Source organism: Pseudomonas sp. BF-RE-25 (genome assembly GCF_019956105.1).
Classification (GTDB): domain Bacteria; phylum Pseudomonadota; class Gammaproteobacteria; order Pseudomonadales; family Pseudomonadaceae; genus Aquipseudomonas; species Aquipseudomonas migulae.
In genome coordinates this window covers 56,458-101,788 of record NZ_JAHBDB010000014.1, presented here as the reverse complement: position 1 = coordinate 101,788, position 45,331 = coordinate 56,458, and the positions used below count along the sequence as shown (strand labels likewise).

43 protein-coding genes and 1 riboswitch (1 of these 44 cut by a window edge) are annotated in these 45,331 nt (G+C 60.7%); of the genes, 27 read left to right on the top strand and 16 right to left on the bottom strand.

All coding sequences use genetic code 11. From position 1 onward, the window contains the following. Positions 1-864: 864 nt before the first annotated feature. Genes KGB24_RS08585 through purM form a run of 3 tightly spaced genes read right to left on the bottom strand, consistent with a single transcriptional unit; the run spans position 865 to position 3,295 of the window. Entirely contained in the window at positions 865-1,578 is a 714-nt protein-coding gene (locus KGB24_RS08585; protein WP_008033516.1) for a DUF3108 domain-containing protein, read from the bottom strand. 8 nt (positions 1,579-1,586) lie between these two features. Further along, complete coding sequence (gene purN, locus KGB24_RS08580; RefSeq protein ID WP_008033517.1) at positions 1,587-2,237, bottom strand: phosphoribosylglycinamide formyltransferase; 651 nt, start codon at positions 2,235-2,237, stop codon at positions 1,587-1,589. Next, entirely contained in the window at positions 2,237-3,295 is a 1,059-nt protein-coding gene (purM, locus tag KGB24_RS08575; protein WP_008033526.1) for a phosphoribosylformylglycinamidine cyclo-ligase, read from the bottom strand. Before purM ends, purN begins: the two co-directional genes overlap by 1 nt. 384 nt (positions 3,296-3,679) lie before the next feature. Between purM and KGB24_RS08570 the strand changes: the two genes are divergently transcribed. The 6 genes from KGB24_RS08570 to KGB24_RS08545 all read left to right on the top strand — a co-directional run bounded on the left by KGB24_RS08570 (position 3,680) and on the right by KGB24_RS08545 (position 9,051). Continuing rightward, positions 3,680-4,738: a DUF2066 domain-containing protein gene (locus KGB24_RS08570; protein ID WP_223414548.1), complete on the top strand. Its 1,059-nt coding sequence runs from the start codon at positions 3,680-3,682 to the stop codon at positions 4,736-4,738. A 38-nt stretch (positions 4,739-4,776) separates the two neighbouring features. Continuing rightward, complete coding sequence (locus KGB24_RS08565) at positions 4,777-5,850, top strand: AI-2E family transporter (RefSeq protein ID WP_008033540.1); 1,074 nt, start codon at positions 4,777-4,779, stop codon at positions 5,848-5,850. A 230-nt stretch (positions 5,851-6,080) separates the two neighbouring features. Then, positions 6,081-6,785, top strand: coding sequence for a DnaA regulatory inactivator Hda (hda, locus tag KGB24_RS08560; protein WP_008033543.1), 705 nt, complete (start codon positions 6,081-6,083; stop codon positions 6,783-6,785). Between the two features lie 213 nt (positions 6,786-6,998). Beyond that, entirely contained in the window at positions 6,999-7,625 is a 627-nt protein-coding gene (locus KGB24_RS08555; RefSeq protein ID WP_008033546.1) for a C40 family peptidase, read from the top strand. 220 nt (positions 7,626-7,845) lie between these two features. Next, entirely contained in the window at positions 7,846-8,382 is a 537-nt protein-coding gene (locus tag KGB24_RS08550; protein ID WP_008033547.1) for a C40 family peptidase, read from the top strand. A gap of 15 nt (positions 8,383-8,397) precedes the next feature. Then, a complete protein-coding gene (locus KGB24_RS08545) occupies positions 8,398-9,051 on the top strand; it encodes an O-methyltransferase (protein WP_223414547.1) in 654 nt (217 codons plus the stop codon). A 120-nt stretch (positions 9,052-9,171) separates the two neighbouring features. Here the strand turns inward: KGB24_RS08545 and KGB24_RS08540 are convergent, their stop codons facing one another. Together KGB24_RS08540 and KGB24_RS08535 are read right to left on the bottom strand one after the other, a co-directional pair. Then, positions 9,172-10,485 (bottom strand): PQQ-dependent sugar dehydrogenase, encoded by a 1,314-nt coding sequence (locus KGB24_RS08540; RefSeq protein WP_223414546.1) that lies wholly within the window; start codon positions 10,483-10,485, stop codon positions 9,172-9,174. Between the two features lie 68 nt (positions 10,486-10,553). Continuing rightward, complete coding sequence (locus tag KGB24_RS08535; protein ID WP_008033558.1) at positions 10,554-11,138, bottom strand: hypothetical protein; 585 nt, start codon at positions 11,136-11,138, stop codon at positions 10,554-10,556. Positions 11,139-11,292: 154 nt separating this feature from the next. Further along, positions 11,293-11,528, top strand: a riboswitch (cobalamin riboswitch). Positions 11,529-11,608: 80 nt separating this feature from the next. Here KGB24_RS08535 and cobO point away from each other — a divergent pair. From cobO to KGB24_RS08470, 14 genes are all read left to right on the top strand, one after another. After that, positions 11,609-12,220, top strand: coding sequence for a cob(I)yrinic acid a,c-diamide adenosyltransferase (gene cobO / locus KGB24_RS08530; protein ID WP_008033559.1), 612 nt, complete (start codon positions 11,609-11,611; stop codon positions 12,218-12,220). Further along, positions 12,217-13,608 carry a cobyrinate a,c-diamide synthase gene (locus KGB24_RS08525; RefSeq protein ID WP_223414545.1) on the top strand — a complete coding sequence of 464 codons (1,392 nt, stop codon included), beginning with the start codon at positions 12,217-12,219 and terminating at the stop codon, positions 13,606-13,608. Before cobO ends, KGB24_RS08525 begins: the two co-directional genes overlap by 4 nt. Then, positions 13,605-14,255: a 5,6-dimethylbenzimidazole synthase gene (bluB, locus tag KGB24_RS08520; RefSeq protein ID WP_223414544.1), complete on the top strand. Its 651-nt coding sequence runs from the start codon at positions 13,605-13,607 to the stop codon at positions 14,253-14,255. The genes KGB24_RS08525 and bluB overlap by 4 nt, the downstream gene beginning before the upstream one ends. Continuing rightward, positions 14,252-15,160 (top strand): adenosylcobinamide-phosphate synthase CbiB, encoded by a 909-nt coding sequence (gene cbiB, locus KGB24_RS08515; RefSeq protein WP_008033562.1) that lies wholly within the window; start codon positions 14,252-14,254, stop codon positions 15,158-15,160. Before bluB ends, cbiB begins: the two co-directional genes overlap by 4 nt. Next, positions 15,153-16,145: a threonine-phosphate decarboxylase CobD gene (gene cobD, locus KGB24_RS08510; protein ID WP_008039193.1), complete on the top strand. Its 993-nt coding sequence runs from the start codon at positions 15,153-15,155 to the stop codon at positions 16,143-16,145. Before cbiB ends, cobD begins: the two co-directional genes overlap by 8 nt. After that, a complete protein-coding gene (locus KGB24_RS08505) occupies positions 16,142-17,593 on the top strand; it encodes a cobyric acid synthase (RefSeq protein WP_223414543.1) in 1,452 nt (483 codons plus the stop codon). Before cobD ends, KGB24_RS08505 begins: the two co-directional genes overlap by 4 nt. Positions 17,594-17,722: 129 nt before the next feature. Further along, positions 17,723-18,244, top strand: a complete 522-nt coding sequence (gene cobU, locus KGB24_RS08500) for a bifunctional adenosylcobinamide kinase/adenosylcobinamide-phosphate guanylyltransferase (protein ID WP_223414542.1) — start codon at positions 17,723-17,725, stop codon at positions 18,242-18,244. Continuing rightward, the gene (gene cobT, locus KGB24_RS08495) at positions 18,241-19,296 is read left to right on the top strand and encodes a nicotinate-nucleotide--dimethylbenzimidazole phosphoribosyltransferase (protein WP_223414541.1); all 1,056 of its coding nucleotides are present in this window, start codon (positions 18,241-18,243) and stop codon (positions 19,294-19,296) included. Before cobU ends, cobT begins: the two co-directional genes overlap by 4 nt. Further along, entirely contained in the window at positions 19,293-19,868 is a 576-nt protein-coding gene (gene cobC / locus KGB24_RS08490; protein ID WP_008033569.1) for an alpha-ribazole phosphatase family protein, read from the top strand. Before cobT ends, cobC begins: the two co-directional genes overlap by 4 nt. A 2-nt stretch (positions 19,869-19,870) precedes the next feature. Then, on the top strand, positions 19,871-20,605 hold the full coding sequence (locus KGB24_RS08485; protein WP_223414540.1) for an adenosylcobinamide-GDP ribazoletransferase: 735 nt from the start codon (positions 19,871-19,873) through the stop codon (positions 20,603-20,605). Positions 20,606-20,758: 153 nt separating this feature from the next. After that, on the top strand, positions 20,759-21,163 hold the full coding sequence (locus KGB24_RS08480) for a MarR family winged helix-turn-helix transcriptional regulator (RefSeq protein WP_008033571.1): 405 nt from the start codon (positions 20,759-20,761) through the stop codon (positions 21,161-21,163). Between the two features lie 52 nt (positions 21,164-21,215). Beyond that, complete coding sequence (locus tag KGB24_RS08475; RefSeq protein ID WP_008033572.1) at positions 21,216-22,424, top strand: MFS transporter; 1,209 nt, start codon at positions 21,216-21,218, stop codon at positions 22,422-22,424. Next, positions 22,421-22,543 (top strand): hypothetical protein, encoded by a 123-nt coding sequence (locus tag KGB24_RS29220; protein ID WP_008033574.1) that lies wholly within the window; start codon positions 22,421-22,423, stop codon positions 22,541-22,543. Before KGB24_RS08475 ends, KGB24_RS29220 begins: the two co-directional genes overlap by 4 nt. 61 nt (positions 22,544-22,604) lie before the next feature. Then, the gene (locus tag KGB24_RS08470; RefSeq protein ID WP_411736630.1) at positions 22,605-23,153 is read left to right on the top strand and encodes a glutathione peroxidase; all 549 of its coding nucleotides are present in this window, start codon (positions 22,605-22,607) and stop codon (positions 23,151-23,153) included. 90 nt (positions 23,154-23,243) lie between these two features. Here KGB24_RS08470 and KGB24_RS08465 read toward each other — a convergent pair whose 3' ends face one another. From KGB24_RS08465 to KGB24_RS08455, 3 genes are all read right to left on the bottom strand, one after another. Then, positions 23,244-24,524, bottom strand: coding sequence for an OmpP1/FadL family transporter (locus KGB24_RS08465; RefSeq protein ID WP_008033579.1), 1,281 nt, complete (start codon positions 24,522-24,524; stop codon positions 23,244-23,246). Between the two features lie 146 nt (positions 24,525-24,670). Continuing rightward, positions 24,671-25,153 (bottom strand): hypothetical protein, encoded by a 483-nt coding sequence (locus KGB24_RS08460; protein WP_008033583.1) that lies wholly within the window; start codon positions 25,151-25,153, stop codon positions 24,671-24,673. A gap of 1,272 nt (positions 25,154-26,425) precedes the next feature. Beyond that, a complete protein-coding gene (locus tag KGB24_RS08455; RefSeq protein WP_008031832.1) occupies positions 26,426-26,650 on the bottom strand; it encodes a hypothetical protein in 225 nt (74 codons plus the stop codon). Between the two features lie 997 nt (positions 26,651-27,647). On the opposite strand from KGB24_RS08455, the gene KGB24_RS08450 reads away from it, so the two are divergent. Together KGB24_RS08450 and rmuC are read left to right on the top strand one after the other, a co-directional pair. Beyond that, the gene (locus KGB24_RS08450; RefSeq protein ID WP_192416977.1) at positions 27,648-27,971 is read left to right on the top strand and encodes a sel1 repeat family protein; all 324 of its coding nucleotides are present in this window, start codon (positions 27,648-27,650) and stop codon (positions 27,969-27,971) included. 175 nt (positions 27,972-28,146) lie between these two features. Next, positions 28,147-29,511, top strand: coding sequence for a DNA recombination protein RmuC (gene rmuC / locus KGB24_RS08445; RefSeq protein ID WP_177318191.1), 1,365 nt, complete (start codon positions 28,147-28,149; stop codon positions 29,509-29,511). 129 nt (positions 29,512-29,640) lie between these two features. Here rmuC and KGB24_RS08440 read toward each other — a convergent pair whose 3' ends face one another. Next, positions 29,641-33,111: a hybrid sensor histidine kinase/response regulator gene (locus KGB24_RS08440; protein WP_223414539.1), complete on the bottom strand. Its 3,471-nt coding sequence runs from the start codon at positions 33,109-33,111 to the stop codon at positions 29,641-29,643. Between the two features lie 151 nt (positions 33,112-33,262). Further along, complete coding sequence (locus tag KGB24_RS08435; RefSeq protein ID WP_008031824.1) at positions 33,263-33,802, bottom strand: TetR/AcrR family transcriptional regulator; 540 nt, start codon at positions 33,800-33,802, stop codon at positions 33,263-33,265. A 91-nt stretch (positions 33,803-33,893) separates the two neighbouring features. Here KGB24_RS08435 and KGB24_RS08430 point away from each other — a divergent pair, with 91 nt between their 5' ends. Further along, positions 33,894-35,090, top strand: coding sequence for an MFS transporter (locus KGB24_RS08430; RefSeq protein WP_223414537.1), 1,197 nt, complete (start codon positions 33,894-33,896; stop codon positions 35,088-35,090). Positions 35,091-35,135: 45 nt separating this feature from the next. Here KGB24_RS08430 and KGB24_RS08425 read toward each other — a convergent pair whose 3' ends face one another. Beyond that, positions 35,136-35,885 (bottom strand): SDR family NAD(P)-dependent oxidoreductase, encoded by a 750-nt coding sequence (locus KGB24_RS08425; RefSeq protein ID WP_223414535.1) that lies wholly within the window; start codon positions 35,883-35,885, stop codon positions 35,136-35,138. Positions 35,886-36,045: 160 nt separating this feature from the next. Between KGB24_RS08425 and KGB24_RS08420 the strand changes: the two genes are divergently transcribed. The 4 genes from KGB24_RS08420 to KGB24_RS08405 all read left to right on the top strand — a co-directional run bounded on the left by KGB24_RS08420 (position 36,046) and on the right by KGB24_RS08405 (position 40,505). Continuing rightward, on the top strand, positions 36,046-36,945 hold the full coding sequence (locus KGB24_RS08420; RefSeq protein WP_008043713.1) for a LysR family transcriptional regulator: 900 nt from the start codon (positions 36,046-36,048) through the stop codon (positions 36,943-36,945). 33 nt (positions 36,946-36,978) lie between these two features. After that, positions 36,979-37,290, top strand: a complete 312-nt coding sequence (locus KGB24_RS08415) for a cupin (protein WP_192416973.1) — start codon at positions 36,979-36,981, stop codon at positions 37,288-37,290. 105 nt (positions 37,291-37,395) lie between these two features. Continuing rightward, a complete protein-coding gene (locus KGB24_RS08410; protein ID WP_223414534.1) occupies positions 37,396-38,544 on the top strand; it encodes a TDT family transporter in 1,149 nt (382 codons plus the stop codon). A gap of 86 nt (positions 38,545-38,630) precedes the next feature. Then, complete coding sequence (locus tag KGB24_RS08405; RefSeq protein ID WP_223414533.1) at positions 38,631-40,505, top strand: MFS transporter; 1,875 nt, start codon at positions 38,631-38,633, stop codon at positions 40,503-40,505. A 48-nt stretch (positions 40,506-40,553) separates the two neighbouring features. On the opposite strand, the gene KGB24_RS08400 is transcribed toward KGB24_RS08405, so the two are convergent. From KGB24_RS08400 to KGB24_RS08380, 5 genes are all read right to left on the bottom strand, one after another. Next, positions 40,554-41,480, bottom strand: coding sequence for a GGDEF domain-containing protein (locus KGB24_RS08400; protein ID WP_223414532.1), 927 nt, complete (start codon positions 41,478-41,480; stop codon positions 40,554-40,556). Positions 41,481-41,857: 377 nt separating this feature from the next. Beyond that, positions 41,858-42,598, bottom strand: coding sequence for a YciK family oxidoreductase (locus tag KGB24_RS08395; RefSeq protein ID WP_008031809.1), 741 nt, complete (start codon positions 42,596-42,598; stop codon positions 41,858-41,860). 179 nt (positions 42,599-42,777) lie between these two features. Next, positions 42,778-43,449 (bottom strand): N-acetylmuramic acid 6-phosphate phosphatase MupP, encoded by a 672-nt coding sequence (gene mupP / locus KGB24_RS08390; protein WP_008031808.1) that lies wholly within the window; start codon positions 43,447-43,449, stop codon positions 42,778-42,780. Between the two features lie 4 nt (positions 43,450-43,453). Beyond that, on the bottom strand, positions 43,454-44,152 hold the full coding sequence (gene ubiG / locus KGB24_RS08385) for a bifunctional 2-polyprenyl-6-hydroxyphenol methylase/3-demethylubiquinol 3-O-methyltransferase UbiG (protein WP_008031806.1): 699 nt from the start codon (positions 44,150-44,152) through the stop codon (positions 43,454-43,456). 56 nt (positions 44,153-44,208) lie between these two features. Beyond that, a protein-coding gene (locus KGB24_RS08380) for a TRZ/ATZ family hydrolase (protein WP_223414531.1) crosses the window boundary here: on the bottom strand, positions 44,209-45,331 show its 3' portion. The gene runs 212 nt beyond the window's last position; the window shows 1,123 of its 1,335 coding nt (coding positions 213-1,335); its start codon lies off the right edge, out of view — the gene reads right to left on this strand; its stop codon occupies positions 44,209-44,211.

Below are 45,331 nucleotides of genomic sequence, written 5' to 3'. Positions count from 1 at the left end.
GCTAACCCGGCATCCATGCCGGGTTGCCCACTGCGCAGAACCTGCGCTCGGCCTCTCGAGGGGGCGACTACCGCCACAGCCGCCGAGGCGGCCTGAAAGCCGACCTGGCTCTTTGGTGTGCGCGTTCTCCTTCACTGCTGCGAACACTCATTCGGGAGATGCACACCGACCCCCTGTAGGAGCCGGCTTGCTGGCGATGGCGTCCGTCCAGCCAATACATACGTTGACTGATCCACCGCTATCGTCGGAACGCCGCCCGCAGCAAGCCGGCTCCTACACGGGATCGGGTTCATACGGTCAAAATCGTAGGAGCCAGCTTGCTGGCGATGGACGTCAACGATGACGCGGGTTGTTTGGATGAACGCGTTGCCCAGACGCTTTTCGCCGGCAAGCCGGCTCCTACAGGGATCGCGTACGCTTTTGATTTTCACCACTCATCAGGCCGAGCGTTAGCTCGTCTTCCGCTTTTGATCTTGAGGTGCACGCCCCCTCGAGAGGCCGAGTGGAGGTTCTGCGCAGTGGGCAACCCGGCATGGATGCCGGGTTAGCCGCCCACGGCCAGGGATGGCCGATGGCGGCGGGCCACGGAGCAGGACCGGAGCGAGGGCATGGCGAGCCTAGGCGAGGCACCGAACGAAAGGGGCAAGAGCGCTTGGTTACTTGGCGCTTCTCCAAGTGACTCGCTGTAAAAGCGAAACCAATAGCCGCCATCACCGCAGGAATGGATATGTACGCCACCAAAACCTCATAGCCTGACACGCAGCCTTCGCCGGCAAGCCGGTCTCGCTCCTACAGGTTTGAGCCGCTACTTTTTCAAGGCAAAAAAAAAGCCCCGCATTGGCGGGGCTTTCGTATCAATCCGGATCAGCTGCCTTTGACAGCCTTGCCGTTGACCTTGCCGTCCAGGAGCATGATGTTGTACTCCTTGCCGTCAGTCTCGACCTGTTGCAGGCGAACCAGCAGGTAATCCCAATCCTTGGCGAACCACAGTACGGTGATGCGCTTGCTTTGTGTCGGGTCGCGCACGCGCTCGACCTTGATCGCGTCGATCTGGCCAGCTTTGGTGTCGACCTTTTCCGAACCCAGCACGCGGAAGTCATAAGTATCGACTTCACCATCATCGACCACCTGATAGCTCATGCTTTTCTTGCCGGCGGCCACGTCATGCTGCAGGGCCAACTGGTAAGTGGATTTGTCGACCATGCCACGGTTGAGCGGGATCTTGACCGCGTCGCCGCGATCGGTGCCGGTAACCATTTTGGTGGTCCAGTCGAAATCCAGGTCAGCCTTCTTGGATTTACCCAGGCCACCGCGCTCAAAGTGGTAGGACTGTGGCAGTAGGGTGTCCTTGTCCAGGGTCAGGGTGCTTTCTTCGGTCAGGCTGGCGATCATCATCGATGCCTTGAAGCTGAGCTTCCAGACGCCGTTGGCTTCCTTGGTCAGGCTGCGCTCGGCGGTGCCGCTCATGGGCAGCTGCTTCCAGTCGGCGGTGTAGCTGGCGGAGAAGGGTTGAAGTTCCGCAGCCTGCGCGAAAGGCAGGGCAAGCAGAGCGCAAGCGAAGAGCAGGGCGCGACGCATAAAATCTCCTAGGTTCGAATCAAGTGGCCACTGGCCGCGAGTAACTTGCCATCCAGTAAAGCACCTTGTTCACCGAGTGATAAGCGACCTTCCGCAAACCAGCGTACGGCCATCGGGTAGATCAGGTGTTCCTGGGTATGAACTCGCTGCGCCAGACTCTGCGGCGAATCGTGCAACTCTACCGGTATTACTGCCTGTACGACCAGTGGTCCGCCATCGAGTTCCTCGGTGACAAAGTGCACGGAACAGCCGTGTTCAGTATCGCCGGCCTCCAGCGCGCGCTGATGAGTGTGTAACCCTTTGTATTTGGGCAGCAGCGAGGGATGGATGTTGAGCAGGCGACCCGCGTAGTGGCGCACGAAGTCAGCGCTGAGGATGCGCATGAAACCGGCCAGGACCACGAGTTTGGGATTGAAAGCGTCGATCAGTTCGATCAGCGCGGCATCGAAGGCTTCGCGGCCTTCGAAAGCCTTGTGATCCAGGGAGCGGGTGTCGATACCCGCCTCCCTGGCGCGTTGCAGGCCGTAGGCGTCGGCGCGGTTGGATATCACCGCAGCGATGCGGACCGGGCTGTCGCCGGTCCGCGTGCTGTCGATCAAGGCCTGCAAGTTACTGCCGGTGCCGGACAGCAGCACCACCACATCACAGGTGACGGACATTAATGAGCCTTGAGGTTCTTCAGTTCTACCTGGGCTGCGCCTTCGGCAGCGGTGGCGATCTGACCAATGACCCAAGGTTGCTCGCCAGCTTCGCGCAGTACGTTCAGCGCGGTTTCAACGTGCTCTTGAGCCACGCAGATCACCATGCCGACGCCGCAGTTCAGTACGCGGTGCATTTCGTTTTCGTCGACGTTGCCTTTCTCTTGCAGCCAGTCGAACACGGCAGGGCGGTTCCAGCTCGCCACGTCAACCACCGCTTGAGCGCCTTTTGGCAGTACACGCGGGATGTTGTCCAGCAGGCCGCCACCGGTGATGTGGGCCATGGCTTTGACCGCGCCGGTTTCCTTGATCAGCTTCAACAGCGGCTTCACGTAGATGCGGGTCGGGGCCATCAGCAGGTCGGTCAGCGGTTTGCCGTCGAGCTGGATGTTTTCGATGTCGGCACCCGACACTTCGATGATCTTGCGGATCAGCGAGTAGCCGTTGGAGTGCGGGCCGGAAGACGGCAGGGCGAGCAGGGCATCGCCGGCAGCGACTTTCGAACCGTCGATGATTTCGGACTTCTCTACGACGCCGACGCAGAAACCGGCCAGGTCGTAGTCTTCGCCTTCGTACATGCCAGGCATTTCAGCGGTTTCGCCGCCGACCAGGGAGCAGCCGGACAGTTCGCAGCCTGCGCCGATACCGGTCACGACCTGGGTCGCGGTTTCGACGTTGAGTTTGCCGGTGGCGTAGTAGTCGAGGAAGAACAACGGCTCGGCGCCGCAGACCACCAGGTCGTTCACGCACATGGCGACCAGGTCAATGCCGATGCTGTCGTGTTTGTTCAGGTTCAGCGCCAGGCGCAGCTTGGTGCCGACGCCGTCGGTGCCGGAAACCAGCACAGGCTGCTTGTAGCCGGCCGGGATTTCGCAGAGGGCGCCGAAACCGCCCAGGCCGCCCATGACTTCCGGGCGCGCAGTGCGCTTGGCGACGCTCTTGATGCGTTCGACCAATGCTTCACCGGCGTCGATGTCTACACCGGCGTCCTTGTAGCTCAGGGAGGGTTGCTTGCTCATGATCCAGGCCTTTAGGGGGGATTCAGGGGTAACGACCGGGTCCAGTGGGACCGCCGAAACAAACGAAGGGCATGTGCCTTACGCGAATTTCAGGGTGCCCGGCTGTTGCCGGTCTGCGAAGGCGCGCGATTTTATCAGGCTTGAGGGGCAGCGGCCATCCTCAGGCCGACAGCAGGGGCATATCGATACAAAAAAACCGTAATTGCCCGTGTTGGTCGTCTCCCGCTTGGCTGTATAAGGTATCGCGATTAACCGTCTATCGTTATGGCAGTGCGAAAAACTTAACCGGGACGTGTGAATGTTTTGCGTCGGGCGATGGTCACAGCCTTGCTCGATTGTCTTCATGCGGTCAGTTCCAGCCGCTCTTGTCGTCAGGAATCCTCCATGCGTTTTTTCAGATCATTGTTTGTGGGTTGTTTGTCCCTGGTCAGCCTGGCGAGTCATGCTGAAACCGTAAAAGGCCTTTATCAGGTGCGCGAGCCAGTCACCAGTCAGGCGCCTGAAGAGCGCGATCAAGCCACCCAGCGTGCGCTCGACACGCTGGTATTGCGCCTGACCGGCGACCCCAAGGCGGCGCAAAGTCCGGGGTTGGCGGCCGTCCGCAAGGACCCGCAGCAGATCATCAGTCAGTACGGCTTCGACGCCGGCCCGCCGGAAGTGCTGAAAGTCGATTTCGACCCGGCTTCCACCGAGCAGGCGTTGCGCCGTGCCGGGCTGTCGCTGTGGGGGGCAAACCGGCCGTCGATCCTCGGTTGGTGGTTGAATGATTCAACGGAAGGTTCGAGCCTGGTCGGTGATGGCCAGGCCGCTGCTGCGCCGCTACGTCGTGCCGCACAACATCGTGGTCTGCCGCTGCGTCTGCCATTGGCGGACTTGAGTGAGCAATTGGTCGCCACCGCACCGAATCTGGAGGGTACGGATGCAGCGCCACTGCGCGGTGCATCGGAACGTTACAACGCCGATGCCTTGCTGGCGGTGCATGCCCGGGAAGAGGGCGGTCAGTGGCAGGCCAAATGGCATTTGTGGCTGGGCGATCAGAAGGAGGCGGGCAGCGTGCAGGGCGCGGATCAGGCCGCTGTGGCTGACGCGGTGCTGCTAGCGGTCAGTCAGCGTCTGGCGCCACGGTTTGTGGTCAAGCCAGGTACTTCGGGTGAGCAGCTGCTGGAAGTGCAGGGCATGAACCTGGAGCACTATGCAACGCTTGGGCGTTTGCTTGAGCCGTTTGGCGCGCGTCTGCAAAGTGTTGACGGTAACCGTGTTCTCTACCGGGTCAATGGCAGCGCCGAGCAGTTGCGCTCGCAGTTGTCGCTGGCGAAGTTGCAGGAGGTTCCGGCGGGTGAGGCACCGGCTCCAACGGCGCCTGTTCAGCCGGTGGTCCAGGGGGCGGCGCCCGCTGTTGCGCCAGCGCCTGCACCGGTGCCGCAACTGCGTTTCCGTTGGTAAGATTTTCTTTCTTTATATAGATGCATATGGAGTGGTACATGGCCGATACGCGGCGTTGGTTCTGGTTGGGTGGAGTGGTTCTGCTCTGCGCGTTTATCTGGCTGTTGCATCCGATTCTGACGCCGTTCCTGGTGGCGCTGTTGTTGGCCTACTTGTTCGACCCGCTGGTGGATCGCCTGGAAAAGGCCGGGCTCTCGCGGACGTGGGGCGTGGTGGCGGTGTTCGCGTTGTTCTCTTTGATTTTCACCACGTTGTTGCTGGTGCTGGTGCCGATGCTCGCCAAGCAGTTGTTCCGCTTGTATGAACTGGCGCCACAGATGCTCGACTGGTTGCAGCACACTGCATTGCCGTGGGCGCAATCGAAGTTCGGGTTATCGGATGGCTTCTGGAAATTCGACAAACTCAAGGCGGCAATCAGCGAACACATGGGCCAGACCACCGACATTGTCGGTATGGTGTTGAGTCAGGCGACCGCTTCCGGCCTTGCGTTGATCGGTTGGCTGGCCAATCTGGTACTGATCCCGGTGGTGAGCTTTTACCTGCTGCGGGACTGGGACGTGATGATGGCCAAGATCCGCAGCCTGTTGCCCCGCGCTCGTGAAGAGCGCGTCGTGATTCTGGCCGGCGAATGCCATGAAGTGCTGGGGGCGTTCGTGCGCGGGCAACTGCTGGTCATGGTGGCGCTGGGTGTGATCTATTCGGCGGGCCTGATGCTGGTAGGGCTTGAGTTGGGGTTGCTGATCGGGATGATCGCCGGTCTGGCGGCGATTGTGCCGTACATGGGGTTTGTCATCGGGATTGGCGCGGCGTTGATTGCCGGCCTGTTCCAGTTTGGTGGCGACCTGTACCCGATGATTGGCATCGTTGCGGTGTTCATGGTTGGCCAGGCGCTGGAAGGCATGGTGCTGACGCCGTTGCTGGTGGGGGACCGGATCGGCCTGCATCCGGTGGCGGTGATCTTTGCGATTCTGGCCGGCGGTGAACTGTTCGGTTTTACCGGCGTGCTGCTGGCACTCCCGGTGGCGGCGGTGATCATGGTGCTGGTGCGCCATGTGCATGATTTGTATAAAGATTCTGATATCTACAGTGGCGTCGATGAACCTGAGCTGTAAGGTTCGCTGATGGTCCGTCGCGGGCGGCCTGGTTCAGTGCCAGGCTGGCCCGTATCCCTTGCGTGGCTGTCACATGCGCCGCCAAAGAAACAGTCATAAAACCTGTGTGATAACGCAAACCTTTGATTTTGCTTATGGTCTGTCGCATTGTGCGGTCAGCGTCACGGGTATAAACTTCGCAAACTTTACACAGAGGCCACTAACGGTTCCTTTGGAACTGTTCAGTCAGCATGAAACCGATTCAGCTGCCCCTAGGTGTGCGTCTGCGTGATGACGCTACCTTTATCAATTACTACCCAGGCGCCAATGCCGCTGCACTCGGCTATGTCGAGCGGCTTTGCGAAGCCGACGCCGGCTGGACCGAAAGCCTGATTTATCTCTGGGGCAAGGACGGGGTAGGGCGTACGCATCTGCTGCAGGCGGCCTGTCTGCGCTTTGAACAGTTGGGGGAGCCAGCGGTGTACTTGCCGTTGGCCGAGCTGCTGGATCGCGGTATCGAAATCCTCGACAACCTCGAACAATACGAACTGGTCTGCCTCGACGACTTGCAAGCGGTTGCCGGGCGCGCGGATTGGGAAGAGGCGTTGTTCCATCTGTTCAATCGCCTGCGTGACAGCGGTCGGCGTTTGCTGATTGCGGCATCGACCTCGCCGCGCGAATTGCCGGTGAAGCTGGCGGACCTGAAATCCCGTCTGACCCTGGCGCTGATCTTCCAGATGCGTCCGCTGTCCGACGAAGACAAATTGCGTGCCTTGCAACTGCGTGCATCCCGTCGCGGCCTGCACCTGACCGACGAAGTCGGCCATTTTATTTTGACTCGCGGTACTCGCAGCATGAGCGCGTTGTTCGAGCTGCTTGAGCGTCTCGATCAGGCCTCCCTTCAAGCTCAGCGCAAGCTGACCATTCCGTTCCTGAAAGAAACGTTGGGCTGGTAAGGCCCAGGTTTTTCAGGGGCTGCGGCATATTTCAGGCGCCACAAAATCCGCTTTCCTGCACGGGGCAGGCTGCGCGAGCGTCTAAATGGGGCTTAAGCGCTTAGATGTAAACGCGAAACCAAGAAGTCACATAAAGTTCGATTGAATTTGCAAATGAGGTTGATAGCGGGCATAGTCTCGGCTTCTTTACAACTATCAGCCACGGTCGTGCCCATGCTAAATCGCTTCGCACCCCTCGTGCCTCTCGCACTCGTCACCCTGTTGTTCGGTTGCGCTGCTCACTCTCCAGTGTCCCAGCAAGAGCAACAACAGCAGGTTAAAAATTCAGTTACCGCGCAATCTTCTTCCGTTCTTTTCCAGGAAGAACTGGCCACCGATAAAGAACTGGCAGACTTCGCTGACGGCAAGTCCTACCAGCTTCCGGTTCTGGCCGACAGCATCCTCGAGCGTGGCATGTCCCTGATCGGTACCCGTTACCGTTTCGGCGGCACCTCCGAGGCAGGCTTCGATTGCAGCGGCTTCATCGGTTATCTGTTTCGTGAAGAGGCCGGCATGAACCTGCCGCGCTCCACTCGCGAAATGATCAACGTTGACGCGCCACTGGTATCCCGTAGCGCGCTCAAGCCGGGCGATCTGCTGTTCTTCGCCACCAATGGTCGCCGCGGTCGTGTCAGTCACGCCGGGATCTACCTGGGTGACAACCAGTTCATCCACTCCAGCAGCCGCAAAAGCGGTGGTGTCCGGGTCGATAGCCTGGGCGACAGCTACTGGAGCAAAACCTTCATCGAAGCCAAGCGCGCACTCGCGATGGCCCCGACCGTGGTCACGGCACGCAAGTAATTGTCCAGCCTGTCGCCACATCAGTGGCGGCAACGGCCTCTCTGCAACAGAGTAGGCGGACAGTTTGTAAGGCGAACTTAAAGTCTTACTTGAAGTTTGCCGCGTACCCGCTAGAATCCTGATCTATTATTGATGGCAAACCGCCTGCGTCCTGCGCAGGCGGTTTTCTTTTCTGCCCTTCCGGTGGAAAAAGCCGCAGCCAGATCAGGATGTTCTGCTTATGACGATGTCGGCCCGCCTCGCACTCATGTTCTTCGCAGCGCTGCTCAGTGCCTGCGCCAGCCGCACACCGCCACCTGCGCCGGTGGTTCGCGCTCCCATTGTCTTCGGCTCCGCGCAACCCTTTTCGCCTGAGGCGGAAGACGTGTTGTTTCGCGCCTTGGGCCTCGTGGGCACGCCTTATCGCTGGGGCGGCAATACGCCAGATTCCGGGTTCGATTGCAGTGGCCTGATCGGTTATGTCTACCGTGACGTGACGGGCATTTCCTTGCCACGCACCACGCGCGAGATGATCAGCATGCAGGCAGCCAATGTCGGCAAGGAAGGCTTGCAAACCGGCGACCTGGTTTTCTTCGCCACCAATGGCGGCTCCCAGGTCAGCCATGCGGGGATCTACGTTGGCGAAGGCCGTTTCGTCCATGCGCCAGCCACTGGTGGCACGGTGAAGCTCGACAGCTTGTCCAAAGCGTATTGGCAGAAAGCTTACCTGAGCGCCAAGCGTGTTCTGCAACCCGAACATTTGGCGCGTAACCCCTAGTTCGCAGAGGTCGTCATGACCGCCCGCACACTCAATCTCGACGATTCCCTGTATCAATACCTGCTCGACGTTTCCCTTAGGGAAACGCCGCTGCTCAAGCGTTTGCGCGATGAAACCCAGGCGCTGCCGATGGCGCGCTGGCAGGTGGCGCCGGAGCAGGGGCAGTTCCTCGCATTGCTGGTGAAGCTCACCGGCGCGAGGCGTTTGCTGGAAGTCGGCACCTTCACCGGTTACAGCGCGTTGTGCATGGCGGCGGCATTGCCGGATGACGGTTCGCTGATTTGCTGTGATATCCCCGGCGACTACAACGCCACGGCGCTCCGTTACTGGAAGGAAGCGGGCGTAGCCGAACGAATTGACCTGCGCCTGGCGCCCGCGCTGGAAACCCTGGCTGGGCTGGATCAACCCGGTCAATTCGATTTGATTTTCATTGATGCCGACAAGGCCAACTATCCGGCCTATCTGGAGCACGCGTTGCGTCTGCTGCGCGTTGGTGGTCTGGCGGTGTTTGATAACACCCTGTGGAGCGGGCGGGTGTTGGAGCCGAATCCCGAAAGCGTAGACACCCGCGCTATCCAGGCGCTCAATCGCGCCTTGAAGGATGACTCGCGTGTGGATCTGTCGTTGTTGCCGCTGGGAGATGGATTAACCCTCTGCCGCAAGCGGTAAGCGCTGATCCCTGTGGGAGCGAGCCTGCTCGCGATGAGGGCAGTACATCCAACATTGATGTTGCCTGATACACCGCTATCGCGAGCAAGCTTGCTCCTACAAGGTATGTGTGTGGCGCAGTTACTGGGTTGCCGACACCCGCCACACCTTATTCCCCACATCATCCGCCACCAGCAAATCACCCTGCTGATCAATCACCACACCCACCGGCCGGCCCATGGCTTTTTCCTCGTCATTGAGGAAACCCGTGAGCACATCAACCGGGCTTCCATTCGGTTTGCCGGCACTGAACGGCACGAAAATCACTTTGTAACCACTGTGCGGCTTGCGGTTCCATGAACCATGCTGGCCAATGAACACGCCTTCCTTGAATTGCACTGGCAGCCTGTTGCCTTCAGCGAACGTCAGGCCCAGTGAGGCGGTATGCGGGCCGACCGCGTAGTCCGGAGCAATGGCCTTGGCCACCAGGTCCGGGTTTTGCGGCTCGACGCGAATATCGACGTGCTGACCGTAGTAGCTGTAAGGCCAGCCATAGAACCCGCCGTCCTTGACCGAGGTGATGTAGTCCGGCACCAGGTCGCTGCCGATTTCATCCCGCTCGTTGATCGCCGTCCACAACGCGCCGCTCCGCGGTTCCCAGGCCATGCCGTTGGGATTGCGCAGGCCCGAGGCGAAAATCCGATGCTTGCCGGTGGCGCGATCCACTTCCCAGATCGCCGCGCGACCTTCTTCCTGATCCATGCCGTTTTCGGCGACGTTGCTGTTGGAGCCCACCGTGACGTACAGCTTGCTGCCGTCCTTGCTGGCGATCACGTTTTTGGTCCAGTGGTGATTCAGCGTGCCGCCCGGCAGATCAACCACTTTGATCGGCGGCGACTTGATGGTCGTGGCGCCGTCCTGGTAGTGAAATCGCAGCAAGCGGTCCGTGTCGGCGACATACAGGTCATTGCCGACCAGGGTCATGCCGAAGGGCGAATTGAGGTTTTCCAGAAACACCGTGCGAGTTTCGGCGATGCCGTCGTGGTCTTTATCGCGCAGCAACGTGATGCGGTTCGGGCTCGGGACGCCGGCACCGGCGCGGCCCATGGCTTTCTTCATGACCCAGCCTCTAACGCCTTTGCCATCATCGGGTTTGGGCGGCGCATTGGTTTCGGCGACAAGCACGTCGCCGTTCGGCAGCACGTAGAGCCAACGTGGGTGATCGAGGTTTTCAGCAAATGCCGCCACTTGCGTACCCGCTGCCGCCGTGGGTTTCGCGCCGTTCGGCCAGCCGATTGCCGGGGCGATGTTCACTGTCGGGATCAGGGTCTTGTTCGGTTCTGGCAGTCGAGGGGACGGGCCGGTGCCGTCGGAGACTTGCAGGGTGGAGGTCTCGCTGCAGGCAGCGAGCCCTCCTGTGAGGGCGATGACGAGAACGAGCAGGGGCTTGTGCATGCTGATCTTCCCTATAAATGCAGTGACCTGATCAATAGAGAAGTACAAACCCGCGATGGTTCAACCGGTCAGCCGCGGGCTTCCTTGAACAGTACGGCGATGCCGGGGTGATAGTTGCCCGCTTCGTTGCGCAACTTGCGGTAGGCGTAGGGGAAATACCAGGCGACCGCGCAGCTGTGTTCCTTTTGCAGGTCGTCGACCATGTCCTGGAGTTCTTCCGGAGTGGCGCCGTGCTGTGCCTTTTGTGGGGCGACGAACAGGCAGCCGAGTTTCAGGTCGCTAGCGTAGCTGATGCGCTTGGCGTCGCTGGTGATATCGGCCAGGGCCTGCGTCAGGTTCAAGCTGTTGACCCGTGGCCAGCGTTGCGTGGCCTGGAGGTAGGCGCGTTCTTCGCTGCTGGCGATGAACAGGTCGGCGCGGGCGTTGCGTTCGCCTTCCTCGTTTTGTTTGCGGGTGGGTGTGTTCTGCAGCGTGACCATTTCCGCCATCCACGCGGCAGCCGAGAGCAAGCCGAGGTTGGCTTTTTCGTCGTACCAGTAAGGCGTGTCGTTATCGCCGCGCACCGCGTTGTAGCGGTCGATACAGTCAAACCAGCGCTCCAGCACCGGGCGCAGGAATTCCAGCTTCGGATTGCTGATGGTCATGCCTTGCATGTGGCTCACCCTTGTTATTGTGTTGTCAGGTTGTGGCGCTTTGATATCACTGCTGAGAGTGTGGCACAAGATTGGCGTCATTTTATTGATCGGCGGCAGTTATTCGCCCGGCGGTCTCCCGGCTTTAATTGACGCTCCACCCCCAACCCTCTAACCTTCGCGGCTTGTTTCAGGTGCTCTGTGGCGTCGGTCGACAGAGTGAAACAGGGAAGCCGGTGTGTGCGCTCGTTCAACTCATGAACAACCACGATCCCGGCGCTGCCCCCGCAACGGTAAATGAGTGAAGGCTGCGCCTTGAGCCACTGTGTCGAATGTCGATATGGGAAGGCGCGCAGTCAGGCGAAACGCCGCTCATGAGCCCGGAGACCGGCCTGATCCATTCAGCGGCATCACGGTGGGCGATGCCAGGCTTCTTGCCGTCTATTCTTGTGCCTGCCCGCCGTTATCCAGCCTCAACGGAGAGCTCCCCCATGACTGATACTCCCGATCGTGACGAACGCCATCTGGCGCGCATGCTGCGCAAAAAAGCCGTGATCGACGAACGCATCGCCAATTCCCCGAATGAATGCGGCCTGCTGCTGGTGCTGACCGGCAACGGCAAGGGCAAAAGCAGCTCGGCCTTCGGCATGCTCGCCCGCTCGATGGGCCACGGCATGCAGTGCGGCGTGGTGCAGTTCATCAAGGGGCGCAGCAGCACGGGCGAAGAGTTGTTTTTCCGGCGCTTCCCGGAGCAGGTGCGTTTTCATGTGATGGGCGAAGGCTTTACCTGGGAAACCCAGGACCGCCAGCGTGACATCGCCGCCGCCGAAGCCGCGTGGGAAGTGTCCCGCGAATTGTTGCGCGATCCGTCGATCGGCCTGGTGGTGCTCGATGAACTGAACATCGCCCTCAAGCACGGCTACCTCGACCTCGATCAGGTGCTCAGCGACTTGCAGGCGCGTCCGCCGATGCAACACGTGGTCGTCACGGGTCGCGGCGCCAAGCCGGAAATGATCGAACTGGCCGACACCGTCACTGAAATGGGCGTCATCAAGCACGCCTTCCAGGCCGGGATCAAAGCGCAAAAAGGCGTCGAGCTGTGAATCAACCACGTCATTGCCCGGCGGTCTTGATTGCCGCGCCGGCCTCCGGTCAGGGCAAGACCACCGTCACCGCCGCGCTGGCCCGTTTGCATCGCAATCAGGGACGCAAGGTACGCGTGTTCAAATGCGGCCCGGACTTTCTCGACCCGATGATTCTCGAGCGCGCCAGCGGTGCGCCGGTGTATCAATTGGACATGTGGATGGTCGGCGAGCAGGAAAGTCGCCGACTGTTGTGGGAAGCCGCCGGTGAAGCGGATCTGATCCTGATCGAAGGTGTCATGGGCCTGTTTGACGGCACGCCGTCCAGCGCCGATCTGGCGCGGCACTTTGGTGTGCCGGTGCTCGGGGTGATCGACGGCACGGCGATGGCGCAGACCTTTGGTGCGCTGGCGCTGGGGCTGGCGAAGTATCAGCCGGACTTGCCGTTCGCCGGCGTGCTGGCCAACCGCGTGGGCACCTTGCGCCATGCGCAATTGCTCGAAGGCAGCCTGACTGAAGGCTTGCGCTGGTACGGCGCGTTGTCCCGGGAAACCGGGATTGAATTACCGAGCCGGCATCTCGGTCTGGTTCAAGCCAGCGAGCTGAACGACCTCGACCTGCGCCTCGACGCGGCGGCCGAATCACTGGCCAACAGCTGCGACGTTACTCTGCCACCGCCTGTGGAGTTCGCCGCTCCAGAAGTGATCGCCGCCGAACCGTTGCTGGCCGGTATCCAAATCGCCGTGGCCCGTGATGAGGCGTTCGCTTTCACCTACGGTGCGAGCCTGGATTTGCTCCGGGCCATGGGCGCCGAATTGTCATTCTTCTCGCCGATCCGCGACACGCAATTGCCGGAGGCTGACAGCCTCTATCTGCCGGGCGGCTACCCGGAATTGCACCATGTGGCGCTGTCTCGGAATACTCAAATGCTCAACGCCATCCGCGCTCATCACGCGGCGGGTAAGCCGTTGCTGGCCGAGTGTGGCGGCATGTTGTATTTGCTCGATTCGCTGACCGATGTCGAAGGCACGCGGGCGGAGCTGGTTGGTTTGCTGAGCGGTGATGCGGTGATGCAGAAACGATTGGCGGCGCTGGCGTTGCAGGCGGTTGACTTGCCGGAAGGTTCGCTGCGTGGGCACACCTATCACCATTCGTTGACCAGTACCGAGCTTGAGCCGATTGCTCGTGGCCTGAGCCCGAATGGCGGGCGTGGGGCGGAGGCGGTTTATCGTGAGGGGCGGATGACGGCTTCTTACGTGCATTTTTATTTTCCGTCGAATCCGACCGCGATTGCCGCGTTGTTTGCGCCTGACCGGGAGGCCGCCATCGCTGGCAAGCGAGCTCCTACAGGGGTTTTGGGGTCTCATCGATCAACTGTAGGAGCTGGCTTGCCAGCGATGAGGCCATGACTGACAACGCATTCAGTCAGGCCGAACGCGAAGCGGTCTACCGAGCCATCGCCGAACGCCGCGACATGCGCCACTTCAGCGGCGGCACTGTCGAACCCGAGTTGCTCCGGCGTCTGCTCGACGCCGCGCACCAGGCGCCAAGCGTCGGCCTGATGCAGCCCTGGCGGTTCATTCGTATCAGCGACCGGGCCCTGCGCAGCAAGATCCAGTTGCTGGTGGAAGAGGAACGCATGCGTACCGCCGAAGCCCTCGGCGAGCGCACCGATGAATTCATGAAGCTGAAAGTCGAAGGCATCAACGACTGCGCCGAAGTGCTGGTCGCTGCGCTGATGGACGATCGCGAGCGGCACATCTTTGGCCGTCGCACCTTGCCGGAAATGGACATGGCGTCGTTGTCCTGCGCGATCCAGAACCTGTGGCTGGCGTCCCGTGCCGAAGGACTCGGCATGGGCTGGGTCTCTTTGTTCGAGCCGCAAGCCCTGGCCGACCTGCTGGGTTTGCCCGCCGGGGCCAAGCCTTTGGCTGTTCTTTGCCTGGGCCCGGTCAAGGAATTCTATCCGGCGCCGATGCTGGTACTCGAAGGCTGGGCGCAAGCGCGCCCGCTCAGTGAAATGCTGTACGAAAATTATTGGGGAGTGAGTCAATGAGTGTGGCGTTGTTGAGTGTCGCCGCGGTTGCGCTGGATGCGCTGCTGGGTGAACCCAAACGCTGGCATCCGCTGGTGGCGTTCGGCCGTTTTGCCGACCGCATCGAGCAACGTTTCAATGGTGGCGGGCGCGGCTGGCGCAGCCACGGTGTCACGGCATGGGTGATTGCGGTGTTGCCGCTGACCTTGCTGGCCACGGCGTTTTCCTGGGCACCTTACGTTGGCTGGATCGTCGAGATTCTCGCGCTCTATTGCGCCCTCGGCCTGCGCAGTCTCGGTGAACACGTCGAGCCGGTCGCCAAGGCCCTGCGCAGTGATGATCTGGAGGAGGCGCGCACACGCGTCGGCTATCTGGTCAGTCGCCAGACCAGCGAACTGGATCAAACCGAAGTCGCCCGCGCCGCTACCGAATCGGTGTTGGAGAACGGCAGCGACGCGGTGTTTGCCGCGCTGTTCTGGTTTGCCGTGGCCGGTGCGCCCGGTGTGGTGCTCTACCGATTGAGCAATACGCTGGATGCGATGTGGGGCTATCGCAACGAACGCTTCGAACGGTTTGGCTGGGCGGCGGCGAAAATCGACGACGTACTCAACTACATTCCGGCGCGGCTGGTGGCGTTGACCTACGCGCTGCTGGGCAAAACCCGACTCGCACTGAAATGCTGGCGCACCCAGGGCCCGACCTGGGACAGCCCGAACGCCGGGCCGGTGATGGCTGCGGGAGCCGGTGCGCTGGGCGTCGAGTTGGGCGGGGCGGCGATTTATCACGGCGAATTGCATCAGCGTCCGCAACTGGGCGAAGGCGTGCCGGCGGACGCCGACTCCATTGACCGTGGCTGGCAATTGGTCCAGCGCGGGGTATGGTTATGGCTGCTGATTCTCTGCGTGGGAGCTGAATTCTATGCTTGAACACGGTGGACGGTTGCGCAAGGCCGCGCTCGAATACGGCATCGCCGAAGCCGATTGGCTTGACCTGTCCAGCGGCCTCGCGCCCTGGCCGTTTCCGGTCCCGGACATTCCGTTGCGCGCCTGGGCACGGTTACCGGAAAACGATGACGGTCTGGAGCAGGCCGCCTGTGATTATTACGGCACCGCGCAGGTGTTGCCTGTGGCCGGTTCGCAAATGGCGATCCAGCTGCTGCCGCGTTTGCGGCGGGACGGCAAGGTTGGCGTGCTGTCGCCGTGTTACGCCGAGCACGCCGAAGCCTGGCGTCGCAACGGTTACATCGTGCGTGAAGTGCTGGAGCAGGAAGTCGACTTCTTCCTCGACAGTCTCGATGTGCTGGTGGTGGTCAATCCGAACAATCCGACGGGCTTGAGCCTGACCCCGAGCCGTCTGCTCGACTGGCATTCCAGGCTGGCGCAGCGCGGTGGCTGGCTGGTGGTCGACGAAGCGTTCATGGACAACACGCCGCAACTGAGTCTGGCGCCATGTGCCCATATGGTGGGCTTGATCGTGCTGCGTTCCTTCGGCAAGTTTTTTGGTCTGGCCGGGGTGCGCTTGGGCTTCGTACTGGCGGAGCGCAAGTTGCTCAAGTTGCTCGCCGAACAAGTCGGCCCCTGGGCCGTCAGCGGGCCGACCCGCGTGTTGGGGCAAGCCTGCCTGAAGGATGCCGAAGGCCACGCCAGACAACGTCTGCGTACCGAAGAAGCCAGCAAGCGGCTGGCGCTGTTGCTTGAAGAGCACGGCTTCAAACCTCAGGGCGGTTGCGCGTTGTTTCAATGGCTGGTGACCGAGTGCGCCGAAGAGCTGCATGAGTTCATGGCCCGGCGCGGTATCCTGCTGCGGTTGTTCACCCACAACAGCAGCCTGCGTTTCGGCCTGCCCGGCGAAGAAGCCGACTGGACCCGTCTCGCGCAAGCGTTTACAGATTACGCCAAGGAAAGCCGATGACTACGCTGATGGTGCAAGGCACTACATCGGACGCCGGTAAAAGCACGCTGGTGACGGCGTTGTGTCGCTGGGTTACGCGGCAGGGCGTGCGCGTGGTGCCGTTCAAACCGCAGAACATGGCGCTCAACAGCGCCGTGACTGCTGACGGTGGCGAGATCGGCCGCGCGCAAGCCGTGCAGGCTCAGGCCGCCAACCTCGAACCGCACACCGACATGAACCCGGTATTGCTCAAACCCAACAGCGACACTGGCGCCCAGGTGATCATCCATGGGCGCGCCGTCACGACCATGAACGCGGTCGCCTATCACGACTACAAAGCCATCGCCATGCAAGCGGTGCTAGCCTCCCATGCGCGACTGAGCGCGGCGTATCCAGTGGTCATGGTCGAAGGCGCAGGCTCGCCGGCCGAGATCAATCTGCGCGCCGGCGACATCGCCAACATGGGGTTCGCCGAGGCAGTGGATTGCCCTGTTGTATTGATCGCCGACATCAATCGCGGCGGGGTGTTCGCGCATCTGGTAGGCACCCTGGAACTGCTGTCGCCAAGCGAGCAGGCACGGGTCAAAGGCTTCATCATCAACCGTTTTCGCGGCGACATTGCCTTGCTGCAACCGGGCCTCGACTGGCTGGAAGCGCGTACCGGCAAACCGGTGATTGGCGTTCTGCCGTACGTGATGGACCTGCACCTGGAAGCCGAGGACGGCATCGATCAGCGCCAGACCGACAAGGCCGATCAAGTGCTCAAAGTGGTGGTGCCGGTGTTGCCGCGCATCAGCAACCACACCGACTTCGATCCGCTGCGCCTGCACCCGCAAGTCGACCTGCAATTCATCGGCCCCGGCCAGGCGATTCCGCCCGCCGACCTGATCATTCTTCCTGGCTCGAAAAGCGTGCGCAGCGACCTTGCATATCTGCGCGCTAACGGCTGGGAAACCGCCATCAGCCGACATTTGCGCTACGGCGGAAAAGTCCTGGGTATTTGCGGCGGCCTGCAAATGCTTGGCGAGCAGGTGCACGATCCGTTGGGCCTTGAAGGTGCGCCGGGCTCCAGCGCCGGTTTGGGGTTGCTGGCGTTCGAAACGCAGCTTGAAGAAGAGAAGCAGTTGCGCAATGTGCGCGGGCGTCTGGCGCTGGAAGATGCGCCGGTCAGCGGCTACGAAATTCATGCCGGCGTTACCACCGGCCCGGCATTGGAAAATGCCGCCGTGCAGCTGGACGATGGTCGTTGCGATGGCGCGCAAAGTGGCGACGGGCAGATTTTCGGCACCTACCTGCATGGCCTGTTTGAATCGCCGGCGGCGTGCAGTGCGCTGTTGCGCTGGGCGGGTTTGCAGGATGTGCAGGAAGTGGATTATCACGGGTTGCGTGAGCGAGATATCGAGCGGTTGGCGGATTTGGTGGAGAAGCATTTGGATACCCGGCTGTTGCGTGAGCTCTGCGGGATTTGAGGTGGCTGTTCCGGCCCCTTCGCGGGCAAGCCTCGCTCCTACAGGTTTCGCGCTGCTCTCGATCCTGTAGGAGCGAGGCTTGCCCGCGAAAGGGCCCTCCATCACACCGCACATTGTAAGGAATGAACCATGCTGCAACTGATCCTCGGCGGCGCCCGTTCCGGCAAAAGTCGCCTGGCCGAAAAACTGGCAGCAGACAGCCAGCTCCCGGTGACCTACATCGCCACCAGCCAACCGCTGGACGGTGAAATGAGCGAGCGGGTCGCCCACCACCGCGCCCGTCGTCCAGCCGAATGGGCGCTGATCGAAGAGCCCGTTGAGCTGGCCCGCGTCCTGCGTGAAACCGCTCGTGCCGAGCGTTGCCTGCTGGTGGATTGCCTGACCCTGTGGATGACCAATCTGCTGATGCTCGACGACGCCGAGCGTCTGACGGCCGAACGTGAAGCGCTGCTGGACTGCCTGGCGCAATTGCCGGGTGAAATCATTTTTGTCAGCAACGAGACCGGAATGGGTGTCGTGCCGCTGGGCGAATTGACTCGCCGCTACGTCGATGAAGCCGGTTGGCTGCATCAAGCTTTGGCCGAGCGCTGTCAGCGAGTTGTCCTGACCGTCGCCGGCCTGCCCCTGACTCTGAAAGGAACTGCGTTATGACTCAATCCTGGTGGCTGAACCCGTGCAAGCCGATCGATGCCCAAGCCGTCGAGCAGGCTGAAGCCCGGCAACAGCAACTGACCAAACCGGCCGGCTCCCTCGGACGACTGGAGTCGGTGGCGGTGCAGTTGGCGGGATTGCAGGGGCAGGTCAAGCCGAGCCTGGATCAGCTGTGGATCGCGATTTTTGCCGGCGATCACGGCGTGGTCGCCGAAGGTGTGTCGGCGTTTCCCCAGGAAGTCACCGGGCAGATGCTGCACAACTTCGTCAACGGTGGCGCGGCGATCAGTGTGTTGGCGCGTCAACTCGGCGCGTCGCTCGAAGTGGTCGACCTCGGCACGGTCACGCCATCGTTGAATCTGCCGGGTGTGCGCCATTTGAACATCGGTGCCGGCACCGCGAATTTTGTCGACGGCCCGGCCATGACTCAAGCCCAGGGTGAACTCGCCTTGCAGGCCGGTCGCGACAGCGTGCGGCGCGCCATTGCGGCGGGCGCGCAGTTGTTCATCGGCGGCGAGATGGGCATCGGCAACACCACGGCGGCCAGTGCGTTGGCCTGTGCCTTGCTGGATTGTCCGGTGGTGCACTTGACCGGGCCGGGCACCGGCCTCAATGCGGCGGGTGTCAGTCATAAGGCTCAGGTCATCGAACGTGCTTTGGCCTTGCACAGCGCTCAGCGTGGCGATGCACTGCAAACCCTGTTCAACCTCGGCGGTTTTGAAATCGCCGCACTGGTCGGCGCGTATCTGGCGTGTGCCCAGGAAGGTGTCGCGGTGCTGGTGGACGGGTTCATTTGCAGCGTCGCCGCATTGGCGGCGGTGCGCTTGAATCCGCATTGCCGCGAGTGGCTGTTGTTCGGGCATCGCGGTGCCGAGCCGGGTCATCGCCATGTGCTGGAAACCCTGAACGCCGAACCCTTGCTGGACCTCGGTCTGCGTTTGGGCGAGGGCAGCGGCGCGGCGTTGGCGGTTCCGTTGCTGCGCCTGGCGTGTGACCTTCACGGGAAAATGGCGACCTTCGCCGAAGCCGCCGTGGCGGACCGTCCGGCATGACCTTGCGCCTGGACCTGTTGCGTCACGGCGAAACCGAACTGGGCGGCGGTTTGCGCGGCAGCCTCGACGATGCACTGACCGCCACAGGCTGGGCGCAGATGCGCGCAGCGGTGGTCGCGCAGGGGCCATGGGATCGTCTGGTCAGTTCGCCATTGCAACGCTGTGCGCGGTTCGCCGAAGAACTTGGTGCGCAACTGGGGTTGCCAGTGCAGCTGGATAAAGATCTGCAAGAACTGCATTTCGGTGCCTGGGAAGGGCAGAGCGCAGCGGCGCTGATGGAAACGGATGCCGAGGCGTTGGGTTTGTTCTGGGCTGATCCCTATTCGTTTACGCCGCCGCAGGGTGAGCGCGTCGCGGACTTTTCGACGCGAGTACTGGCCGCGGTCGGGCGTTTGCAAGCTGCCTGCGCGGGCGAGCGTGTGTTGCTGATCAGTCATGGCGGGGTCATGCGTTTGTTGCTGGCGCAGGCGCGGGGGTTGCCGCGCGAGCAGTTGCTCAACGTTGAAGTGGGCCATGGTTCGCTGTTTTCGTTGAGCGTTGAACCCGGCGTCATTCTCAAGGAAGCGATCTGACCATGTTGCCGTTCTGGATCGCCCTGCAATTTCTGAGCAGCCTGCCGATTCGTCTGCCGGGCATGCCGGCGCCGCAGGAGCTGGGGCGCTCGCTGCTGTTTTATCCGCTGGTGGGGCTGCTGTTCGGCGGGATCTTGTGGGCGTTGAACTGGGTGTTGTCGGGCACGCCGTTGTTGCTGCACGCGGCGTTGCTGTTGACGGCTTGGGTGTTGCTCAGCGGTGCGTTGCACCTCGACGGCCTGGCTGATAGCGCTGATGCGTGGCTCGGTGGTTTTGGCGATCGCGAGCGAACGCTGACGATCATGAAGGACCCGCGCAGCGGTCCGATAGCGGTGGTCACGCTGGTATTGGTGTTGCTGCTGAAGTTCGCGGCGTTGCTGGCATTGATTGAGCAGCAGCACAGCGTTTTCCTGATCATCGTCCCGTTGATTGGCCGTGCTGCGTTGCTGGGGTTGTTTCTGACCACGCCGTATGTGCGGGCCGGTGGCTTGGGGCAGGCGCTGGCCGATCATCTGCCGCGCCTGGCCGGCAAGCAGGTGCTGGCGCTCAGTGCATTGGCTTGTGTGCTGATTGCAGGGCTCGGCGGTGTCGTGGCGTTGGTGTTGGCGGCGCTGGTGTTTGTCTGGTTGCGGCAGGTCATGTTGCGGCGATTGGGCGGGACCACGGGCGATACGGCGGGGGCATTGCTGGAATTGCTGGAGATGGTTTTACTGATTGGCCTTGCACTGTTCCTGTAGGAGCGAGCGGTGCGGCGATCCGGCTTGCCCGCGAAGAGTGCCCCGCGGTCTAACAGAAAAACCGAGTTATCGTTCTTCGCGGGCAAGCCTCGCTCCTACAGGGTTTTGTATCAAAAATTTGCATTCATTCAACCGCGGGTATATACACGCACCATGCTCGACTCCCAATGTTTATGCATCAACCTGCGTCGCGCCGCCCGTGGCGTCAGCAGGCACTACGACGGCGCTCTCGACGGCTTCGGAATCAACGTTGCCCAGTATTCTTTGTTGTGCAATCTGCAGCGTCTGAATGAACCGAGTATTTCCACCCTGGCGGAAGCCATGGGCCTGGACCGCAGCACCCTCGGGCGCAATCTGCGGGTATTGGAAGGCGACGGCCTGGTCATGCTGGTCGAGGGCGAAGACATGCGTAATCGCATCGTCAGGTTGACCGAGGCCGGTGCTGAGCGCCTGAAAGCGGCCTTGCCGGCCTGGGAGGCGGCGCAGCAGCGACTGGTTGATCGTCTGGGCGCCGAAAAACGCGAAATTTTGCTGAAGCTGCTGGACGAACTGGCCTGACGCCAGTTTTTCCGATCTTAAGCGGGTATATACCCGCTACCGGAGAATAAGAATGACATCGATGTGGCGTACTTGCGGTTGGGTTTTAGTGGGGAGTGCGCTGATCCTTGCGTTGTCTCTGGGCGTGCGACACGGCTTCGGGCTGTTTCTGGCGCCGATGAGTGCCGAGTTCGGTTGGGGGCGTGAGACGTTTGCCTTTGCCATCGCCTTGCAGAACCTGATCTGGGGCTTGGCGCAACCCTTTACCGGCGCGCTGGCCGACCGATTCGGCGCGGCGAAAGTGGTGCTGATCGGCGGCGTGCTCTACGCGATGGGCCTGCTGTTCATGGGCTTGTCCGATTCGGCGGTAACCCTGTCGCTGAGCGCGGGACTATTGATCGGTATCGGGCTGTCGGGCACCTCATTTTCGGTGATCCTGGGCGTGGTTGGCCGCGTGGTACCCCCGGAGAAACGTAGCATGGGCATGGGTATCGCCAGCGCTGCCGGCTCTTTTGGCCAGTTCGCGATGGTACCTGGCACACTGGGTTTGATCGGTTGGCTCGGCTGGTCGGCGGCATTGCTGGCGCTGGGCCTGTTGGTCGCGCTGATCGTGCCGCTGGTGAGCATGCTCAAGGACAAGCCGTTGCCGGTTCTCGGTCACGAGCAGACCCTCTCCGAAGCCTTGCGCGAAGCCTGTTCCCATTCGGGATTCTGGCTGCTGTCGTTCGGCTTTTTTGTCTGCGGTTTCCAGGTGGTGTTCATCGGTGTGCACTTGCCGGCGTATCTGGTGGATCAGCATTTGCCCGCCACGGTCGGCACGACGGTGCTGGCGCTGATCGGGTTGTTCAACATCTTCGGTACTTACACCGCGGGCTGGCTCGGCGGGCGGATGTCCAAGCCGCGTTTGCTCACCGGCCTGTATGTACTGCGGGCCGTGGTGATTGTCCTGTTTCTGTGGGCGCCGGTGACGACAACCACGGCGTATCTGTTTGGCATGGCCATGGGCTTCCTGTGGCTGTCGACGGTGCCGTTGACCAACGGCACTGTGGCGACCTTGTTCGGCGTAAGAAATCTGTCCATGCTCGGTGGGATCGTTTTCCTGTTCCATCAGCTCGGATCGTTCCTGGGTGGCTGGTTGGGCGGGGTGGTGTATGACCGAACCGGGAGTTATGACTTGATCTGGCAAGTAGCGATTCTTTTGAGCCTGTTGGCGGCTGCCTTGAATTGGCCAGTGCGTGAGCGGCCGGTGGCGCGCCTGCAAACCCGGATGAGCGCGACATGAACAGCCTCTGGCCACGAATCGCCGTGGCAGCGGGCGGCCTGTTGCTGCTGGCCCTGGCGTGGTGGGGCTGGCATCAGGGCGGGCTGGCGTTGATGCAATTGGGCATGGGCGCTTGCTAGCAGGATGTGAGGGCGAGTAAGTTCATTGCAGACGACTTTTCAAGGATGCATGGACATGCTGATGCGCTGGCTTGCCGTTCCCGCGTTACTCATGGCGTTTACCGGATTGGCTCAAGCGGCCGACGAGTGCCCTGAGCTTTTGCAAGGCTCGTTGCCCAAACTGCGGGCCAAGGAAACGATCGACCTGTGCCAGCGCTTCGCCGGCAAACCGCTGGTGGTGGTCAATACCGCGAGCTTTTGCGGTTTCGCCCCGCAGTTCAAAAGCCTGGAGGCGCTGAATCAGCGTTACAAGGGGCAGGGGCTGGAGGTGATCGGTGTGCCTTCCAATGACTTCAAGCAGGAATCCAAGGATGGCGCGGAAACCGCCAAGGTTTGCTACGTGAATTACGGCGTGACCTTCACCATGACCGAGACGCAGAAGGTTCGCGGTGATGATGCGATTCATCTGTTCCAGGTGCTTGCCGCCCAAAGCGATGCGCCGAAGTGGAATTTCTACAAGTATGTGGTCGATCGCAAAGGCAAGGTGATCGCCAACTTCTCCAGCCTCACCACACCTGACGATCCCGAATTCATCGCCGCCGTGGAAAAAGCCCTGGCTTCACAACCCTGATCGACGCCCACTAAAAAGCCCCGCCTCTGTAAAGAGTGCGGGGCTTTTTTGATTCAGGCGGCGAGGGGTTCAGGCTCGCCGTGAATCACATCAGAAGCGGTAGGTCGCACCAATGCCGAAACCGTTCGCCCAGTTTTCATACTTGGCGTTGTAGGTCTGGTTGCGAGGAGCACCGTTGCTGTTGTTGACCTTGACCGACTCTTCGCGCAGGTACGAATACGCTACGTCGATGGTCAGGTCGTCGGTCGGGCTCCAGCCAGCGCCCAGGCTGAAGATCTTGCGATCGCCAGTCGGAATACGCGGGGAGCGGTTTTCGTTGTTGGTCGGTGCCTGATCGACGGACAGGCCGGTACGCAGCACCCATTGCTTGTTCAACTGATAGGAAGCACCGATGGCGTGAGCCCAGGTGTCGTGCCAGTTCTGCTCTTCAGTGATCGTGCCAAGGCCGCGCGCAGCCAGAGCGGCAGGAACGCCTTCGTTCTCGACGGTGATTTCTTTCAGGCGGCTCCAGCGAGTCCAGGTGCTGCCTGCGTAGAGGGTCCACTGGTCGTCCAGCTGATGAGTGACCGAGAAGTCCACGGACTCAGGCGTGGTGATGTCCAGCGAAGCGTCGAATTTCTGGATCGGGTTCTGGCCCAGCGCCGCGAGCACGCCGTAGTTGACCTTGGTGTCACCCTCGAGTTTGTACTTCACTTTCGAGTGGTAGGTCAGGCCGACGCGGGTGCTGTCGGTGGCTTGAACCAGGACACCGAAGTTGTAACCCAGTGCAGTGTCATCACCCTTGATCCTGACTTCACCATCAGCGGCGCGCGGGTCCAGCGACAGGTTCGATTCCAGCTTGCCGTCGATGCGGTTGATGGTCGGACCGAAACCGATCGACACCTTGTCGTTGAAGGCGTAGCTGACGGTTGGCTGCAGGGTGACGATTGTGACTTCGCTCTTGCTGCCGAAGTACTTGCCGGCGAAGCCGTTCTCGTAGTCGGTCACCAGGCCGAATGGAGCGTAGACGCCGAAACCGACTGCCCACTGGTCATCGATTGGCTTTACGTAGTAGCCCATGGGAACGCCCATGAAAGGGACCATGTCACCTTTATTGGTACCACCATTCGGGCGGGAGCTGGCATCGCTGATGTCAGCGTGCGCGTCGATAAATGCAACACCACCGGTCACTTGTTCGCGCTTGAGGCGAGCCATACCGGCAGGGTTACCAAATACTGTACTTGCGTCGTCGGCAGATGAGGATCGCCCGGCAAAACCTGTGCCCATCCCACTGATGCTTTGTTCGTTGAGGGCAAAACCACTTGCGAAGATTTGGGTGGATGCCAAGGCAACGGCGAGGCTAAGGGTGGTTTTGAGCATTACTTTTTTCATTATTAGAACTCCTGGTGATCACCGGGGCGAAAATTACCAACATTTTCGTCCCAGCGCTATAGGCTGTATTGCTTGATTTAGAGCGGTTTTGTAGGACAATCCGACCAAAATCGCGACCTGTTGGGCGATCTTGTTGAGCGAGGGGTTCAGCAGGCGACTTGATTCAACGGTGATACACAGGTTTGCCAGGCGTAGGTGAAATCTCTCAGGCGTCCTTGGGGCTGGAAGGTCTGGCGCCAGATTCGGGCCATTCCCAGCAAGTCGTCTGCTTCGGGGAGGGGGGTGTTCTGTTCTTCGACCAGCAGCCAGGCGATGGCTGTGGCGTAACGCAGGTTTACGGTCAATTCGAGGTGTGGGCCGCTGAGGAACGCGTGCTGGCTGGCCAGTCCGCGCACCAGGCTCGCGCGCTCCGGATCAAGTGCCAGGTAATGGTCCCAGAGTGCCTGGTGGCGGGGTTCGGCGATTCGGTACAAGCCGTGTCCACGGCGGTCATGCAGGGCGGAACCAAGGGCTGACTGACTGGCGGCGATGCCCAGCAGCAGGGATTCGGCGGTCGCGCTATGGCGTCCCAGGTAGATCAGTGTCGGACGGATCACATAACGGCACAGTTCGCTGGCAGCGATACCCATAAAACCCTCGAACAAGAAGTGGTCGGCGAGTCCTGAACTTAGCGTTGGCAGCGGGTGGATCGACTCAGGCTCGCCGTAAGCGGTTCAAGCCGCTTGAGTTGAAGTGTAGTGTCATATTCGCGCTGTAAAGGTCTGTTTTTAAAATATTTCCGGCAGACAGTTATAACCGTTATATCGGTTAGTGCTTACGCGGCGGCTGTGAAAAGAGAAATATCGGGCAATAAAAAGACCCGTTTTTTAGGGAGGGCGTTTGGGTACATATCCGTTTCTTCGGTAACGGCGGCTATTGGTTTCGCTTTTACAGCGAGTCACTTGGAAGAGCCCCAAGTAACCAAGGGCTCTTGCCCCTTTCGTTCGGTGCCTCGCTAATGCTCGCCATGCCCTCGCTCCGGTCCTGCTCCGTGGGCCCGCCGCGATCGGCCATCCCTGGCCGTGCGCGGCTAACCCGGCATCCATGCCGGGTTGCCCACTGCGCAGAACCTCCACTCAGCCTCTCGAGGGGGCGACTACCGCCACAGCCGCCGAGGCGGCCTGAAAGCCGACCTGGCTCTTTAGATGTCCGCGTTGTCCTTCTTTGATGCGTTCACTCATTCCGGATTTGTACACCGCTCCCCTGTAGGAGCCGGCTTGCTGGCGATGGCGTCATTTCAGGCGATAAATGCGTTGACTGACCCACCGCTATCGCCAGCAAGCCGGCTCCTACAGTTGATCGTATTTATCCAAACACATCTGCATTTCCCTTGTAGGAGCCAGCTTGCTGGCGATGGACGTCAACGATAGCGCGGGCTGTCTGAATGAACGCGTTGTCCAAACGCTTTTCGCCGGCAAGCCGGCTCCTACAGGGAATCGTGTGCGCTTTTGATTTCCACCACTCATCAGGCCGAGCGTTAGCTCGCCTTCCGCTTTTGATCTAAGCGCCCCCTCGAGAGGCCGAGTGGAGGTTCTGCGCAGTGGGCAACCCGGCATGGATGCCGGGTTAGCCGCCCCCCGGCCAGGGATGGCCGATGGCGGCGGGCCCGCGGAGCAGGACCGGAGCGAGGGCATGCCGAGCCTAGGCGAGGCACCGAACGAAAGGGGCAAGAGCGCTTTGGTTACTTTCGCGCTTTTCGAAAGTGACTCGCTGTAAGAGCGAAACCAATGTCAGCCGTGACCGAAGAAACGGATATGTACTCACCACCAAAACCAAACCAAAGCCCGCACACGAAACAACAGGCAATAAAAAGCCCCGCTTTTCAAGGCGAGGCTTTTGAGGTTTTCAGCGTTTCTGGCGTCTCAGGCAACCAGTGCCTGACGGGTACGCTCGATCACGGCCTGCAGCGGCTCGGCGCTGGAGTATTGATCGGGGTACAGGCGTTCGCTGTGACGAGCGATGCCGTGTTCGTTGACCAGAGTGAAACTGAAGCAGCCTTTGCGAGCGGCCATGATCAGGCAGTTCATTGGTGCAAAAGCGTTGGTTAGGGTGCGAATGGCATCCTGGGTGTGGATTTGAGTAGTCATTAATGGGTGTTCCTACAAGCGACACGGATAAGAACCGTGCAAAATTAAAACGTTCCAGTGACGACGACCACCATTGGTCGAACGAAGAACCCGACTGGAACAAAGCAGCCAGTTTGAAGCGCTGATTAAGTTGGCGCGCTTGGGCTGGCAGGTAGGTACTTAGGAGGGCAGGCAACACATCAAGGGCAAAGGTTCTGGGCCCGGGGTGAAGATCCTGATCAATTTGCAGGCTGGTTCGGTCAGAGTAAGTGAGCTTCGCAACACCCTTTGCTTTCGATTCAAAGGCTGTGTTGGCGCAAGGTTTACCTGGAAACCATCGAGGTGGTCGATCCCGCTTGTTCGGTAGAGGCTTCCTTTGGGAAGGCTGACCGGGAGGATTTGTTCGACCAGAATTGACTTTCAGCTTGGTACTAACGCCGCGGATACTAACGGATTGAATTGCAGAAAGGAAGTGTGTTAGTCAAAAACATCTCCCGGATGCCGCCATTCGTGTGCGGACTGGCGCTTACCCACAGCCAGAGAGCGCCGGTTTCGCCCTGTAATGGCACAGATTCCGACCATCGGTCGTCGACGTTCGTCGGTTCGAAACCGGTCTGGATCATGGGTTCGCCAGGGTTTATCCCCAAGCCAGGTGAGAAAATGCGCCGAAAAAGCGCATGGATATAACTGCCTCGAAGGTACTTGTGCACATAAGTTGCGCGGACTGTCACCCCACTGTCATCTGCCCTTCAAACGTAGTGGGTGCCTGTAACCAAAATTTAAGTCAATGAAAAACATCGGTTTTTTTTACTGGTGAAAAAATCGTCAGTTTGACTGCGAGCCCCATTCCACAGGGCTTTGCGAGAGTTCAAGGGCGGTTGTCCACTGAGTTATCCACAGCTTCTGTGGATTGTCCCGAGCGCTTGCTCTAGGACGGGCGTGCCGGGTTTTTTTAGGCTTTACCTGTAAGAAAAAAAGAGTAGAGTGGCGCGCCTTCCGATCTGCCCCACAGTGCTTTATGAAGTTTCGCTCAGTACCCGCTTCCGCAACCTCGACACCTACCAGCGTCACCCCACCCAAGCGCTTTTCGATGCGTGTGGCCGAATGGCTGCTGGACAGCCCGCGCCTGGGCGAAAACCACAACGTCAAACATTTCGCCGGGCGTTTGCTCAAGCAGCCGGCGCGTGAAGGCGTGGTGGCCGCGCAGAGCCGTCTCGGTCAGTTGATGTGCCGCGAATGCGGGAATGCCCGGGACCGCCGTATCGGCCAGGACCTCTTGCGTCAGGCCGCGCGGGCCGGGGATCGGCGCGCTCAACAGGAACTCGGTCTGATCGAAGACTGAGCTGTCCAAGACCTGACACCTTGGTTAACCTTCAAGCTTTATCGAACGGGCAGGAATGGCTATGGCGATGGACTTGACCAGCATATTGCTCGGTCTGGCGGGTGCTGCACTGCCGTTGCTGGCATTGGCCTGGCAACTTCAGCGCCGTGCGAGCACCACGCAGTCAGAGGTTGCACTGCTGGAAGAGCGTCTGGCCATGGCCAACCTGGCACAGGATGGGTTGAATGCCCAGCTCGAAGCTGCTCGCGACGAAATTGCTGACCTGGGGCAGGCCAACGCCGCCAAGCAGGCAGACCTCGCCGCCTTGCGCCGTGAAGTCGAACTGCTGCAGATCGAACGTGATGACGCCCGCGACGCCGCTCATGCCTGGAACATTGAGCGCGCCGGCAAAGACGTTGAGTTGCGTCGCCTGGACGCTCAAGCCGCCTCGCTGAACGCCGAGCTGCGTGAGCAACAGGAAAGCCATCAGCAGCGTCTCAGTGACCTGCAAGGCTCGCGGGATGAGCTGCGTGCCCAGTTCGCCGAGCTGGCCGGCAAGATCTTCGACGAGCGCGAGCAGCGCTTCGCCGAAACCAGTCAGCAGCGTTTGGGGCAGTTGCTCGATCCGTTGAAAGAGCGCATCCAGTCGTTTGAAAAACGCGTCGAGGAAAGCTATCAGGCCGAGGCGCGCGAACGTTTTTCGCTGGCCAAGGAGCTGGAGCGTCTGCAACAGCTGAACCTGCGCCTGAGCGACGAAGCGACCAACCTGACCCGCGCCTTGAAAGGGCAGAAGACCCAGGGTAACTGGGGTGAGCTGATTCTCGAGCGGGTGCTTGAGCACGCCGGTCTGGAGAAGGGCCGCGAGTACCAGACCCAGGTCAATCTCAAGGGCCCGGACGGCGAGCGGTTCCAGCCGGACGTGATCATTTATCTGCCGGGCGACAAGCAGGTGGTGGTCGACTCCAAGGTCAGCCTGACGGCCTATCAGCAATACGTGGCGGCCGAAGACGATGCCATCGGCCAGATCGCCATCAAGCAGCACGTGCTGTCGCTGCGCAACCACGTCAAAGGTCTGGCCGGCAAGGATTACAAACGGCTCGACGGCTTGCACAGCCTGGATTTCGTCTTGCTGTTCGTGCCCATCGAAGCGGCGTTTTCCGCGGCGTTGCAGGCGGAGCCAACGCTGTTTCAGGAAGCGTTCGACCGCAACATCGTGATCGTCAGCCCGACCACGTTGCTGGCCACCTTGCGTGTCATCGACAGCCTGTGGAAGCAGGAACGGCAGAGTCAGAACGCCCGGGAAATCGCCGAGCGGGCAGGGTGGCTGTACGACAAGTTCGTGTTGTTCATTCAGGACCTGGATGAAGTCGGCAATCGCTTGCAGCAATTGGACAAGGCCTACAGCTCCGCGCGCAACAAGCTGACGGAAGGCCGTGGCAACCTGGTCAGCCGCAGCGAGCAGCTCAAGTTACTCGGCGCGCGGGCCAGCAAGAGTCTGCCAGCGGACCTGTTGGAGCGGGCGATGACGGATGTCGATGGCCTGGTCGAGTTGCCCGAGTAATCTCAAAAGCATCGTCGGACCGCCGCCCGCAGCAAGCCAGCTCCTACAGTAAACCGCGTTCTCAACTGTAGGAGCCGGCTTGCCGGCGATGGCGTCCGCTGCAACACCACATGGCTAAAATCTGCCGATCTACAACGGCAAATGCCGACTCAACAACGCCCGCAACGCCGCCGGCTTCACCGGTTTGGCCAGATAATCCAACCCCGCCGCATGCACCTGCGCCACCGTCTCGGGATGCCCATCGGCGCTGATCACCACACCGGGCACCGGCTCGCCCAAACGGGTGCGCAGCCACGCCATCAACTCGGTCCCGGTCTCGCCATCGTCCAGGTGATAATCCACCAGCGCCAATTGCGGACGTACGCCATCGCTGAGCAACGCCGCGCATTCGTTGCGATTGCGCGCTGTCCAGACCTGACAACCCCAGCGGGTCAGCAAACTGTTCATGCCTATAAGGATGCTGTCCTCGTTGTCGATGCACAGCACCTGCGCGCCGCTCAGGAGTTTGCCGTTAAGTTCGGTGACGTTGGCCGGCGCCGCGATTTGCGCCTGAGCCAACGGCACGCTGACGCTGAACACGCTGCCGCGCCCCGGCCAGGAACGTACTTGCAAGGTGTGGCCCAGAACGCGACACAGCCCGTCAGCAATCGCCAGGCCCAGGCCCAGGCCTTTCTCGGCACGGGTCTGGTGGCTGTCGAGGCGTTTGAATTCCTCGAAAATCACTTTCAGTTTGTCTTCCGGGATCCCCGGGCCACGGTCCCATACCTCCAGGCACAGTTCACCCTTGTGCCGACGAACTCCCAACAGCACTGGCCCCTTGGCGTAGCGAAAGGCGTTGGTCAGGAAGTTCTGCAAGATCCGTCGTAACAGTTTGATGTCACTGTCGACCCGCAGCGTGCTGCCGCGAACGCGGAATTTGAGCCCCTGGTCTCGGGCCAGTGCCTTGAATTCCGCGCCAAGAATATCGAACAGCTCATTGAGCACGAACGGTTTCGGCTCCGGGTTGATCTTGCCGTTTTCCAGGCGGGAAATGTCCAGCAAATCGCTGATCAGGTCTTCGGCCGAGCGCAGTGATGAATCCAGGTGATGAACCAGTTTCTGCGCTTCGCTGGACAAGCCATCGTCCTGATGGGACAGGGCTGCAGAAAACAGTCGGGCGGCGTTCAGCGGTTGCATCAGGTCGTGGCTGACCGCCGCGAGAAAGCGGGTCTTCGACTGGTTGGCCGACTCGGCGGTGCCCTTGGCTTCGGTCAGGGCCACGTTGAGTTGCGACAGCTCGTGGGTGCGCTCGGTGACCCGTCGCTCCAGGCCTTCGTTGGCTTCGGTCAGCGCCTGCTCGGCCTCGCGGAACGCGGTGATGTCGGTGAAGCTCATGACGAAACCGCCGCCCGGCATCGGGTTGCCGATCAGCTCAATCACACGGCCATTGGGGAAAAGTCTTTCAGAAGTGTGGGCACGGCCCTGACGCATCCAGTGCAATCGGCGTGCGACGTGCACTTCCGCTTCACCCGGGCCGCACAGACCACGCTCGGCGTTGTAGCGAATGATGTCGGCAATCGGCCGACCGACGCTGATCAAGCCATCCGGGTAATTGAACAGTTCCAGATAACGCCGGTTCCACGCCACCAGCCGCAGCGACTGGTCGACCACGCTGATGCCCTGGGTGATGTTCTCGATCGCGCCTTGCAGCAAGGCACGGTTGAATTGCAGCACTTCCGAGGCTTCGTCGGCGATGCGCACGACGTCCTCAAGTTGCATTTCCCGACCTTCGATGGCGGCTTTTACCACCGCTCGCGTTGAAGACGCACCCAGTACACCGGCCAGCAAACGTTCGGTATGGGCGATCCACTCGCTGTCGGCGTTCTGGTTGGGGTTGAAGCCTTTGCCTTGGCGATAGGCGAAACGGATAAAACTCTGACGAGCGCGTTCCTCACCGACAAACCGTGCCGCGAGTTGCAGCAGATCTTCGATTTGCACCGCCAGCATTGAACGTGCGCTGGGGCGGGCACTGATTTCCTGGCCGATGAAACGCCCGGCCTGCCAGTGCTCCGAAACCCTTGTGCGTGACAGCACCGACACCCAGGCAAACAGTGTGAAGTTGGCCGCCAGCGACAACACCACGCCTTGGGTCAGCGGGGTGAGCGGCAGGTTCAGCGGATTGCTGTGCAACCACGCCAGCCCGGGGAACGTGCTCAACGACACGCCGAGGCTGTGCGCGGCAATCGGCAGAATCAGCGTGTAAAACCACAGGAACGTACCGGCGGCGAGGCCGGCGAACACGCCACGGCGGTTGGCCTGTTTCCAGTACAGCGCGCCAAGCATGGCCGGGGCCAGTTGGGTCACGGCGGCAAAGGCGATCTGGCCGATGGTCGCCAGGCTCGCGGTCGAGCCCAGCAGTCGATAGCTGACGTACGCCAGCAGCAAAATCACCACGATGCTGACGCGGCGCACCGAGAGCATCCACTGGCGGAACACTTCGAACGGCCGCTCGGCGTTGTTGCGACGCAGCAGCCACGGCAGCAGCATGTCATTGGAGACCATGGTCGACAGCGCCACGCTGGCAACAATCACCATGCCGGTCGCCGCCGAAGCACCGCCGATAAAGGCCAGCATCGCCAGTGCGGGATGGGCCTGGGCCAGTGGCAGGCTGATGACAAAGGAATCCGGCAACACTGAACTTGGCAGCAGCATCTGGCCGGCCAATGCGATCGGCACGACAAACAATGCCGCCAACGCGAGGTACGCCGGAAACACCCACTTGGCCAGGCGCAAATCCTGCGGGTCGATGTTTTCCACCACGGTCACGTGGAACTGCCGGGGCAGGCAGATGATCGCCATCATCGCCACGCCGGTCTGCACCACCATCGATGGCCAGTTGATGGTTTCCTTCCAGTAGGCTTCGAGGCGCGGCGCGAGCATGGCCTGGTCAAACAGGTCGTCGAAACCGTCGTACAGGCCGTAGGTCACGAACGCACCCACCGCGAGAAACGCGAACAGCTTGACCAGGGACTCGAACGCAATCGCCAGCACCATGCCACGGTGGTGTTCGGTGGCGTCGAGGTTGCGCGTACCGAAGACGATGGTAAACAGCGCCAGCACCAGCGACACAATCAGCGCCGTGTCCTGGGCGCGGGTGCCCATGGCGTCGGCACCGGCACCGATCAACAGGTTCACCCCGAGCACGATGCCTTTGAGTTGCAGCGCAATATAGGGCAGCACGCCGACCAGGCAGATCAGCGCCACGACAATCGCCAGTGACTGGGATTTGCCGTAGCGGGCGGCGATGAAGTCGGCAATGGAGGTGATGTTCTCCTGCTTGCTGATCATCACCATTTTTTGCAGGACCCACGGCGCGCAGACCAGCAGCAGGATCGGCCCGAGGTAGATCGGCAGGAACGACCAGAGTTGTTCTGCGGCCTGGCCGACGGCACCGAAGAACGTCCAACTGGTGCAATAGACTGCTAGCGACAGGCTGTACACCCAGGCGCGCACTCGCGGCGGCAGCGGCGCGCTGCGACGGTCACCGTAGAAGGCGATGGCGAACATGATGGCCATATAGGCCAGGGCGACGGCGGCAATCAGCCCGCTGGACAGCGACATGGAAACTCCAGACAAAAGACACACGGGACGACAGCCCGGACAGACAGTCTCGCACGACCGTCCGCGTTAGTCAGTGTCGACCAAGGTCGTGGAGTGGCGGGGTGTCGCAGGGTTGCTCTTGTAGGAGCGTGGCTTGCCCGCGAAGGCGTCATCACTGACTGAACGCAATCTCGATCAACCGATGCAACTCCTCAACCTCGAGCGGCGCCGGCGAAAACAGAATGCGAAACACCGTAGGCGCCGCCATCAGATTGATCAGCCGATCAACACCCGGTTTCGGCTGATCCGGATAACGATCCAGAATCATCTGCAACTGCCCGCCAATGATCGTCACACACAGGCCCGGCGTCGGGCTCGATTGCACATCGCGCAGCATGTTGCGGCCAGGTTCTGAGCTCATCTCGTCCAGATACTGCTCGGCCCAGGCCTGCACATCCCCGCGCAGGCTGCCGGTGTTGGCAGGCTCGCTGTCGGGTTGCATGCGCGCCAGGGCGACATCCGCCAGCAACGCCGACAGATCGCCCCAGCGCCGATAGATGGTCGACGGCGTAACCCCCGCGCGAGCCGCGATTTGCGGGACGGTCACGGTGGAGCGGTCCTGTTCTTCGAGGAGCGCACGGACTGCCGAATGAATCGACTCTTGCACCCGGGCACTGCGGCCGCCGGGGCGTAAACCTTCTTTAATAGCCATGGAGCGGACCTTAACACAAAGAATTTGCTTTAAGCGCAGACGAGTAGCACACTCCGCAAAAGCAAAAAGTTAGCTTTTGCGGAGTGTGCGCATGTCGAGTTCTGTTTCCAGCCGTTCAACCCTGTGGTTTCTGGCGATCACTTTACTGAGTTTTCTCGCCGCTTCCACGGCGCCGACGCCGTTGTATCACTTGTATCAGGAGCAGCTGCATTTCTCGGCAGCGACCTTGACCGTGATTTTCGGCATCTACGCCATCAGTCTGCTGGTGGCGCTGCTGACGGTCGGTTCGCTCTCGGACTATCTGGGACGCAAGCCGGTCATTTTCAGCGCCGTCCTGCTGAACCTGCTGGCGATGCTGCTGTTTATCAATGCCGACAGCGTGGCGTGGTTGATCGGCGCGAGGGTGCTTCAGGGGTTCGCGACCGGGATGGCCACCGCCGTATTGAGCGCCGCGCTGCTGGACACCGATCGCCAGCAGGGGCCGCTGATCAACAGTGTCGCGCCGCTGCTTGGTATGGCGGTTGGCGCCGTGGGGTGCGGCTTGCTGGCCGAGTTTGCGCCGCTGCCGCTGCAGCTCACGTATTGGGTGTTGTTCGCGTTGTTTGTGATGCAGGCGCTGTATGTCTGGCGCCTGCCGGAAAGCGTCAGTTCGCAACCGGGGGCATGGGCCTCGTTGCGTCCGACCCTGCATGTGCCGACCCAGGCTCGCTCGACCTTGTGGCGAGTGTTGCCGCTGAATATCGCGACCTGGGCGCTCGGCGGTTTTTATGCCTCGCTCGGCCCTTCGTTGCTGCGCACGGCCACCGGTTCCACCTCGAACCTGATGGGGGGAGCGGCAGTCGCCGCATTGACGCTGACCGGCGCGCTGATGATCTTCACCCTGCGCAACCGGCCTGCCGCCAAAGGGCTGTTGCTGGGCGGCACGTTACTGCCCATCGGCCTCGTGTTGCTGTTGCTGGGCGTGCACAGCGCCAGCCTGCCATTGTTTTTCCTCGGTACGCTGGTGGCCGGTTGCGGATTCGGCGCCGGTTTCCTCGGCGCGGTGCGCAGTCTGGTTCCGCTGGCGCAGCCCCATGAGCGGGCCGGGTTGATGTCGGCGTATTACGTGCTCAGTTACCTGGCGTTCTGCTTGCCGTCGTTGCTGGCGGGGAATCTGACGCGCACGTTTGGCCTGGTGGCGACCACCGATGGTTATGGTGCCGTGCTGATCGTCCTGTCTGTCGGTGCGTTGCTGGCGCTGATGCGGCCGCGGTCTGCCGAAGTGTGCAGCGCGACCGGTCATCCATAAAAAAACGCGGCGCCGTTCAAGGCGCCGCGTTTTTGTGTGCAGCGATCAAATCTGCGCAAATCCGCCATCGACGAACAACTCGATCCCATTGATGAAGCTGCTGTCATCCGAGGCGAGGAACACTGCGGCTTTGCCCACTTCCGCTGGCGTTCCAAGACGGCCAATCGGCACCTGGCTGGCGAGGTAATCCAGCAACCCCTGCTGCTGATCTGCTGGCGCAAGTTCAGTCAGGCCGGGCGTGTGAATCGGGCCGGGGCTGATGACATTGACGCGAATCCTGCGGGCTTTCAAATCCAGCAACCAGGAGCGGGCAAAGTTGCGCACCGCCGCTTTGCTGGCGCTGTAGACGCTGAAGTTTTCCGTGCCTTTGGTGGCGGTCGTAGACGCGGTGAGAATCACCGAACCGCCGTCCTTGAGCAGCGGCAATGATTTCTGCACGGTGAACAGCAGGCCTTTGACGTTGACGCCGAAAATCCGATCGAAGTGTTCCTCGGTAATCGCGCCGAGGGGCAACATGTCGCCACCGCCCGCATTGGCAAAGACGATGTCCAGAGTACCGGCCTTGGTCCTGATCACGTCGAAGATGCGGTCCAGGTCGGCAAGGTTCGCGACGTCGCCCTGAATCCCGGTGACGTTGTGACCGATGCTGCTGACCGCCGCATCCAGTTCGGCTTGGCGGCGGCCGGTAATGAACACCGTGGCGCCTTGGTCGACGAACGCTTGAGCCGATGCCAGGCCGATGCCGGTGGTGCCGCCAGTGATCAGTGCAACCTTGCCTGTGAGTGTGTTGCTCATGAGGTGAATCTCCGCTGAGTCGTTAAGTAAGTTCCTGGCACTGTCGTGCGCCGTTGAACAAACTCTATGCTGGAAGATTCATCGGAAAAATCGCCTGAATCGGGTTTGTTTGTACCTGGTTGTGGACAATACTCAAGGCTTGTCCCTTGAGATGTCTGTCATGAATCAACTGTTGGCCATGCGTGTTTTCTCCCGCGTCGTGCAGGCCGGTTCGTTTACCAGGGCCGCCGACTCACTGAACATGCCAAAAACCTCGGTCAGCAAACTGGTGGCCGAGCTTGAAGAACACCTCGGTGCGCGGCTGTTACAGCGCACCACGCGCCGGTTGACGGTGACGGCGGATGGCATGGCTTACTACGAGCGCGCCTTGCAGTTGATGGTGGAGCTGGACGATCTGGACAACAGTTTCGCCAGTGCCCAGGGCCACCCGCGCGGCAGGATTCGCGTCGATGTCGGCGGCTCGGTGGCGACGATCCTGATCATCCCCGCATTGCCGGATTTCTATGCCCGATACCCGGACATCCAGGTCGAGTTGGGTGTCAGCGATCGGCCCGTGGACCTGATCAGCGAAAACGTCGATTGCGTGATTCGCGGCGGGCCATTGACCGAACTCTCCATGGCTGCGCGCCCCCTGGGTCTGTCGTCATGGACCACCTGCGCCACCCCGGGCTATCTCGAACGTTTTGGCACCCCGACGGACCCGCGAGACCTTGAGAAAAATCATCGCATCGTCAGTTATCACTCGGCGCGTACCGGGCGGGTAATGCCGGCGCGATTCGAGCGCAACGGTGAAAAGTTCGAGATTCGGGGGCAGGGAGCATTCAGTGTCAACGAGAGCAACGCCCATCTGGCCGCGGGGCTGGCGGGACTTGGGGTGATCCACACGTTCACTTACACCGTGCAACCGCACATCGAGCGTGGCGAGCTGGTGCCGATTCTTCAGGACTGGCGCCCACCCCGGTATCCGTTTCACGTGCTGTATCCGCCGAACCGGCACCTGAGTAACCGGGTTCGGGTATTTATCGATTGGCTGGCGCAGCTGTTCGCCGGTTTGGGTTAGCCTTGGCACGTCATTTCTTTCGACGGACCGCCCATGAAGATCATTCGCAGCCAATCCTTCACCGCTGACCGTGCCTGGGGAGCGCTGGACATCGCCAACATGAACGGCATCACCACGCGTCTGCACTGGACCGATCAGCCATACAAGTGGCATGTGAATGATGGCGAGGAAGTGTTCGTTGTGCTCGATGGCCAGGTGCAAATGCGCTATCGCGAAGCAGGCCAGGAGAAGGCGGTGATGTTGGCTGTCGGCGATATCTTTTACGCCTCGGTGGGCACCGAGCACGTGGCGCATCCGCTGGGGGTGGCGAGGATATTGGTGATCGAATCGGAAGGCAGCGTTTGATGCTATATCTACAAAATAGATAACAGTTAGAGATATTACCCGTTATATAGATATTCGATTTGGACCTACTCTGAACTCCACCTCAACAGAGGACAGGAGTTCGCTATGACATGCCCCAACGCCACCCCCGTTTTCAAACCTTTCAGTCACTTGCAGCACCCGCGCGAGGTCATCCGCCAGTTCACCCCGAACTGGTTCGCCGCGACCATGGGCACGGGCGTTCTGGCGCTGGCCCTGGCCCAGTTGCCTGGCGCGACCCCAGGTCTGCACGCGATCGCCGAAGCGCTCTGGCTGTTCAATATCGGTCTGTTCATCTTGTTCACGGCGCTGTACGCGGCGCGCTGGGTGCTGTTCTTCGATGAGGCCCGGCGGATTTTCGGGCACTCCACGGTTTCGATGTTTTTCGGCACGATTCCCATGGGGTTGGCGACCATCATCAATGGCTTCCTGCTGTTTGGCCTGCCGCGCTGGGGTGAAGGTGTCGTCCATGTGGCTGCGCTGCTGTGGTGGCTGGACGTGGTGATGTCGCTGGCCTGCGGTGTACTGATTCCCTACATGATGTTCACCCGCCAGGAACACAGCATCGATCAGATGACCGCCGTTTGGCTGTTGCCAGTGGTGGCGGCTGAAGTGGCGGCCGCCAGTGGCGGGTTGCTGGCGCCGCATTTGGCCGAGGCCCATGGGCAACTGGTGGTGTTGGTGACCAGCTACGTGCTCTGGGCATTTTCCCTGCCGGTGGCGTTCAGCATTCTGACAATTCTCATGCTGCGCATGGCGCTGCACAAACTGCCTCACGAAAACATGGCGGCGTCGAGCTGGCTGGCGCTCGGCCCGATTGGCACCGGGGCGTTGGGCATGTTGCTGCTGGGCGCCGACGCGCCGGCCATCTTCGTCGCCAACGGGCTTGCCAGCCTGGGTGAAATCGCGGCGGGGCTGGGGCTGGTGGCGGGGATCACGCTGTGGGGCTTCGGTTTGTGGTGGATGCTGATTGCGCTGCTGATCACCGGGCGTTACCTGCGCGCCGGGATCCCGTTCAACCTTGGCTGGTGGGGTTTCACCTTTCCGCTGGGCGTCTATTCTCTGGCAACGTTGAAACTGGGAAGCACGTTGAACCTGGCGTTTTTCAATGCCTTTGGCTGTGTGCTGGTGGCGTTGCTGGCGATGATGTGGCTGATCGTTGCCAAACGCACGGTACAAGGCGCGTGGCGGGGTGAGTTGTTTGTCTCGCCGTGCATTGCAGGTTTAAACAAATAACCGGGTAATGTGTGGCCTGGATCGGCGTGCGGCATTCCAATCACAGTATCCACGCCACTCTCTAACAACATCAGGGCACACGGAAGATGAGTCACCCCTCACAGTTCACCTTGCTTCGCACCCGGCGCTTCCTGCCGTTTTTCGTGACCCAGTCCCTCGGGGCGTTCAACGACAACGTCTTCAAGCAATCGTTGATCCTCGCCATTCTGTACAAGTTGACGATCGAGGGTGATCGCTCGATCTGGGTCAATTTGTGTGCGCTGCTGTTCATCCTGCCGTTCTTTCTGTTTTCGGCGTTGGCCGGGCAGTTTGGCGAGAAGTTCGCCAAGGACGCGCTGATCCGTCTGATCAAGCTCGGGGAAATCGCCATCATGGCGGTCGGCGCGGTGGGGTTTGTCTTCGATCACCTGTCGCTGATGCTGCTGGCGCTGTTCGCCATGGGCACGCACTCGGCGCTGTTCGGGCCGGTGAAATACTCGATCCTGCCCCAGGCCTTGCATGAAGAGGAGCTGGTGGGCGGCAACGGTCTGGTGGAAATGGGCACCTTCCTGGCCATCCTCGCCGGGACCATCGGTGCCGGGATCATGATGTCCTCTGCGCATTACGCGCCCATCGTGTCCACGGCGATCATCGGCATTGCCGTGCTCGGTTACCTGGCCAGTCGCAGCATTCCGCGGGCGGCGGCCTCATCGCCGGAAATGCGTCTGAACTGGAACATCTTCAGTCAATCCTGGGCCACCTTGAAACTGGGACTGGGGCAAACGCCGGCGGTGTCGCGCTCGATTGTCGGCAACTCGTGGTTCTGGTTTGTCGGGGCGATTTACCTGACGCAAATCCCGGCGTACGCCAAGGAATGGATGCACGGCGACGAAACCGTGGTGACGCTGATTCTCACCGTGTTTTCGGTCGGTATCGCACTCGGCTCGCTGCTCTGCGAAAGACTGTCCGGACGCAAAGTCGAGATCGGTCTGGTGCCGTTCGGCTCGTTTGGCCTGACGGTATTCGGATTGCTGCTGTGGTGGCATTCCGGCGGAATTCCCGAGAGTGTCGACGGCCATGGCTGGATCGAAATCCTCGGCTTTGGCCACACCTGGCTGGTATTGATCGACATTCTCGGTCTCGGGGTTTTCGGTGGTTTCTACATCGTGCCGCTGTACGCGCTGATCCAGTCGCGCACCCCGGAGAACGAGCGTGCGCGGGTGATTGCCGCCAACAATATTCTCAACGCGTTGTTCATGGTGGTCTCGGCGATTGTCTCGATCGTGCTGCTGAGCCTGGCCAAGCTGTCGATCCCGCATCTGTTTCTGGTGGTGTCGCTGCTGAACATCGGCGTCAACGCCTACATCTTCAAGATCGTCCCCGAGTTCAGCATGCGTTTCATGATCTGGCTGCTCAGCCATTCCATGTACCGCGTAGAGCATCGCAATCTGGAGCTGATTCCGGATGAAGGCGCGGCGTTGCTGGTGTGCAACCACGTGTCTTTCGTCGACGCGCTGCTGATCGGCGGCGCGGTGCGTCGGCCGATTCGCTTTGTGATGTATTACAAGATCTACAACCTGCCGGTGCTGAACTTTATCTTCCGCACGGCCGGGACAATTCCGATCGAGGGACGTCAGGAAGACATTCAGATTTACGAAAAGGCCTTCACGCGTATTGCTCAATATCTGAAGGACGGTGAGCTGGTGTGCATCTTCCCTGAAGGAAAATTGACCGCCGATGGCGAGATCAATGAGTTCAAGGGCGGGTTGACGCGGATTCTCGAAGAGACGCCGGTGCCGGTGATTCCGCTGGCATTGCAGGGGTTGTGGGGGAGTTTCTTCAGTCGCGATCCCGACAAGGGCCTGTTCCGTCGGCTGTGGTCGCGGGTGACTCTGGTGGCGGGGCCGGCGGTGGCGGTAGAAGCGGCGGAGCCGGCGAAGCTGCAAGGGATGGTCGGGGCGTTGCGCGGCGCTGTCCGCTGATTCCTGTCGATGCGGGCCGCTACTGTCGCGAGCCTGTGATGGCGGGGGTCAGCCCGCCATCGCCAAGCGGTTGCGTCCCTCGCGCTTGGCCACATAAAGCGCGCTGTCGGCCCGACGCAACAGGCTCTCGGCCGATTCACCGGGCAGCAGGGTCGAACAGCCGAGGCTGACGGTCAGCTCGATCAGGTTGCCATCGGCCGAAAAATCCTTGGCTTGCGCCGCGAGTCGCAGGCGCTCGCCGACCATGGCGGCGGCTTCCCGGCCGGTGTTGGACAGCAGAATCAAAAACTCCTCGCCACCAAAGCGGAACACCATGTCCACGTTGCGCAGCTGGCTTTTGATCGAGGCGGCGACTCCCTTGAGCACGTCATCGCCAGCGCTGTGGCCATGGGTGTCGTTGATTTGTTTGAAATGGTCGATGTCCAGCATCAACAGCGACAAGGGCTGCAGATGCCGACGCGACATGTCGATTTCCCGTTTCAGCGTCTGGTCCATGGCAATGCGGTTGCCGGTGTCCGTGAGAGGGTCGCGCAGGGCGCTTTGGGTGGCGGCGCGGTAGAGCAGGGCGTTGCGCATCGGGTACAGCAATGCGGACAGCAGCGACTCAAGGTTGCCCAGTTCCTGCTCACTGAAACGCTGATTGCGACGGAACACCAGTTCACCCAGCTGCTCGCCTTCGTGGCTGAGGGTGTAACTGATCGAGTGGTGGCCGCGCTGGCCGTATTCCAGGCGCAAGTCGCTGGCCTTGTGCTGGTAGCTCAAGGCGTCGAGCGGTACGAGACGCTGAATTTCACGGTAGAAGAGCCCAAGAATGCGTTGCGGCTCAAGACTGGTTTGCAGCTGCAAACTCAGTTGCTGGCGCAATTGCGCAAGGCTGACCGGCCTCTCCAGAAGAGGGGGCTGCTGACCAAAGCCCAGGCGTTGCAATTTGGCGCTATCGAAGTCAATTGCGTTGGTCTGGGAAGGTGATTTCATATGGCGTGCGCCCCTAAGCAGTAAGGCTGTCTTACAGGCTGGGTGAGAGCGGCTTTGGGCTGCGCGTCATACTGGTCCATCAGTCCCGTAGGACATTTGGCGCAAGTCTAATCTGCTTTGCTGAAGATTAGTAACCTATCGACTCGAAGGCCTGCCCGACGGCTTTCACTCACTCGGCGTGTCTGAGCAGATATAGAGCGAAAGTCATGCCATTCGGTTCATTTGAATAAAAACTGTTTAAAATCAATATATTGAAGGTGTTTTTGGCTTTTTTAGGCCCGTTTCATGACATTTCTTTGACTAAAAACAGGTGCAGTTGCGACGCTTTTTAAGTGCCGTGACGGAAATTCGCCACGGCACAAAAGCGACGCACGGTGTTACTGCGCGTTGAATGCCTGGCCGTTGATGCCGGTGCTGTCCGGGCCCATCAGGTAGAGGTAGACCGGCATGATCTCCTCGGGCGTCGGGTTGTTCAGCGGATTTTCACCGGGATAAGCCTGGGCGCGCATGCTGGTGCGGGTGGCGCCGGGGTTGATGCTGTTGGAACGCACCGGTGCGACGGTGTCGACTTCGTCGGCCAGGGTTTGCATCAGGCCTTCGGTGGCGAACTTGGAGACGCCATAAGCGCCCCAATACGCACGACCCTTGCGACCGACGCTGCTGGAAGTGAACACCACCGAAGCGTCCTGCGACAGTTTGAGCAGCGGCAACAGGGTGCTGGTGAGCATGAACATCGCGTTGACGTTGACTTGCATGACACGCATGAAGTTCTCGCCGGAGAGCTGTTCGATCGGCGTGCGCGGACCAATGATCGAGGCGTTGTGCAGCAAGCCGTCGAGGTGGCCGAACTCGGTCTCGATCATCGCCGCCAACTCATCGTATTGATGGGGCAGGGCGGTTTCCAGGTTGAACGGGATCACCGCCGGTTGTGGATGACCGGCGGCCTCGATTTCGTCGTAGACCTGAGTCAGGTTGGCTTCGGTCTTGCCCAGCAACAGCACGGTGGCACCGTGGGCGGCGTAGGTTTTCGCGGCGGCAGCGCCGATACCACGACCAGCGCCGGTGACCAGGATGACCCGGTCCTTGAGCAATTCAGGGCGGGCGGAATAATCAAACATAAAGAAACCTCAACAAAATTTTTTCCGGACAAGCGCTATCCCTGTGGGAGCGAGCCTGCTCGCGATGGCGGTATCGCAGGCAACATCGATGGCGACTGAGCCGCCGCTATCGCGAGCAGGCTCGCTCCCACATGAGTAATGCACAAACCTGTAGGAAGCCGTGCTCCTGCAAAAGCGGCTTAACAACTACACAGAGCGCTATCAAGTACCTTGCGCAACTCCAGCGGATGATCGACCACCACATCCGCACCCCAATGCCGCGGGTTATCGTCCGGGTGAATGTAGCCAAAGGTCACGGCGGCGGTCTTGGTGCCGGCGTCACGACCGGACTCGATATCGCGCAGGTCATCACCTACAAACAGCACGCTGGCCGGATCGAGGTCGAGCATCTTGCACGCGAGGATCAACGGCTCCGGGTCCGGTTTGCTGTTCTTCACGTGATCCGGGCAGATCAGCAGCGCCGAACGCTCGGCCAGCCCGAGCTGCTGCATGATTGGCTCGGCAAACCGCAGAGGCTTGTTGGTGACCACGCCCCAGATCAGGTTGGCTTTCTCGATGTCGGCCAGCAACTCGCCCATGCCGTCGAACAGCTTGCTGTGCACCGCGCAGCCCACGAGGTAGCGCTCCAGGAACTCCAGGCGCAGCTCTTCAAAGCCTGGCGATTCCGGGTCCATGCTGAACGTTACCGCGACCATCGCCTTGGCGCCGCCGGAGATCTCGTCGCGGATGTGCTTGTCGTTCATCGGCGGCAAGCCACGGTCGGCGCGCATTGCCTGACAGATCGCAATGAAGTCCGGCGCGGTGTCGAGCAGCGTGCCGTCCATGTCAAAAAGGACTGCTCTGATACGCATCGACTTATTCCTCGCGCAGGGTCTGGATCATGTAGTTGACGTCCACGTCGGCCGCCAGTTTGTAGTGCTTGGTCAGCGGGTTGTACGTCAAACCGATGATGTCCTTGACGGTCAGGCCCGCCATGCGGCTCCAGGCACCCAGCTCGGAAGGGCGGATGAATTTCTTGAAATCATGCGTGCCGCGCGGCAGCAACTTCATGATGTATTCGGCGCCGACGATGGCGAACAGATACGCCTTCGGGTTGCGGTTGATCGTGGAGAGGAACACCTGGCCACCCGGCTTGACCATTTTGAAGCAGGCGCGGATCACCGAGGAGGGATCCGGTACGTGCTCAAGCATTTCAAGGCACGTGACCACGTCGAACTGTTCCGGCATTTCTTCAGCCAGGGCCTCGGCGGTGATCTGCCGGTATTCAACGTTCACGCCCGACTCAAGCTGGTGCAGTTGAGCGACGGCCAGTGGCGCTTCGCCCATGTCGATGCCCATCACGGTCGCGCCGCGTTGCGCCATGGCTTCGCTGAGGATGCCGCCGCCGCAACCGATGTCGAGAACTTTCTTACCGGCCAGATTGACCCGTTCGTCAATCCAGTTGACCCGCAGCGGGTTGATGTCGTGCAGCGGTTTGAACTCGCTTTCGCGGTCCCACCAGCGATGGGCCAGGGCTTCGAATTTGGCGATTTCGGCGTAGTCGACGTTACTCATGGTTCATCCTCTAAAACTTGAAAAATCCTGTTGCCCCGGCGGTGAGTCCGGGGTGCTTACAATTCGGTGTGGCCGCTGATGCGCTGGCCCCAGGCCTTGGCGGTGGCGCACAGCTGTTCTTCATCCAGGCGGGTCAGGCGACGGTCGTCGAGCAATTGCTTGCCACCCACCCACAGGTGTTTCACGCAGTCGCGACCGGTGGCATATATAAGCTGCGAAACCGGGTCGTAGACCGGCTGCTGCGCCAGGCCCGAGAGGTCGAACGCGACGATGTCCGCCGCTTTGCCGACTTCCAGCGAGCCGACGTCGGCCTCGATGCCCATGGCGCGCGCGCCGTTCAGCGTGGCCATGCGCAGTGCGCGATGAGCGTCCAGCGCGGTGGCCGAACCGGCAACGGCTTTTGCCAGCAACGCGGCGGTGCGGGTTTCGCCGAGCAGGTCGAGGTCGTTGTTGCTGGCCGCGCCGTCGGTGCCGACTGCCACATTGACGCCCGCCTGCCACAAACGTTCTACCGGGCAGAAACCGCTGGCCAGCTTCAGGTTCGACTCCGGGCAATGAATCACATTGGTGTTGCTTTCTACCAGCATCACCAGGTCTTCATCGCTGATCTGCGTCATGTGAACGGCCTGGAAGCGTGGCCCCAGCAGGCCCAGGCGTGCCAGTCGGGCCAACGGGCGCTCGCCACGCTGCTCGACGGCTTGCTGCACTTCGAACGCAGTTTCGTGGACGTGCATGTGAATCGACGCGTCCAGTTCTTCGGCAATCACCCGGATTTTCTCCAGGGTTTCGTCGCCCAAGGTGTAGGGCGCGTGGGGGCCGAAGGTGACTTTGATGCGCTCGTGGTGCTTGAGATCGTTGAACAGTTCGACGCCCTGACGAATGGCGTCATCCGCCGTGCCGGCGCCCGGGATCGGGAAATCGAGGATCGGAATCGCGATTTGTGCGCGTATGCCGCTGTTATGCACACGTTCGCTGGCAACCTTCGGGAAGAAATACATGTCAGAGAAACAGGTAATACCACCTTTTATCTGTTCGGCGATGGCAAGGTCGGTGCCATCGCGTACAAAAGCTTCATCGACCCATTTGGCTTCGGCGGGCCAGATGTGGTTTTCCAGCCAGGTCATCAGCGGCAGGTCATCGGCCAGGCCACGGAACAGCGTCATCGCCGCGTGCCCGTGA

Bases quoted from the DNA above. Each gene is read 5' to 3' on its own strand.
- KGB24_RS08585 (WP_008033516.1), bottom strand. From the start codon at position 1,578: ATGCGTCGCGCCCTGCTCTTCGCTTGCGCTCTGCTTGCCCTGCCTTTC.
- purN (WP_008033517.1), bottom strand. From the start codon at position 2,237: ATGTCCGTCACCTGTGATGTGGTGGTGCTGCTGTCCGGCACCGGCAGT.
- purM (WP_008033526.1), bottom strand. From the start codon at position 3,295: ATGAGCAAGCAACCCTCCCTGAGCTACAAGGACGCCGGTGTAGACATC.
- KGB24_RS08570 (WP_223414548.1), top strand. From the start codon at position 3,680: ATGCGTTTTTTCAGATCATTGTTTGTGGGTTGTTTGTCCCTGGTCAGC.
- KGB24_RS08565 (WP_008033540.1), top strand. From the start codon at position 4,777: ATGGCCGATACGCGGCGTTGGTTCTGGTTGGGTGGAGTGGTTCTGCTC.
- hda (WP_008033543.1), top strand. From the start codon at position 6,081: ATGAAACCGATTCAGCTGCCCCTAGGTGTGCGTCTGCGTGATGACGCT.
- KGB24_RS08555 (WP_008033546.1), top strand. From the start codon at position 6,999: ATGCTAAATCGCTTCGCACCCCTCGTGCCTCTCGCACTCGTCACCCTG.
- KGB24_RS08550 (WP_008033547.1), top strand. From the start codon at position 7,846: ATGACGATGTCGGCCCGCCTCGCACTCATGTTCTTCGCAGCGCTGCTC.
- KGB24_RS08545 (WP_223414547.1), top strand. From the start codon at position 8,398: ATGACCGCCCGCACACTCAATCTCGACGATTCCCTGTATCAATACCTG.
- KGB24_RS08540 (WP_223414546.1), bottom strand. From the start codon at position 10,485: ATGCACAAGCCCCTGCTCGTTCTCGTCATCGCCCTCACAGGAGGGCTC.
- KGB24_RS08535 (WP_008033558.1), bottom strand. From the start codon at position 11,138: ATGCAAGGCATGACCATCAGCAATCCGAAGCTGGAATTCCTGCGCCCG.
- cobO (WP_008033559.1), top strand. From the start codon at position 11,609: ATGACTGATACTCCCGATCGTGACGAACGCCATCTGGCGCGCATGCTG.
- bluB (WP_223414544.1), top strand. From the start codon at position 13,605: ATGACTGACAACGCATTCAGTCAGGCCGAACGCGAAGCGGTCTACCGA.
- cbiB (WP_008033562.1), top strand. From the start codon at position 14,252: ATGAGTGTGGCGTTGTTGAGTGTCGCCGCGGTTGCGCTGGATGCGCTG.
- cobD (WP_008039193.1), top strand. From the start codon at position 15,153: ATGCTTGAACACGGTGGACGGTTGCGCAAGGCCGCGCTCGAATACGGC.
- KGB24_RS08505 (WP_223414543.1), top strand. From the start codon at position 16,142: ATGACTACGCTGATGGTGCAAGGCACTACATCGGACGCCGGTAAAAGC.
- cobU (WP_223414542.1), top strand. From the start codon at position 17,723: ATGCTGCAACTGATCCTCGGCGGCGCCCGTTCCGGCAAAAGTCGCCTG.
- cobT (WP_223414541.1), top strand. From the start codon at position 18,241: ATGACTCAATCCTGGTGGCTGAACCCGTGCAAGCCGATCGATGCCCAA.
- cobC (WP_008033569.1), top strand. From the start codon at position 19,293: ATGACCTTGCGCCTGGACCTGTTGCGTCACGGCGAAACCGAACTGGGC.
- KGB24_RS08485 (WP_223414540.1), top strand. From the start codon at position 19,871: ATGTTGCCGTTCTGGATCGCCCTGCAATTTCTGAGCAGCCTGCCGATT.
- KGB24_RS08480 (WP_008033571.1), top strand. From the start codon at position 20,759: ATGCTCGACTCCCAATGTTTATGCATCAACCTGCGTCGCGCCGCCCGT.
- KGB24_RS08475 (WP_008033572.1), top strand. From the start codon at position 21,216: ATGACATCGATGTGGCGTACTTGCGGTTGGGTTTTAGTGGGGAGTGCG.
- KGB24_RS29220 (WP_008033574.1), top strand. From the start codon at position 22,421: ATGAACAGCCTCTGGCCACGAATCGCCGTGGCAGCGGGCGGCCTGTTG.
- KGB24_RS08470 (WP_411736630.1), top strand. From the start codon at position 22,605: ATGCGCTGGCTTGCCGTTCCCGCGTTACTCATGGCGTTTACCGGATTG.
- KGB24_RS08465 (WP_008033579.1), bottom strand. From the start codon at position 24,524: ATGAAAAAAGTAATGCTCAAAACCACCCTTAGCCTCGCCGTTGCCTTG.
- KGB24_RS08460 (WP_008033583.1), bottom strand. From the start codon at position 25,153: ATGGGTATCGCTGCCAGCGAACTGTGCCGTTATGTGATCCGTCCGACA.
- KGB24_RS08455 (WP_008031832.1), bottom strand. From the start codon at position 26,650: ATGACTACTCAAATCCACACCCAGGATGCCATTCGCACCCTAACCAAC.
- KGB24_RS08450 (WP_192416977.1), top strand. From the start codon at position 27,648: ATGAAGTTTCGCTCAGTACCCGCTTCCGCAACCTCGACACCTACCAGC.
- KGB24_RS08440 (WP_223414539.1), bottom strand. From the start codon at position 33,111: ATGTCGCTGTCCAGCGGGCTGATTGCCGCCGTCGCCCTGGCCTATATG.
- KGB24_RS08435 (WP_008031824.1), bottom strand. From the start codon at position 33,802: ATGGCTATTAAAGAAGGTTTACGCCCCGGCGGCCGCAGTGCCCGGGTG.
- KGB24_RS08430 (WP_223414537.1), top strand. From the start codon at position 33,894: ATGTCGAGTTCTGTTTCCAGCCGTTCAACCCTGTGGTTTCTGGCGATC.
- KGB24_RS08425 (WP_223414535.1), bottom strand. From the start codon at position 35,885: ATGAGCAACACACTCACAGGCAAGGTTGCACTGATCACTGGCGGCACC.
- KGB24_RS08420 (WP_008043713.1), top strand. From the start codon at position 36,046: ATGAATCAACTGTTGGCCATGCGTGTTTTCTCCCGCGTCGTGCAGGCC.
- KGB24_RS08415 (WP_192416973.1), top strand. From the start codon at position 36,979: ATGAAGATCATTCGCAGCCAATCCTTCACCGCTGACCGTGCCTGGGGA.
- KGB24_RS08410 (WP_223414534.1), top strand. From the start codon at position 37,396: ATGACATGCCCCAACGCCACCCCCGTTTTCAAACCTTTCAGTCACTTG.
- KGB24_RS08405 (WP_223414533.1), top strand. From the start codon at position 38,631: ATGAGTCACCCCTCACAGTTCACCTTGCTTCGCACCCGGCGCTTCCTG.
- KGB24_RS08400 (WP_223414532.1), bottom strand. From the start codon at position 41,480: ATGAAATCACCTTCCCAGACCAACGCAATTGACTTCGATAGCGCCAAA.
- KGB24_RS08395 (WP_008031809.1), bottom strand. From the start codon at position 42,598: ATGTTTGATTATTCCGCCCGCCCTGAATTGCTCAAGGACCGGGTCATC.
- mupP (WP_008031808.1), bottom strand. From the start codon at position 43,449: ATGCGTATCAGAGCAGTCCTTTTTGACATGGACGGCACGCTGCTCGAC.
- ubiG (WP_008031806.1), bottom strand. From the start codon at position 44,152: ATGAGTAACGTCGACTACGCCGAAATCGCCAAATTCGAAGCCCTGGCC.